The sequence below is a fragment of the Phormidesmis sp. 146-12 genome (assembly GCF_052939495.1).
The window spans coordinates 3,234-60,904 of record NZ_JBJPHS010000020.1 but is presented as its reverse complement, the minus strand read 5'-3'; the positions used below and the strand labels follow the sequence as shown (position 1 = coordinate 60,904).

Here is a 57,671-nt window from a genome sequence, read left to right as displayed (position 1 = left end):
AGGCTCTGCTGGGGAGTTGTGCTTATGAACCGTTTCGGAGAGTAATTTGATGTTGGTGGTTGTGGTTTATGACATTCCTGATGATAAGAGACGACTGAAGCTCTCAAATTTTTTGGAGGGGCATGGGCGACGGGTGCAATATTCGGTGTTTGAGTGTTTCCTGAGTTTGGAGGAAATGCGGCAACTTTATCAAAAGGTGCAGGGCAAGGTGAAGGACTCAGAAGATAGTGTGCGGTTTTATTGGATTTCGCAGGATGCGGTGTCGCGGGTGTTGACCATTGGCAGTCCGCTACCTGAACCACCGCCAACTTGTTACATTGTTTGAGCTTTTCTGTGTTTTTTGGGGGCCGAGATCCGCATGTTTTCTGATAGAAACTCTGCTTTGCCACACAGGTCGGCGGATCGCTGAAAGCCTTATTCTTTGGTTGACCTCTGTGGGTCGCCTGCTGCGTAAGTGTTTCGGCTGTTGACTTCTCTATTTTTTGCCCCAATGCTATAGTGATTCCATGAGCAAAAAGACCCTCTGTGGTTTGGAGGCTTGAAACCCCTTCTAGGAGAAGGCTCCCTGGGGGGTGAGTTTACCGATTACTTCAAATCGGATTAGTTGGAAACATTCAATTACGAATTGACAAGAGTTACCTTGGTTAGCCCACGTTTACCGATTACTTCAAATCGGATTAGTTGGAAACATCTTTTTTGACATGGTTGAAAAATCCATATCGGCAAGTTTACCGATTACTTCAAATCGGATTAGTTGGAAACTCTTACGCTATAACCTTCAATGAAGATCTGATTAACAGTTTACCGATTACTTCAAATCGGATTAGTTGGAAACGAAAAAGTCCCAGTGGTCGCATCGAAATTGAGATTAGCGTTTACCGATTACTTCAAATCGGATTAGTTGGAAACGAGGTAAAACTCTACATACTCCATGTAGGTTGAACGGTTAGTTTACCGATTACTTCAAATCGGATTAGTTGGAAACCTTCAAAGCCATTCTGCCCAACACCACCAGGTAAAGGCGAGTTTACCGATTACTTCAAATCGGATTAGTTGGAAACAGCGTTGAAACGAGGTGGAGTTGAAACCGCTGCCTTGAGTTTACCGATTACTTCAAATCGGATTAGTTGGAAACATGTGCCCAGATTCTCGTGATGAACCAGCAGTCAACGAGTTTACCGATTACTTCAAATCGGATTAGTTGGAAACTGAAAGCTAAAGGCCGCAACATGTGATCTTCTACGCCGCGTTTACCGATTACTTCAAATCGGATTAGTTGGAAACTTTTGCTGCTGCACGTTGGTTCCCCCGTTATTGGGTTTACCGATTACTTCAAATCGGATTAGTTGGAAACAGCACCTTTTACCAAGCTGTCGTAATTTGCCTGGTGTTTACCGATTACTTCAAATCGGATTAGTTGGAAACCTTAACAGGAGCAAGCAGCGCAGGAATTTGATTTTCAATGTTTACCGATTACTTCAAATCGGATTAGTTGGAAACGTGCCTCCTTTGCCTACTCGACCGATGATCGCGTTGAGTTTACCGATTACTTCAAATCGGATTAGTTGGAAACTTAGGAGTAGTAGCTACGTAAATATCTGTCCTGTAACACGTTTACCGATTACTTCAAATCGGATTAGTTGGAAACACCTCAGAATTTCTACCGTAACCCGCAGCTTCAGGTTTACCGATTACTTCAAATCGGATTAGTTGGAAACAAACTGGAGGACGGAAGAACGAGGACGGAGGGCGGAGGACAAGAAAGAAAACGAGGACGGAGGACAAGAAAGAAAGGAAGCCGTATCTTGAATTTCTGATCTTTTTCCCTTCCTCTTCCGTCCTTCAAAAAGTGAGAAGAATGAGGACAGAGAGAAGAAAATTAACTCTTCTCGCGGAATTCCCCATCCGTCTATACGGTGGGGATGGATAGCGAGGGGCGCAAGCCCCAATCTCTTTGATATCAGCACGAATTTACAACAAATGGAATTCGTGTTAAAATAGCAACATGAAGAACGTTGTCAGGGTCAGAATTTATCCGACTACCGAACAAAAACAAGTGCTATCACAGGCGTTTGGTTGTGCCCGTTGGTACTGGAATAATTCGCTGAACACAACGAATGAACTTTACAAAGAGACAGGAAAAGGCTTATCTCAAGTCGGAATGAATAGCCGACTACCTGCTCTCAAGAAAGAGTATGAGTGGTTAGGCGAAACTTACAGTCAAGTGCTGCAAAGCGTGTCGCTAAACCTGTCTAGAGCGTTTGTCAACTTCTTTGAGGGACGGGCATCGTTCCCAAACTTCAAATCGAAGCATGATAAGCAATCAATCCAGTACCCTCAAAAAGTCCAAATCGTTGACGACAATCAACTGAAGTTCCCCGGCAAACTAGGCGTTGTTTCTGCCAAGATTCACCGCACATTTGAGGGCAAGATCAAAACTGTCACCGTCAGCATGAATCACGCAGGGAAGTATTACGCCTCTCTGCTATTTGATGATGACTTACCGGACATTAAGATTTCTTCAGACGGTAAGGCGGTTGGTATTGATGTCGGTCTAACTCACTTTGCTATCACTTCAGACGGTTCTAAGTTTGATAATCCTAAGCCTCTGAAAAAGCGGGCTAAGAATCTGAAGCGTAAGCAGCAAAAGCTGTCTCGCAAAGTAAAAGGATCAAATCGTCGCAAGAAAGCGCGTCGCGTTGTGGCGCGGGTACATGAAAGAATTGCAAACTCTCGGAAAGACTTCCAGCACAAGCTATCTCGCAAACTGGTGAACGAAAACCAAGTCATCGTTGTTGAGAATCTGGCAGTCAAAAGCATGGTGAAAAATCACTGTTTAGCCAAAGCAATCAGTGATTGTGGCTGGTCAGAATTTACCAGACAACTAAAATACAAGGCGGAAAAAGACGGGAAGACCTACTTAGAAATCGGTCGGTTTTTCCCATCGAGTAAGACTTGTCACGTTTGCCTCAATCAAGTCGGTAGCCTGTCTCTCGATGTGCGTAGCTGGACTTGCTCCAATTGCCAAACAAAGCATGATAGAGACGTGAATGCAGCTATCAACATTCGAGATGAAGGCTTGCGAGTATTAGCGTTAGGGACTAGCGCTACTGCCAATGGACGGAATGTAAGTCCGAGGGCTGGAAGGAAATCTTCCGTGTCTAAGGCTGTTCCGGTTGAAATTGGAAGCCCCATCCGCCATGCGGTGGGGTAGTTCACGCAGCATCCTTAGGCGAAGTTTTGCCTGCGTGTCCACGCCATAGACGAACAGCTTTGTTTGGGTCGTCGGGGGTTATCCGAGTCGCTAAAGACTCCCATTCCTCTAGCAGTTTCTCATGCTGTTCATCGGTGATGTCGGCAAACTCCCTCAAAACAGCCACTACGTGCAGTCCGATTGCTGTTTCCAGATATCGAAGGCTAATTTCGTAATTCAAGCTGAGTTGCTGTAGCACTTCTGAGGAATTGTCAATTTCTGTTAAATCAACAAACAAGATGGCTTGCCCTGGTTTCGCCCCAACGGGAAGTCTTAGGCTTTCAAGTTGTTCAATTGCGTTCATTTTTGCTCCTTTGATTGAGTGGCTTTGAACCAGCAGCGATATTGTTGATTTGCTCCCTGCTTTGGTTTTGATGGTTGCTGCACCCAGGAAACCTCAACACCATCTCTTAAAGCTTTCTCTCGACAGATTCGATTTGCTTCTTCTGGGCTTGATGCAAGAATTGGCTCATCGTACTCTACAACTTCTTCTGTTTCTGGATCGTTCAGCATTGGCATTGGGCTAACGGGTGCCAGTGGAGTCGGCGCGGGTGCTGACTGAGAAGGCGCACTGTAACTCCCTCCGTTGCCGCCGCCTACTGGAACTGGGTACAGTTCATTTGGCTCACACGCTGTTAGCAGGAGGAGAAACGTCAATAGTTTTAATGGTTTAGCCCTTAGAAAATCCGGCATAATTTTGTTTGCTCCTTTGTTGGTTTCTTCAACATGGGGGAAGCCGTCTCAGTGGGGTGCTTGTAACACTCCACTAGGCGCATCTCGCATTAGTATAGTCATACTACCTTATAGGTTTGGAAGATAGATATCAGTCGTGAAGATTCTGTCAAGACGAAAGATTCTGGGCTGATCTGTTGGATGCTTGAGAGAGTAGTGGTTCCTCGTCGTTACGTAGCTCTAGCCGAAGGCATTCGCCAATCACCCGCTCAATGCGTTTCGCATAGCTCAAAGCATCAACTCGTCACCACCCGCGCTTACATCCCTGGGCACAGGGGTTTTACGCGCGACGGTAAACACTTGTTGTTGAAATGAATCACCTTGACGAATTGGTAAGATCAAACACTCACTCAGGGTGACTGGAGACGTAACCACGCGAATCAAACTCGACTCTATATGGTCAAATACCGCATCCATGATGGCAAGATAGGCAGGATACTGATCGATGTAATAAATTACTGGGGCCGAATCTAGAAATAATCGGCTCACCTGCTGAAAAGCAGTCTCAAGCTTCATAGACCCTCAACTGCCCGATTTTCTCGTTCATCCCACTCGCGACGTAACTGATTTACCCATGCTTGAGCATCTTGTCCTCCTAGCACGTTGGGAGCAGCACCCCGCAACTCTTGCCAACTCCGCTTTGAGTAAGTTTGAGCCACTGCGCGGCGCTTCAATTGCTCTGCTGCATGGCTGATCACTTCCAGTTGTTCTTCCGGTGTCAGTTGCTCAATTTCCTGCAACACTTCTTGTAACGACAAACTCATAAACCCAACCTCCTGAGATTTTCTAGAATTGCTGTCTCCAGTTTAGAACTTTCCATAAACGAACGAGGACGCAGAAACTTGACGGAACTGTACCTACCACTTTGTGACAGTTGGATCGTCTTTGATAACTCAGCATCGGAATATCAGTTAGTTGCGGAAGGTATTCTCAGGCAGCCTCCCATTATTTATGATCAAGACACCTGGACTCAGATCAACAGGAGTGACCATGACTGAAGCCGAAATCAGAATTCAACATCAAAAAATCAAAGAGGGTGTCAAAGTTGCTATCGCTCAAGCCCTCAAACGCCACCGCAGACTTGGAGAATCGATCGCTGTCTGGCAAGATGGAAAAGTTGTCATTCTAGAAGCAGACGAAATCCCTCTGATGCGTCTAAAGTAGCTGCATACATTCATGAAACGTGAATTCGATGGAGTTTTCTCGCTTCGCTATTGGGCACTTCTGCCCCCCAACCTCCCAATTTTGAAGGACTGTGAATCAAAAAATAATCTGATGCGATCGCTGATCCTCCCACCTCAACCCATTAGCTCATAAGATATAGGGATCTGGATCAGGGTGATTCAGAAGTTTATCCTTGATGGCTTCATTTAGGAAGAGTATGGCAGTCAAACCCAGCGATTTAGAGACTCGTCTCAACCATTACTATGAGCAGGTTCGAGCGATTATTCTTAGTCGCCAAAACCCCATTTCTGGGTTGCTTCCTGCGAGTACGGCCGTCAACGCTCACGGAGACTACACCGATGCCTGGGTACGAGACAACGTTTACAGCATTCTCGCCGTCTGGGGATTGGGACTCGCGTATCGCAAATTAGATACTGACCTGGGACGCACCTTTGAGCTAGAACACAGCGTCATCAAATTGATGCGGGGCTTGCTGTTTGCGATGATGCGCCAGTCCAAAAAGGTCGAGAAATTTAAAGAAAATCAGGCTCCCCTGGATGCGCTTCACGCTAAATACGATACAGATACGGGGGATGTCGTCGTGGGTGACGATGAATGGGGCCACTTGCAACTGGATGCCACGTCGATTTTTTTGCTGATGTTGGCGCAGATGACCTCATCGGGGCTGGCGATCGTCTTCACCCTTGATGAAGTCAACTTTATTCAAAATCTCGTCTACTACATCGGACGCACCTACCGCACACCCGACTTTGGCATCTGGGAACGAGGCAACAAAATCAATCACGGCAACCCCGAACTCAACGCCAGTTCTGTGGGCATGGCCAAAGCGGCTCTCGAAGCCATGAATGGGCTAAATCTGTTCGGCGTGCGAGGGAGTCAGACTTCTGTTATTCACGTATTACCCGACGAAATCGCCCGCTGTCGCACGACATTGGCATCCTTGTTGCCCAGAGAATCAAGCTCCAAAGAAGTCGATGCGGCGCTGTTGAGTGCGATCGGCTATCCTGCGTTTGCTGTCGAAGATGAAGAACTGGTCGATCGTACCCGCAACAAAATCATTGACCTGCTAGAGGGCAACTATGGCTGCAAGCGATTCCTGCGTGACGGACACCAAACCGTCTTAGAAGACACTAGCCGCCTCCACTATGAGCCGTGGGAACTCAAGCAGTTTGAACATATTGAATGTGAATGGCCGCTGTTTTTTACTTACCTGGCGCTGGATGGATTGTTTCGCGGCGATCGCTTGCAGGCTCAAGAATATCTGCAACTTTTGGATCGGCTGGTCGTCGAGCGAGACGGCTTAAAACTGCTGCCTGAGTTGTACATTGTGCCAGAAGCGACGATCGAGGCTGAAAAAGCCAAACCTCACACTCAGACGCGCATTCCCAACGAAAACGTCCCGTTAGTCTGGGCCCAAAGTCTCTATCTATTGGCCCAAATGCTCAGTGATGGGCTGCTGGCGGTGGGCGATGTCGATCCGATCGGGTGCCATCTTCGCATCGGGCAAATTCGTAAAGCCACCGTTCAAATCGCGCTGCTGGCCGAAAATGAGGCGCTGCAAACTCGACTCGCCGCCAATAATATCGAAACTCAAACCCTCAAGCAGGTCGAACCGATCCAAATTCGTCACGCGAGAGAACTGGCTGCCGCTTACGCTCAAGTCGGACGCAACGATAAATTGGGGCTGAGTGGACGACCCATGCGCCGAATGCGAGGGCTAACTACCTCTAGAATCTTCAAAATTTGTGGAGAAACGATCGCCTTCCTGCCGTCCTTTTTAGAACCTGAGCGCTTCTATCTAACGCTCGATTATCACTTTCTGGTTTCCAGCATCAAAAGCGAACTCGCCTACATCCATCGCCACTGGAATCATCTAGGCAGACCGACGATGACGCTGCTGCTGACTAATGAAATGCTAGACCTCGGACGAGAAGCGCTGCTCAATCTTGTACAAGAATTTCAAGAAGGGCTTTGTGGAGATGTACCCGTCCAGCTAGGTCGCCTCAATCAAATTATGCTAACGTCTGGGACTGAGCGAATCGATTCTCTATATGACTTTGAGTTTGAATCTTCCTCCGTCACGGCGCTCACAGTCACAAAGTATTATCTACCCTACAATTTAGAGCAAAATTATCCTCTCAGCCTCACTCAAGAATTCAAATTGGAGTATGAAACTGATGTCGATGCTTTATTAAACAATCTGCGCGAGTCAACCAATCTATATGAACAAATTGAGCTTCTCAGCACCCTGACCCGCCTAAAGGGATTAAACTTTGATGCTCAGGTTGGGTCTGCTCCCGTCACTGTGATGGACTTACTCAATGAGGTCTACGCCAAAGCCAGTAAAGGCGACAAATCAGGGTCACCCTATTGGGGTGTAGTGCGGCGGGCGGCGGGCTTGCTTGATAAGGTTGATGTGGGACTGTCCGATGCGGTGACGGATATTGTAGTGCGACAAAAACAGATCGCTGTCGGTCGCGCTTATAGTGAAGATTCGCTGATTATGCAGCCGCTTCCTTATACAGAAGTGTTGGAAAAGATTCGTCACTTTTGTCGAGAAGATATTCGCGATCGCGTCCTCACCCAAGAGACTTTAATCTATCTCAGTTTACTGATCAAATCGGAGCCGGATTTATTTAAAGGATTGCTCACGTTACGAGTTGGCTATTTGATTCTCTTAATGACCAGCGACCTGGCCCGAGAACTCAAAGTCACCCAGGATGAAGCGTATGAACAATTGATGCGCCTCAGTCCATTTGAGATCAAAACTCGACTCCGACAGATTCTCGAAAGCTATGCTGACTTTAATCGCGCCCTGTTTAAACAAGAATCGCTGCGGGTAAAACTGCCCGATCGCGGTATCGATTGGGTCGTCATGTTAGATGAACAAACCGAAGTCGAACCTGCTAATCAAGATTGGTGGCGCAAACGTCAATTAGATGGCGCGTTAAATCGAGTTCCCAAAGATTTTTACCCCAGCGTATGGCAGCTTTTACATCACTGTAAGGGATTAGTAATTGGTGATAAATTAGAGCGACGCAACCGCCTCGATAGTGAGTCTCTGATCATGGAAATGACTGCTGGCGAAAAGAATTTTGCACTGCAAGTAGAACACTTGTTAAACAAAATTCAAGCGCCTGAATACCGTCAAGTGAATGTAGAAGCCCTCATGGAGTTATCGACTCTGACTGAACGCAACCCTGATTTGAGGATTGAAGAGTATATCGTCTTGGATGTATTAGTGGGCCATGCAGTTCGGCTTGCCTGGATTGATAAAAATATTCACTTAAGCGATCGCTACGATGAACATAAAGGAGTTGCCTGGCGATCGTTCTATGAAAGTTCACCCTACGACTGTGCCAGCTATATTGCCAAAGCTATGCGCTTCTTAACCCAACTCGGACAAGCCAGCCAGGTTTGACGTGAATTCGCTTGATGTTAGAGCTATGAAATTACAGCGTACGCCAAAGAAACCCACAGCGGCAGCCAAGTGCGGAATCCTTTAACTTGATAAATTGAGAATGCGATCGCCAGCACACCCGCAAGTAAGAGATAATACACTCGAAAATTGCTGAGTAGCTCCAGGGGACAGCGCCACCAAAATAGAACACCGACTGAGAGAAGGGTTGTAATAATTAACAGACCATACAGAAAGAACTTGATAAGCTGACCGAGCGATTTAGTCATTATTCAACAAGGTTCAAACTTGAGTCCTTCTATTCTTCTACTCTTTTACGGATCTAGTGTGCAGTTCATGTGGCAAGACGACTAACATTCCTAATCACTCGCCGTAGATGACCCTGAACCTCAAACAGATCAACTTTTAGCGACTTGTACAGTGGAATTTTGAAGTACAACAGCGACTGAGAAAATCTGCGAACAAACAAGAATCCTCAGCTTATTCGCGGAATATCAACTCTTCTGGTTTGTACTGAAGCTTTAATTTGTCTCCGCTGACGCTCATCGCGGTAGAAAACTTAATTGATCTTTGATCAGGAACTGTGAACAAGCGATCGCTTCCTCGTGCTAGAGATTCAACAAACTGCCGCACCGTTTTTGTTTTATTTGAAGGGCGACCGTAGAATGATTCCAGTCGTCGCCATAGTTTTGGAAAGATAGGAGGGAGTTCAGCAAGATTGACTGGCGGTTTGATGGTGACTCCTTTAGTCGATGCATCTTTCGCCCAAATCCCTTTGTCTGCCTGCCGAGCGACTTTCACAGCTTCAGTCATCTCATCCCGCAGTTCTTTATAGAGCGTCTCATAGAACATGGGATAAACCAACCCCTCTATTAGCAGTTGATAGTTGATACTTTGCTTAAGTAAGTCGCCCTCTAAGAGAATATCTGTGCCATCTGCATTAGGTGAATTGCCTGTAAACACAAAGCAAACAGGTCTGCCGTTTTTGTCCGTGTGGCTAGACAAGATGTATCCTGGCAATCCATTTTTATTACCACCCAATAGTTCAATATTGGCTTCAGTCGCATCGGATGAAAAAGGTTTTTTCGCTGCCTTTTCTAGCGCGTCGATGGCTTCATATCGAAGTTGTACTTCTCCGCCTGGTTTAATATCAACTTGTCCTTCTAACTGGTCAAATAGGGTGTCATCATCAGCCAAAAATCTCACAGAGTCACCATCTGGAAAACCGCTTTTTGGATTGAAGACACCTTTAATGATGAGAAATCCCATTTTCTACTCTCCCAATTTGGTTGCAGTTACAGTTTGTGCTGGTGCGCCTGATTCCTTCTACAATCCTCAAGCTTCCATTTCCGTATTGTCTTCTCTAATCTCCCCATTCCAAACGACCTCGCCAAATCTGGCGTTGCTGAATCAGGGGATGAATTGCCCAAAGCGGAGAGAAACCCAAGGTTCAAAGTCCCCCAATTTTAGGGGATTTAGGGGGCGAAAAGATGGACACTTCCCACAGATTCATTCCTCCAATCAGCAACGCCCCAAATCTAAAGGCGCTACTCCCTTCAAAAATTGATATTCCAAAAAATCAAAAATCTGTGTAAGATATTCCGCAGGTGGATATCACGCCCCGGAAATCTGATCTGGACAATCGGATCTCCGAGGACTTCCACCTAAGTTAAGAGCACTAACTTCGGAGGCGTTCATGATTGTACTACGTCTGCTTTGCGATGGGATCTTGAAAGGTTGGAATCAAGATCCTGCATATACTTCACACAACTGGGGAACGTTTGAGCCGTCAGCGTTCCCATCCTCTTTGCACTAAACAGAGAGGACAAAACAACATGGCCGTTAGGAGACACCTTCCTGACTCGGTTTCGTTTAGCTTTGAGTTGCAATGCTCATTAGTGAGACGTTACCAAGTCACCGTTACGTTGGATTTGCAAGACCGTTTGATTTTTGTACCCTCTGGCATTCTCTCGGATGTCAGGAATTGTATTGAAGAGTTTGTTGAACAATTGAGTGAAGTTGCCTCAAATCAACTGGCGTATCTCAAATGGGATGGCACGAGCGATTTGACCACTGAATATCAAGTGATTCGCGTGTTAGCGGGCTATCAAGTGCAGCGGTCTTTAATGAAGTTCGACATTGTCATGGGGGCTGGTTCACTCATACATTTGGAGGAATTGCACAACAAAAAAACGATCGAACTGTAGAAGCTGAGGGAGTCGATTATGAGAAACAGCCTGACTACGCTTTGCAGCTCACTCAAACTGCGCGATAGGTTGGTTGCTCGGCTCCCTTTCTTCAAAACTTACAGAGGCTCAAAATCTTTTTTCACAAATCTGCTTCAGTGTGCTAAATTTATATACGGCATGGCAATTGCACCAGGGTCGCTAGCTCAGTGGTAGAGCATTCGGCTTTTAACCGACTGGTCCTGGGTTCGAGTCCCAGGCGACCCATTTTTAACAGAGAGTAGGAGACTTCTTCTACTCTTTTTTAATGGCAATCCGTCGGTTGAGAATGAGAGAATAGACGGATCTCGCGTCTGTTGATCCACCCTTTTGGGGATACGATCGCACACATCACACAACTTATCTCACAACACTATGGGCAGCACCTTCGGTCATCTCTTTCGCATCAGCACCTTTGGCGAATCTCACGGGGGCGGCGTTGGGGTCGTGATTGACGGCTGTCCCCCTTTGATTGAGATTTCTCCTCAAGAGATTCAGTTTGAACTCGATCGCCGTCGCCCCGGTCAAAGCAAAATCACCACACCGCGCAAGGAAGCCGATCAGTGTGAAATTCTATCCGGTGTCTTTGAGGGCAAAACTTTGGGCACCCCGATCGCGATTCTTGTCCGCAACAAAGACCATCGATCGCAGGACTACAGCGAGATGGCTAATACGTATCGTCCGTCTCACGCTGACGCAACCTATGACGCAAAGTATGGCATTCGCAATTGGCAAGGGGGCGGTCGATCGTCGGCGCGAGAAACGATCGGACGAGTGGCAGCAGGCGCGATCGCCAAAAAAATTCTGCGCGAACTGGGGGTCGAAATCATTGCTTATGTAAAACGCATCCAAGAATTGGAGGGTGCGATCGACCCCAACACCGTGACCTTAGAACAGGTCGAAAGCAATATTGTCCGCTGTCCGGATGCTGAGTGCGCCGATCGCATGGTGGATTTGATCGAGCAGATTGGCAAACAGGGCGACTCGGTGGGCGGTGTCGTGGAATGTGTGGCGCGTCACGTTCCCAAAGGTCTGGGAGAGCCTGTGTTTGACAAGTTAGAGGCGGATTTGGCAAAAGCAGTGATGTCTCTACCTGCAACCAAAGGGTTTGAGATTGGCTCTGGGTTTGCAGGCACGCTGATGACCGGGAGCGAACACAACGACGAATTTTATTCAGATGATGGCGAAGTCCGCACCGTGACCAATCGATCGGGCGGTGTGCAGGGGGGCATTTCCAACGGCGAAAATATTCTGCTCCGCATTGCGTTTAAGCCGACAGCTACCATTCGGAAAGAGCAGCGCACGGTCAATGATGAAGGGCAAGAAGTAACGCTGGCAGCAAAAGGTCGTCATGATCCCTGTGTGTTGCCGAGAGCGGTGCCGATGGTGGAAGCGATGGTGGCGCTGGTGCTGTGCGATCATTTGCTACGTCAGCGCGGGCAGTGTGGGGGTTGAGGAAGAACTTCGATGATCTGTTCCCCCTTTGGGGGTAATCCGCTTTGCGAGGAGGGATGAGGGATGAAGTCATTTGTAGTGGGATGTCGTGGGAAGGGACGATCTCTTCGAGTTACCCGCAAGGGGTCGCAAAAAAGCGGCTTCCTGTTATGATTGCTGCGATTCATTAAATCATTCTCATGCTTCAGCGATCGCTTCCCTCACTGTTGTCCGTCACTATTTTGATCACAGGCTTTACGTTGGCTCAAGTGCCTGTATTGGCTCAAAGTGGTGGGCAGGCTGAAATTAAGGTGACTCAAGGGTTGCAGTTTATTCAGCAGGGGAGGGTGAACGAAGCGATCGAGTCCTTTCGTCAGGCTACAAAACTCGATCCTAAAATGTCGGCGGCTCACTACAATTTGGGGCTGGCACTGCGGCAACAGGGACAACTTCAAGCATCTGCGACTGCGTTTTATCAAGCGACACAGGCTGATCCAAATTTTGCGCTGGCCTATGCAAATCTGGGAGCGGCTTTGATTGAAGGAAATAACTTGCCCCAGGCGCGAGACTATCTACAGCGATCGCTCGAACTCGACCCCAAACTCGGACTGTCACACTACAATCTAGGGCTGGTTTTAGAACTCCAAAACGACTTACCGGGAGCGATCGCAGCCTTTCGCCAAGCGGCACAGCTCAGTCCCAATGCTCCGGAGCCGCTCTATCACTTGGGATTAGCCTATCGAAAACAGCAGAAATTGGGAGACGCGATCGCGGCCTTTCGGCAGGCGATTCAACGTAATCCTGGGTATGCGGAGGCGCACTATAGTTTGGGATCGATCTTCTTTGTGCAGGGAGATTTGGAAGCGGCGCTGAAAGCGTTTCGGCAATCGTCACAGGCAAACCCAAATTATGCAAATGCTTACTATGCTGCGGGTCTGGTGTTTATCAAGCAAAACAAATTAAAAGACGCTCAACAGGTTCTCAAATACGCCAAAAACCTGTTTGCGTCTCAAAAAAATCAAACTTGGGCGACAAAGGCAGATCAGCAGCTTCGTCGAATCAGTCGTTAAATCTAGCTTTCAAAGGAATCTAAATCCAGAGCAGCAGAACCGCCGCGATCGAGTTCTGCCAAAATTTTGCCCAATTGCCACCAGACGAGCCAGCCGATAAACACCGTTAAGGGAAGCGCGATCGCATAAGCCAGTTTTGCCGGGAAGCCAAAAATCTCCATCCCAGCGCTCAAAAAGACACAGGAGCCAGCCGCGATGCCCACAAAGGGAATGAGCAGTTGAAACCCTCGCATTCTGGCCAGGCTGCGCGTTGAGCGATTCTTTGACCATTCTTTGACCGAGAGCTTCAGCACCGAATCAAAGGCGAGACCAGAAGTCAGGCTGACAAATAAGCCAAAAGCCAGCAAAACGTAAGGAGGATCGGGAAAATAGTACACAGTAGATTAGGGAGAAAGATAGCCTTTACATCCTACCGTTAGAGCGATCGCCCGTCAAAGAAGCCATCGAAGGCAACCGTGACCAATCGTAAAGTAATGGAGTCTAGCTTGTCGATTCTCTTGGCTATATTGAGTCGATCTAATTCACAAATTAATGTCGCGCATCAAATCACTAATCGCTAAAGGAAACTTGCCGCTCCTGACCATTTTCTTAAAAACTTCATAGCAGTCCCTTCTTTTGTCGCCCTTTCTACGTGGAAAGCCTAGCCAAAGAAAAACAATACGCTTATTCAATCCGTACTCCTTTAACCAGTCGCTTTGCCTTAGCAAGCCTACTCTCTGTCAAAGGGATCATCTCAGATGGATTTGACTCCGCATCACTCGTTAAGAAAGCTGCAAATTCCTCAGATCTGTCAACTTTAGTCTTCTTGGCTTTAGCAGCTTGTTCTGTTACTTCCTGCTTACAATCTTCGGGGGTAACATCATGACTATCTACTAGGGTTTGGAATCCCATAGGTGAGTGCTTACGAATAACTCCAAAACTAAGGTCGAGCCTAAAGCCAGTTCCTTCAAAGAGATAAAAGCGTCCCATACATATCCCTACATCTTATGCGACACAAAAGACTCACCTGACATCCTGCAAAGTTAGCCTGATTTAACGTCAGTTCGATGAACGCTTCGCTTCGCTTTTAGATCCAGGAACGCCCCCTAAATCCCCCACGAGTGAGGGACTTTGAACCAGAATTCCTCTCTGAAAGTCCCCCAAAATTGGGGGGTTGGGGGCAGAAGTCGTGAACAACGAAGCGGAAAACCTCTTATCGAATTCACGTTAATTTAATAATAGCAGCGTGAAATCCATAGCCATCAGGGATGAGTGGGATCTACGAGTACTGTTACTAAATCCCAGTAGCGGTGGATCGCTTCAAAAAGTTGCACATTGCCTAGGCTAATTTTTTTAGGGCACTTTTTACAATAGATTCCCCTTTCCTTTCCCCGTCAAAGAAGCCATCGAAGGCAACAGAGCGGCAGTGCCTGCGGTCGAAAAATCAACCAGTGCGCCCAACGCTGCGTCAAATAAGCGGGCAGGCTTGATGTCATCTTTGATCAAATTCCACAGACGACGCACTTCTTCGGTGTGCAGGCGATCGTCTTCCGTCAAGGCAAGCAACAACTGCTGACGCAAAAATCTTCCTTCGTCCGAGAGAATGAATTGTATGCCAAGTTGAGCTGTGGGCAATAGGTCAAAGCCGCTGTCAGACCGGGCGATCGCGATCATATTCTCCAGGCGCTGCCACTGAAATTTGCCGCCTTTGAACAGCACTTCAAGCAGGCGACGACGCAGGGCAGGCGATTCTCCAGTTAGCAATCGACGAGCTACATAGGGATAGCCAATCTCTACGATCTTGAAGTTGGGATTTAGGGTTAGCGCCAATCCTTCTTGAGTGACGAGCGATCGAATGATCAGCGCAAATTTGGCTGGAATGCGAAACGGATACTCATACATCAACTCAGAGAAGCGATCGGTAATCGTCTTGAAGTTGAAATCTCGCACACTTTCGCCCATGATGTCGCCCAAAACAGACTCTAAAGCAGGGACGATCGGGTGAATGTCTACATCGGGCGTGAGAAATCCCAGGTTGACAAAATCTTTGGCGAGTTCGAGATAATCTTTGTTGATCAGGTGAACGACGGCATCGACCAGCGTTTCTTTAGCGCTTTCTTCTAGCTGATCCATCATGCCAAAGTCAATGAACGCCATCCGTGCATTCGGGAAGGCTTGACTCCCATTGACCGAAGGCGACGGAGCCACAGCGAATAGATTGCCCGGATGCGGATCAGCGTGGAAAAATCCATACTCCAACAACTGTCTCAGCCCAGCCGTCACCCCAATCCGAATCAGCGCATCGGTGTCGAGTCCGGCTTGTTGAATGCGATCGGTGTCCGTCAGTTTCAGTCCGTCGATCCATTCCAATATCAGCACTCGATTGGTACTGTAGCGCCAAAAGATGGAAGGCACTTTCACCGTGGGGTCGTTGCGGAAGTTGTGGGCGAACTTTTCGGCGTTGCGGCCTTCGTTTATATAGTCAATTTCTTCAAACAGCTTGGTGCCAAACTCGTCCACAATCAGCGTCAGGTCGTGCCCCAGATTGAGCGGTAGCCACGGTGAAATCCAGCCTGCGGCCCAGCGCATCAGCAGCAAATCAAGCGTGAGAATCGGCAGCAAATTGGGACGCTGCACCTTGACCGCAACCGTTTCGCCTGAGTGGAGACGCGCTTTATAGACCTGCGCCAAACTCGCGGCGGCCACGGGATCGGGAGAAATTTCGGCAAAAATATCGTCCAGGGTGTCGTCTAGCTGCGTCTCAACGATCCGAAAGGCAATTTCGTTGGGGAAAGGTGGCAGTTGGTCTTGCAGTTTCACCAGTTCGTCTAAAAAGTCTTGCCGGATCAGATCGGGACGAGTAGACAGCGCTTGACCGACTTTAATGAAGGTTGGCCCCAGGACAGTCAGAATATTTCTCAACTGAGCGGCCCGGCGTAGCTTGTTGGCTTCGACCTGATGTTGCCAATCGTCCCATTTCAGCCCAAGGATAAAGCCCAAAAAAAGTCCGGTGACTCTCAAAGCTCGCCAGATGGCTCTCCAGGGGCGATATCGATAATATTGGGCGATCGCCGCCGCGTCGTAGCGTTTTAATTGAGTGAGGGAAGTTTGACCCACGTTCTACACTGCCTTTCAAGACTAAAGTGGATGCCAGAGCATCAATAGCAGTCAGGCGCTTTTGAAGGTAGAACTTCTACGGCTACAAAAACAAGTGATTATCAAAAGTTACGGAAAGTTCCGACTATTATAACTGCTATTAATGTTTACTATTTGTTACCTTTTACCCAATTCTAGTATGGAAAACTACAACTTTCTTGCTTTAAATTTGATTGGTGCAATAGAGTCTCAAATCCTCATAAATGAGAAGATTTGACCATTTTGATGAATTTTTTTGCTCAAGAAATAGCATTGATTCAGGTTAAGCAATCTTTCAAACTGTAAACAACTTGATCCTGCTGGGCGATCGACAGTTCGGGAAACATCGGCAAAGAGAGCACTTCACGAGCCGCCCGATCGGAGTGAGGCAACTGACCCACCTGATAGCCCAAAGACTTGTAAATCGGCTGCAAATGGAGCGGCAGCGGATAATAGATCATCGAGTTCACGCCCTTAGACTGAAGCTGAGTGCGGAGTCGATCTCTTCGAGTTACCCGCAAGGGGTCGGGGTGTGAGAGGTTCCCTGGCTCGTCGTCTAGCACTCGAATCGTGTACTGATTCCAGACTCCTGTTCCGCCTGTGGGAGGTTGAGGAAGCACAATGCCCGGAATCGGACTGAGCAACTGATGATAGCGATCGGCCACCTTGCGTCTCTGCTGATTCCACTCGTCCAGGTAGCGCAATTTAATTTGGAGAATGACCGCTTGCACGGCATCAAGTCGGCTGTTTACGCCAAAGGCCTCGTGATAGTAGCCGCTTCTCCGCCCGTGGTCGCGCAGCATTCTCACCGTCGCCGCCATCTCTGGATTATTCGTCGTTACTGCGCCGCCATCTCCACAAGCGCCTAGATTCTTGGTGGGGTAAAAACTGAAACAGCCAATCTGCCCAATGCTGCCAACTTTCTGACTCGCCCAGTCTGCCCCGGTTGCTTGAGCGCAGTCTTCGATGACAAATAGATTGTGAGCTTGAGCGATTGCCATCAGTCGCGTCATCTCCACAGGCTGACCAAACAGGTGAACCGGAATAATGGCTTTGGTTTTGGGGGTGAGGGCCGCCTCGATCTGCTCCAGATCCAGGTTAAAAGTGGAAGGGTCGATGTCTACAAAAACGGGGGTGGCTCCTGCTTGACTGATTGTTTCCCCGGTGGCGACAAAGGTGAAGGGCGTGGTGATTACCTCATCTCCGGCTCCAAGGTTGAGGGCGCGTAGGGCGAGATAAAGGGCATCCGTCCCCGAATTGCAGGCTACACAGTCTGAAACTCCGATGTAGGCGGCGAGTTGCTGCTCAAAATTTTCAACGTTTGCGCCCCCAATATAACGACCAGAGGCCAGCACTTCTAAGACTGCCTGATTGATTTCTGCGCCGATCGTTTGAAACTGTTCGGAGAGGTCAAAGGGGGGAATGGTATTCACTCTTGCACCACAAGCTTTGGGCGTAAATCTGCTCTGATAAAGGATCTGATAAAGGAATTACAGGAGGAACTCCAGGATTCTCTAAGCAGTTAGACTGTAGAACTTTCTAATTGTTTCAACAAACCTGTGATCTGGCAAGACGGAACCTGAATCGATTCAAAAGAGGTTTGAAAAGAGGTTTTTGTGAGAATTGGTTTGATTGCGATCACCCAACCTGTGCGACAAAAGGAACGCTAATTCCTCAATTGTTGACGATCGATGACCATTCATTTAACTGAGGAAGCAATCTTGTAGAATCTGTAAAAGGGGGTGTATTCCTTTCTGTGGGGGATTTCTAAAGTTTTGCCGGAGTATTTTTCTCTACGCAAGATGGCGCAACAAAATGACAACTTTGTTAAGACAGACGGTTCTTGCTCAGAGTCGTTAGAGAATCCTATATCACCCTCTCGATCACATCGTCATTTGCTACGCCGAGGCTTCCTAATGAATATGAATGAACTGCCACCACAGCAGGGCTTGTACGATCCGCAGTTCGAGCATGATGCTTGCGGAGTTGGCTTTATTGTCCACATGAAAGGGGAAAAATCCCACGCGATCGTTGAGCAAGCCCTGACAATTTTAGAAAATCTGGAACATCGCGGTGCTTGCGGCTGTGAAACCAATACGGGCGACGGGGCAGGGATTTTACTCCAGGTGCCTCACAAGTTTCTCAAAAAGGTGGCGGCTGAGGTCGAGATTACCCTTCCTGATCCCGGTCAGTATGGGGTGGCGATGATCTATGGGTCGCCTGATCCGGTACAGCGAGAAAGGGGACGGCGGATTTTTGAGCAGATTGTCGCGCAAGAAGGGCAGAAGGTGCTTGGCTGGCGGGATGTACCGACGGATCATTCCTCAATGGGCGAAACGGCTAAATCGAGCGAACCGTTTATGCAGCAGGTGTTTATTGATCGCGCTGCTGACTTGGCGAATGATCTGGCGTTTGAGCGCAAGCTGTATGTGATTCGGAAGCGATCGCACAATGCCATTCGCGTACCGAGAATTGATCCATTTTGGTATCCCGCGAGTTTGTCATGCCGGACGATCGTCTACAAAGGCATGCTGATGACGGCTCAGGTGGGGCAGTATTATTCTGATCTGCACGATCCCGATCTAGAAAGCGCTTTGGGGCTGGTGCATTCTCGATTTAGTACGAATACGTTTCCGAGCTGGGAGCGATCGCATCCCTATCGCTACATTGCTCACAACGGCGAAATTAATACCCTGCGCGGCAATATCAATTGGATGAATGCGCGTCAATCGCTGTTTGAGTCGGAATTATTTGGCGACGATCTCAAGAAAGTGCAGCCTGTGATCAACGTCGAGGGGAGCGATTCCACCATTTTTGACAATGCGTTAGAACTGCTGGTGTTGGCGGGTCGATCGCTGCCGCATTCCGTCATGATGATGATCCCGGAACCGTGGATGGCGCACGAGTCGATGAGCGATGAGAAAAAGGCGTTTTATGAGTACCATTCCTGTTTGATGGAACCGTGGGATGGGCCAGCCTCGATCGCGTTCACGGATGGCACGATGATTGGAGCGGTGCTCGATCGCAATGGGCTGCGGCCGTCTCGCTATTACGTCACCAAAGATAACCTGGTGATCATGGCTTCTGAGGCAGGCGTGTTGGAGATTGAACCAGAACGGATTGCGCTCAAAGGTCGGCTAGAACCGGGTCGCATGTTCTTGGTGAATATGGAAGAGGGGCGGATTGTTGCGGATGATGAGATCAAAACTCAGATTGCCACTGAGCAACCCTACCGCGAATGGATCAATCAACACATGGTTGAACTGTCGCAACTGCAAGACGCACCTGTTTTAGAATCCGATCTGAATACGGTAATGCAGCGCCAGTTAGCATTTGGGTACACGTTTGAAGAATTGCGGTTACTCCTAACGCCAATGGCCAAAGATGGCGTTGAAGCCGTGGGTGCAATGGGAGCAGACACGCCGTTATCCGTTCTCTCAAATCGTCCGAAACTGCTTTACGATTATTTTCAGCAATTGTTTGCACAGGTGACAAATCCGCCGATCGATTCCATTCGTGAAGAAATTATCACATCGGCAGAAACCACGATCGGGGCAGAAGGAAATCTCCTCAACCCACAACCCGAAAGCTGTCACCTGATCGAATTGAAAACGCCCATTCTCAGCAATGCAGAGTTGGCGAAATTAAAACACGTTTCCGAAGGCAACTTTAAATCGGTGACGCTGCCCATGTTGTTCGATCCCAAAGCAGGTGCGGTCGGACTGGAGCAAGCGATCGAGTCGATCTGTTCTCAAGCCAATCAAGCGATCGCAGCGGGGGCAAATATTCTGATTTTGTCCGATCGCGATGTGGATGCCAATAACGCCCCGATTCCCTCGCTGTTGGCCGTTGCCGGACTGCATCACCATCTAATTCGTCAGGGCACTCGTACCAAAGTTGGGCTGGTTCTCGAATCGGGCGAACCGCGAGAAGTGCATCACTACGCATCGCTGATTGGCTATGGCTGTGGGGCGATCAATCCCTATCTGGCATTTGAAACGATCGAGGCGATGATTCGTCAAGGGTCGCTGGTTGGTGTTGAGTTCCCAACTGCGTGTAAAAACTATGTCAAAGCGGCGACTAAAGGCGTTGTCAAAGTCGCTTCCAAAATTGGAATTTCCACGTTACAAAGTTATCGAGGCGCACAGATTTTTGAAGCGATCGGTTTAAGCCAATCCCTTGTAGACAAGTATTTCTCCTGGACAGCTTCTCGTATTCAAGGTGCTGATCTAGAAGTGATTGCTCAAGAAGCGATTTTGCGTCATCGTCATGCGTTCCCCGATCGCGAAGTCAACGGTCACACGCTGGATGTCGGCGGCGACTATCAGTGGCGCAAAGAAGGCGAGGCGCATCTGTTTAGCCCGCAAACTATTCACACGCTGCAAAAAGCGGTACGAGAAGATCGCTACGACCTCTACAAGCAATATGCTCTTCTGGTCAACGAACAAAATCAACAGCGCTTTACGTTGCGGGGAATGCTGCAATTTAAGCCGCGTCAGCCCGTCCCGATTGAGGAAGTGGAATCGATCGAAGCAATTATGAAACGCTTTAAAACGGGCGCGATGAGCTACGGTTCGATTTCGCAGGAAGCGCACGAATCGCTGGCGATCGCAATGAATCGCATCGGCGGCAAATCCAACACGGGCGAAGGCGGCGAAGATCCCGATCGCTACACCTGGACAAACGATCGCGGCGATTCTAAAAACAGTGCGATCAAACAGGTGGCTTCGGGTCGATTTGGAGTGACTAGCCTGTATCTCTCTCAGGCACAGGAAATTCAGATCAAAATGGCTCAGGGCGCAAAGCCGGGAGAAGGCGGACAGCTACCCGGCAAAAAGGTCTATCCCTGGATTGCCAAAGTTCGGCACTCAACGCCGGGAGTGGGCTTAATTTCACCGCCTCCGCACCATGACATCTACTCGATCGAAGACCTCGCCGAGTTGATTCACGACCTCAAAAACGCCAACCGTTCCGCCCGCATCAGCGTCAAACTGGTGTCAGAAGTGGGGGTGGGAACGATCGCCGCTGGGGTTGCCAAAGCTCACGCCGATGTCGTCCTGATTTCTGGATTTGATGGGGGAACGGGCGCATCGCCGCAGACTTCGATCAAACATGCGGGGCTGCCCTGGGAATTGGGACTCGCTGAAACGCATCAAACGCTAGTCTTGAATAATCTGCGATCGCGGATCGTCATCGAAGCCGATGGTCAGATGAAAACAGGTCGTGATGTCGTTGTAGCAGCACTTCTGGGCGCTGAAGAGTTTGGATTTGCCACCGCTCCTTTGGTGACCTTGGGCTGCATTATGATGCGCGTCTGTCACCTGAACACCTGCCCCGTCGGCGTTGCGACTCAAGATCCCCAACTTCGCAAAAACTTTAGCGGCGACCCAGCACACACCGTCAACTTCATGAATTTCATTGCTCAAGAAGTCCGGGAACTGATGGCGCAGTTGGGTTTCCGTACCCTCAACGAAATGGTAGGACGCACAGATGTTCTGGAACCGCAGCAGGCATTCGCGCACTGGAAAGCCAAAGGTCTGGACTTCTCCAAGATTCTCTATCAGCCAGAAGTCGGGGACGATGTAGGGCGGTTTTGCCAGATTCCTCAAGATCACGGCTTAGAGAAATCGTTGGATATGACCGTCTTGTTGGAGTTGTGTGAGGAGGCGATCTCTTCGAGATACCCGCAAGGGGTCGCTTCCTCGACTCCCGTCAAAGCCACCCTGCCGATCCGAAATGTCAACCGCGCCGTCGGCACCATTCTCGGCAATGAAATCACCAAACGTCACTGGCAAGGCCTCCCCGAAGACACGATTCATCTTCACTTTCAGGGCAGCGCAGGTCAGAGTTTTGGCGCATTCGTCCCCAAAGGAGTCACGCTGGAGCTAGAAGGCGATGCCAACGACTACTTTGGCAAAGGACTGAGCGGCGGCAAAATTCTCCTCTATCCGCCCAAAGCTTCCACCTTCACCGCTGAAGACAATGTGATCATCGGCAACGTCGCTCTCTATGGCGCAACCTCTGGTGAAGTCTACATTCGAGGCATGGCAGGCGAACGGTTTGCCGTCCGAAATTCTGGCGTAAATGTCGTCGTGGAAGGCGTGGGCGACCACGGTTGCGAATATATGACAGGCGGCAAGGTGGTTGTTTTGGGCAAAACCGGACGCAACTTTGCAGCAGGCATGAGCGGTGGAGTGGCGTACATTCTTGATGAACAGGGCAACTTTGCGACTCGCTGCAACACCCAAATGGTCGGACTTGAGACGTTAGAAGACCCTGAAGAAATCGAGGCGCTTCGCCAACTGATCCAACGTCACGCGAACTACACTCAAAGCCAAAAAGCCGCTCAAGTTCTTGAGAATTGGAGCGACCCCTTGCGGGTATCTCGAAGAGATCGCATTCCTCAATTCGTCAAAGTCATGCCCAGAGACTACAAGCGAGTTTTGCAAGCCCTCAAGAAAGCCGAAGCAGACGGATTAAGCGGTGACGACGCACTGATCGCTGCTTTTGAAGAAAACGCCCGCGACCTCACGCGCATCGGCGGCAGCTAGATAGGACAACTAACTTTGATCTCTCTAACCTCTCTGCTAGAGCCTCTCTGCTGGAGAAATTTAGGGAAACTTTACCGACCATCTCTCACGGTTTTTCATCCCTCATCCTTCATCTCTCACTCTTATGGGCAAGCCAACTGGATTTATCGAATTTCTGCGCGAGTCTCCCTCAGAACGATCGCCCCTCGATCGCATTCACAATTGGGACGAGTTTCATTTGCCGATGCCTGAAGAGAGTCTTCGGATTCAGGGCGCACGCTGTATGGACTGTGGCATTCCCTTTTGTCATACAGGAACGGTGATCAGCGGCATGGCCAGCGGCTGTCCGGTGAATAATCTGATTCCGGAATGGAACGATCTGGTGTATCGCGGTCTGTGGAAGGAAGCGCTCGATCGCCTGCACAAAACCAACAATTTCCCAGAATTTACGGGTCGAGTTTGTCCGGCTCCCTGTGAAGGGGCGTGCGTTTTGGGCATCAACAATCCGCCTGTGACGATTAAGAATATTGAGTACTCGATCGTCGATAAAGGCTGGCAAGAAGGCTGGATCGTTCCAGAGCCGCCCACCAAACGCACCGGGAAAAAGGTTGCTGTTATTGGATCTGGCCCGGCGGGATTGTCTGCGGCCGCTCAACTGAATAAAGCTGGACATTGGGTGACGGTGTATGAACGCGCCGATCGTCCCGGTGGACTCTTGATGTATGGCATTCCCAACATGAAGTTGGACAAACAAGAAGTCGTGATGCGCCGTCTCAAAGTGCTGGAAGACGAAGGCGTGAAGTTCATTTGCAATACTGAAGTGGGAAAGGATTTGCCTGTTGAGACATTGCTCAAGGATTTCGATTCTGTCGTGCTGTGTACTGGGGCGACTCGACCACGGGATTTGGCGATCGACGGTCGTCACCTAAAAGGCATTCACTTTGCAATGGACTTTCTCACCGCCAACACCAAAGCCGTTTTGGATGGCAACCCGCCCGCAGACTTCATTTCAGCCGAAGGGAAAGACGTTGTAATCATCGGCGGCGGCGACACAGGAACGGACTGCGTAGGCACCTCCATTCGTCACGGCTGCAAGAGTCTCGAACAACTCGAAATCTTACCCAAACCGCCCACCGAACGCGCTGCTGACAACCCCTGGCCCGAATGGCCCAAAGTCTATCGTCTCGACTACGGGCAAGAAGAAGCGGCGGCTCAGTTTGGCGAAGATCCCCGTGGCTATTTGACGACGGCAACCCACTTTGAAGGCGACGAAGCCGGACAGGTGAAAGCCGTTCACACCGTGCAGGTACAGTGGGCGAGAACTGAAAAGGGACAGTTTATTCCCCAGCAAATTCCAGGCACCGAAAAGGTTCTTCCCGCGCAGCTTGTCCTACTAGCGATGGGCTTTCTCGGCCCCGAACAGCCCCTTTTGGATGCACTCGGACTGGAGCGAGATGCTCGCAGCAACGTCAAAGCTGACCACGAACAATACACGACCAGCATTCCAGGCGTATTTGCGGCGGGGGACTGTCGGCGGGGTCAAAGCCTAGTCGTTTGGGCGTTTAACGAAGGCCGCGGTGTGGCGCGTGAATGCGATCGCTATCTGATGGGCAGCACCGATTTGCCCTAGACTCTAAATCCAACAATCTCCAAAACTGTAGGGTGGGTCGAACTTTGCAAAACGCACCGATCTAAGTTAGCTGTGCGCTTCCATCGTTTGATATGCCCTACAGACAACGAGTTTTGATTCACGATCGTGAGCTTATACCAAATCAACCAACAAATGATACTCATAAAAAATCAGTTAATTAACCGATTTCTATCTCTTAGATTTGAAAAGAACCTATCAGGGAAGCCGTTTCAAAGTCCCCCAAAATGGGGGATTTAGGGGGCGAGGATCTGTATCAGTAACTAGTGGATTTGGTATTACTTGCGATCGTGAGGGGTGCGTTTCGTGCGGCCTAACTCCCTACGAGAAAGAGAGGTTTGCGGTTTCTCAAGGCGTGAGATTCTCGACACCTCAACTTGGGATTTCTAGCTCAGAATCCTTTAGGAGTGGAGAATTTGAGAGCAAAAGCGCTGAATCAGAGAATAGAAGCTTTTACTAGACGCTTTGTTTTGACCTCCAACTACACCAAAAGGATGAGGTCAAATAATTCGTACACGTAGTAGTATAATCAACGGATGATTTAGCTCTTTGGTGGGATTTCTCTTCATTCCCTAGCAGGTTGGACAAATCTTCCGCTTGTGCTAACTCAATAGCCTCTTCGTAGCTGGAACCTGACTTATGAGCGCTGAAGAAACCAACCGAAACCTGACTCGTCAACCGATTATTGTAGAAACGCCCATTCCCGATCGCGCTCCTCCTCCTCGCTGGCGTAAGTTTTTATTGCCTGCAATCATCATTTTGGCCCTCCTGGGGGGCATCGGTTGGATTGTGTTTAGTCGGATCATTTTGCCGATGATCTTTGCCAGTCAGATGAAGCCGCAAGCGACTCCCGTCCCGTTGTCTAATCCAAAAACGGCGACGATCGAAGACAGTTCAGATTATGCGGCGACGTTGGATTCGCGTCAGTCGGTGACCTTGCAACCACAGGCTTCGGGGCGAGTCAGTGCGATCAATGTTAAGGCGGGCGATCGCGTTCAAGCCGGACAGGTGCTTTTACAAATCGACGCGGCAGAACAGCAGGCCCAGGTTGCCAGTCGGCGATCGGCGGCCGAAACGGCGGCGGCTGAAATTGATACGGCGCGAGCAGATGTGGCCAGCGCTGAGGATACCTTGAAATCGCTTCAGGCGAGTCGAGCGGCGGCGGCGGCAGATGTACAACTGAGACAGCAGGAATATGCGCGATATCAGGATTTGTTTCGGCAAGGGGCCACCAGTCGGCAAATTCTTGACCAGCAGTTAAATCAATTGCGAACCGCTCAGGCAGATTTACAAAAAGCCGATGCCGACATTCAGGCTCAACGATCGGCGATCAATCGCGCTCAGTCCACCGTCAGTCGCAATCGACGTGCTTTTGAGCAGTCCCAAGCTACCATTGCCGAAGGGCAGGCTCAACTGCAAAATTACACGGTTGTCGCTCCATTTTCAGGGACGATCGGCGACATTCCCATTAAGGTGGGTGATACCGTCAGTCCCACGACGCAGTTGCTTACAGTAACGCAAAATCAGCAGTTAGAAATTCAGATTCAGGTGCCGTTGGAGCGATCGTCGGCGCTGCGAGTCGGGCTACCTGTCAAACTACTGGACGATCAAAATAAAGCGGTGCAGAACGGGAGAATTTCTTTTGTCGCTCCGAATGTCGATCCCACTACGCAGTCTGTCCAGGCAAAAGCGACCTTTAGCAATGTGGGCAATTTGCGAACGTCCCAGTTTGTGAGAGCTAGAGTCGTTTGGAGCAATCGTCCGGGTGTGGTGGTGCCGACGAGTGCAATTTCTCGATTGGGCGGCAGAGACTTTATCTTTGTGGCGGCTCCCTTTAGCGAATCGGGCTGTCAGGCTCCCGCAGCCTCCCCTAGTGGCCCACCCGCCAGCGTGCCTCCTGATCAACTTGTCGCAGCCCAAAAACCTATCACGTTAGGTAAGATCGTCGGCAACGATCAAGAAGTCACAGAAGGACTGACCGCCAACGATCGCATTGTCACATCGGGAATTCTACAACTGCAAAACTGTGCGCCGATCGCCGAAGCGCCCCCTGCCCCGGCTGCTAAATAGCCAATTTGGTTTCAATCTCATTCTTTTGCTAAACACTGAACGAGGTGTTTCATTTACTTTGTGAGACGGTGTGATTTTCATATTCCACGTCTCATTGTCATCAGTTCACAGTTCTATTTCGATTCCCTGTTAGAATCCTCTACCGTCACAGACTATGATTCTGTCGATTTCTAATTTCTTTATTCAGCGTCCCGTATTCTCAACAGTGTGTTCGATCGTGATCACGCTACTGGGAATTGCTTGTATTCCAACGCTGTCGATCGCGCAGTATCCTGAAATCGCTCCCCCCCAGGTCAGCGTCACCTCTAACTACACAGGCGCAAACGCAGAAGTCGTCGAATCGACCGTCACCAACATTCTGGAACGGGAGCTAAACGGCATCAACGGGGTGAAGCATATCAAATCCACCAGTGCCAACACAGGAACCAGCAGCATCAACCTGACCTTTGATCTGGGACGCGACCAGGATCTAGCAGCCGTGGATGTGCAAAATCGCGTTTCTACCGTTCTGTCTCGCTTGCCTGGGCCAGTTACCCAAACCGGAGTGCAGGTTGTCAAAGCCAACAATAACTTTTTGCTGGCGATCGGGCTGTACGCTGAAATTGACGAAAAAACAGGCAAAGACAAATACGACGACATCTATCTCAGCAACTACGCCGATCTCTATTTAGCTGATGCCGTTAAGCGGATCAAAGGCGTGGGCGGCGTACAGATTTTTGGCGAACGCAAATACGCCATGCGGCTATGGCTCGATCCAGAACGATTAGCCAGTCGCAATCTGACTCCTCAAGATGTGGTCGCCGCCTTACAAGAACAAAACCTGCAAGTGGGAGCCGGACAAATTGGACAACCGCCTGCGCCATCTGGTCAGCAGTATCAATTTTCTGTGACGGCTCAAGGTCGCCTCAAAGATGCCGAAGAGTTTGGCAATGTGGTGATCAAATCTGCCAGCAATGGAGCGTTAGTTCGATTTAAAGATGTCGGTCGTGCAGAATTGGGAGCAGAAAATTACGGTTCAGTTTTGCGATTTACTCCTAACGATCGCGTCACTCACAGAGGGGTTGGACTCGGCATCAATCAACAGTTTGGTAGTAATGCGCTGGATGTGGCTGATGCGGTCAAAACAGAAATGCTGAACCTGTCCAAAAGCTTTCCCCCAGGGATTCGCTATGCCATTGCCTTTGACACGACGACCTTTATTCAAGCGGGTACTCAAGAAGTCGTGCAATCGCTGGTCGAGGCAGTCGTGCTAGTCGTTGTGATTTTGTTTTTGTTTTTGCAGAACTGGCGATCGGCGCTCATTACTGCCATTGTGATTCCCGTTGCGTTTATTGGCACCTTTATCTTCGTTAAACTGTTGGGGTTCTCAATCAACACGCTGACGCTATTTGGTTTAACGTTGGCAACGGGATTGGTCGTGGACGATGCGATCGTGATTATCGAAGATATTAGCCGTCGCATTCAAGATGAAGGGATGAATCCGCGTGAAGCGGCAATGGAATCGATGAATGTGCTGTTTGGTGTAGTCATCGCAACTTCACTCGTTCTGATTACCGTATTTGTACCCGTCGCATTCTTTCCAGGAACTACAGGACAGCTTTATCGACAGTTTGCACTGACGATCGCTTTTTCTGTTACCGTTTCTACCTTTAATGCAGTCACGTTCACGCCGATGTTGTCTGCTGTGTTGCTCAAGCCTGGACAAACTCCGAATAATTGGTTTTTTAATCGGATCAACTGGGCGATCGACAAAACGCGAGATGGCTATGCGCGGGGCGTGACGCAGGCGATTCGGATGAAACGAGTGGTGATCATCGGGTTTTCACTGGCGCTGGTTCTCACGTATTTCGTCTACAACTTCGTCCCCAAGGCGTTCATCCCCGATGAAGATCAGGGCGTTTTTATTACGATCGTGCAGGCTCCTGAAGGCGTATCGCTTGACTACACGGAGAAAGTTTTAGAAAAAGCGGAAGCCATTCTCAAACAGCAGCCCGAAATTTCAAACATCTTTGCGGTGGGGGGATTTAGCTTTAGTGGAGCCACGCCCAACAATGGCTTGATTTTCTCAACGCTAAAACCGTGGGACGAGCGATCGGGGCCCAATCAGTCTCTACAAGCGATTATTGGTGGATTTTTTCCGCAGCCTAGTGGGTTGTTTCCCAAATTGGCTTCGATTCAAGAAGCGGTCGTCTTGCCGTTTAACCTGCCTGCCATTCCCGGAATCGGTAACTTTGGGGGATTTGAGTTTCACCTGCAAGACCGCACCGGATTGGGATTTGGGGCCTTGGGCGAGACGTTGGGCAAATTTTTAGGACGGGCGACGACTTATCCTACCGCTCAAAGCCCAGAACTCACCGGACTGCGACCCAACTTTAACGCCAACACGCCGCAGATTTCAGTTGAGGTGGATCGAGTTCGTGCCAGCCAGCTACAAGTCTCGCTGCAAGACATTTTCAACACGCTGCAAATCTTTTTGGGTTCGGCTTATGTGAATGATTTTAACCAGTTCGATCGCGCTTATCGGGTCTATGTGCAGGCTGACAGTCAGTTTCGCGCTAACCCAGATGACATCAAGCGGCTGTATGTTCGCAGTGCCAGCGTGAATGGCGCTCCAGGTAGGATGATTCCATTAGGCAATTTGGTGAAAGTGACGCAGACGATCGGCCCGTCAATTATCAACCACTACAACCTGTTTCGATCCGTGGAAATCAACGGAGCTGCCGCACCCGGATCGAGTTCGGGGCAAGCGATTACTGCGATGGAAGCCGTTGCCAGAGAAACGCTGCCCAGAGGATTTGGTTATGAGTGGTCGGGGCTGTCTCTGGAGGAACTCGAATCAGGCGGTGCCGCAGTGTTTATCTTTGCTTTGGGCATTACCTTCGTGTTTCTGACTTTGGCGGCTCAATATGAAAGCTACATCGATCCGTTGATCATCATGCTCACGGTGCCGCTTGCAATTCTTGGCGCATTGATGGCTGTGTTACTTAAGGGAACCGCCAACGATGTCTATACGCAAATCGGATTTGTGATGCTGATCGGGATGGCCAGTAAGAACGCGATTTTGATTGTTGAGTTTGCCAATGAAGAGCGCGAGAAAGGCTTGAGCATTGTCCAATCGGTTACGGAGGCCTGTCGCGAACGGTTGCGTCCCATCTTGATGACGGCGATTTCGACCACGATGGGGGCAGTTCCTCTCGTCTTGGCAAGTGGGCCAGGAGCGTCGGCTAGACAATCTTTGGGATCGGCGATCGTCGGTGGAATGTGTGTGGCTACTGTGTTGAGTTTGTTTATTGTCCCTGTCTTGTATGTGGTGATCAAGTCAGCAGAAGGTCGAATCCGCAAATTGCCCCAGCCTGCTCCAGCGAATGTTTCGTTTGATGGGTCGCTCGACGGCCATGACGGCTCCAAACCTGTTGTTACTCGACAAGCGGGCGATCGCTTACCCAAGTAAGACGGTGTCACCCTGTGAATTCGATGAATTTTCCCCTTTGGTTGCAGATTCTGGAGAGCCAACTAAAGTCCCCCAGGTAAGTAAGTTTGAACCCAAGATCTTGTCTTAAGTCCCCCAGAATGGGGGGTTGGGGGGCAGAAGACGCGGACAGCGAAGCGAAATAATTCATTGAATTCACCTCAAAAAAGCAACCTTCAAAACCCAGTCTTCACAACACTTTAAGCCATCGCTCACCGAGCCATAATCACGTGAATTCGATGGAGTTTTCTCGCTTCGTTATTCAGCACTTCTGCCCCCCAACCCCCCAATTTTGGGGGACTTTGAGACAATCTTTCTCGTTCAAAGTCCCTCACTTGTGGGGGATTTAGGGGGCAGAAGCCGATTGAAACGAAGCGAGTCACTCTCATCGAACTGACGTTATAATCGATCGCCCATACTTGCTCAAAACCCACAAATAAATGCCAATCAGAATCAGCAGACACCCATTACCCAAAAGGGTATAAGCGCCAATGATCTGCTGATCGCTCCAGTCATAGGTCAGACTTAACTGATTCATATCGCCCCCTGCGTCGCCCTCACCGCCAAATAGCGACCCCCAAGGAATCGAGCCTTCGCCTGTTTTGATCTGGTGCCACTGCCAAAAACTGGCCCAGAATGTATTCGCCGTTAACAAAAGAACCGGATATCGCCAAAAATCCCAGCGCCATTTCTCAGGAAGCGGAAAGTAGAAGCTGATCATGAGCAGAGTGCTGAGGTAAAACTCGCCTCCAATGCCACCAAAAGACAGCCACATTTCATAGGTGTCTATCGGCATGATCCAGGTGCAATAAAACTGTAAGAGCGTGAGGGCGATCGCCAGTCCCATTACCCAACGTTTGCGCTCTCGTAGTCCCGTCCAAAACAGCAGACTAAATAAGACGAGAATGCCAAAGTAGACAAAGAGCGATCGCTCCTCTCCTACGTTTGTCCAGCCAAAGGGAAGGGGGGTTGCTTGATGTCCCGCAAGCCATGCAACCGTCGCATGACCACATTCATGAATCCAAATATGCGTCGATAAAAATAGAAGTTTGAATGAGCCAATGTTGGTAACCAGCGCAAATAGAAATGCAATTGGAAACGCTGCAAGATTTATAAAACGATTGTTAAATGAGTAGGGATTAACGTCGTCTTGAGTGAGTCCTGATGTAGGCATGGGGAATTGCTTTTTCCAGACGATCGCCTGATTGCCTCTCATTCCATAAATTACAACCGTTTTGATCTCTGGTGCCAAAAATTCTTTGAGACTGCGATGTATTTTGGCAATCATTTCAGCTTTAGGTGCTTTTGCTTGTACGAGAACTTGTAGCTCTGTCTCTCGCAGTCTAATTTGAGTGTCTTGAGTGTTTAAGGTTTTGTTTAATAAATCAGTAATTCGATGTTGTATTGTTTTTGACTCGCTAATCTGCTGGGCGTTTTGGTAAGCTTGCAGTTGCGTAAAGTCTTTTAGCATTTCGTAGGCAATCTTTAGGCGATCTTTCTCTGCCTTGTCTCCCAGTCGAATTTTCTCCATCACCTTTTTTGAGTAAGCGGTGTCGATCGCTTCCACCGTTGCGCCAGGTTTGAGGTCAAGCAGTTCATAACATTGGGCTAACTGAAGATCATTCATAGGAATTCACTGAACTGTTATTTAATTTATACATTTCCCTAGAGAGGCTTTCGAGCATTCAGTATTTTTTCCTTCCATTGATTTATTTAGATGAACTTTTCTATAAGAGTCATTCGATTGTAGGAGAATAAGATGAGAAGCCTTTGGGTTGAACCCTGAATGATCGTTCACAGCGTCTACTGGATACTGCCGCCCATACCAAATCAATTTGTTAATGCTACAGATCCTTCGCCTCCTAAATCCCCCAGTCTGGGGTAGGGTTGATTTATTCTAGGGAGAGAAAAGCGAACAGCCGATTCCCTCATTAGTTGCTAAGAACCATCCAAATGAAAGAATCAGGGTTTTGGGTTTCCTTGATTTTCCCTTAATCAGAATGAATCAGCCCTACCCAGTCTGGGGGACTTTGAGAATCCGAGACTTCTTTGGCTTGAAGTCCCCACAAGTGAGGGATTTGGGTTGCTCTCCCAGATCTGTAGCACTCAAAGATCAATTTGGTATTACTCAACAAATCGATCATCGCTTCAGGAGTTTGACCCCTTGAACTTGATGTTATAGGAGAAGGCTTTCCGCTTGGGGAATGCTGAATCTGAACGATTTTTAGGCGCAAAAGGGGGCACTATGCCAGATCAAAATAAATCTCTCTCCATGATGGCGATCGCCATTTCTCTAGCAGGCATTGCAGGTATGGTGCTTGCGGTTAGTCAGTCGCTCAACCGAGTGCAGCTTGCCCCAACGTCCGCGCAGTCCCCAACGCCTGCCCCCTCTCAAGCGTCTCAGCCCACCTCCGAAAGACGACCCAGACGACTCGACGAACGCCAAGCCGAAGTTGCTGACCAACTCGCAAACTCTACCGCCGGGCGGCTCACCTCCGAACTTTCAAAAGGGGTAAATAGCGCTGTAGAAAACTCGAAAACGGCGATCGGCAAATTCATTCAACAAAAGCTCGATGAGCAACGGGCCCAACTTCAGCAAACGATCGTAGACGCGCTCAAAACCAACGCCCAGCAAGGCGTAAACGGTGCGATCGAGGCGGCTTTGGGAGAGGTCGATCGTACCCTTTCGGCTGAATTGCAGGGCATCAAACTCACATCAGACCAACAGGCACAGATTAGACAGGCTCGCCAAAAAATGCAGCAAGATGCCACCAAAATCCTTCAGTCAAAGCCAGAACTGGCGGGTCAGCTACAAAAAAACGATGCCAAACAGCTTCAAGACTCGTTAGCAGTTCCTTTAAAGACTTACATTGACTCGATCGCGGCCACGTTGACTTCTGAGCAGCGACAAAAATGGCAGCAAAACTTTGACAGTCAGAGGAAGGGATGAAGCTGAGTTCTCCAGAATTGGGAGGGTGGGGATAGCGCAAAACATTGAAGTGAAAGACTGTTTAATGTCTCTGATTTTTGTCTCTTTTGTATTGATGATTCAGGTAATTATCGATACTTCAAGTTTTTACATAACTTTTACATAAGCTAAAATCAGGTTGCCATTTTTCGCTGCAATGTTGAATTCGATGCCTCAGTCAGCGCCTTCTCGAAAATCATTTAAGAAAGTTCCGTTGCTGTTTGTTTTTACAATTCCCTTTGTCCTGCAAATCGTGGCAGCGGTTGGACTTGTGGGCTATTTGTCTTTTCAAAACGGACAGCAAACCGTCCAGACTTTGGTTAATAAACTTCAAGAAGAAATTGTTGATCGCATTCATCTCTATCTGACAGGCTTTCTCTCAAAAGCAGAGTTGATGAATCAAATCACAGTGGATGCTGTCAATCGAGGAGAAATTAAGTGGGATTTGACGGTCGCTAACCCAGTAAACGATCGCCTACTCTGGCAACAGATTCAAAAGTTTGACACCATTAGCTGGATTTCGCTGGGCGCAGAAGACGGGACTTTTTTGGGCATCAATCGACGGACACCCGACGACAAACTGCGGATCAATGTGGTGAATCGATCGACTAACTTTCAAAGCACCTATTACGGAGTTGATGCAACGGGCAAGCGGACTCAAAGACTCAAAACAGACCCCGCCGGAAAGTATGATCCTCGGCTTCGTCCCTGGTATCGGTCTGCAAAACAAGCCAACCAGCTAACCTGGAGCAAGATTTATCCAGGATTTACGACGGGGACGATCTTTATTGCCGTCAGTCAGCCCGTTTACGATCGCCAATCCCGACTCAAGGGCGTTGTAGGACTAGACTTTGCGCTACAAAACATTCAGCGATATTTGACCAAATTGAATGTGAGTCCGACGGGTAAAGTCTTCATCATGGAGCGATCGGGACGATTGGTTTCGTCTTCGACGAGCGAAAGTCCTTTTACAGTCAGTGGGGGCAAGCCTGGTCAGCGTCTAGCCACCGAGAGCAGTGTGCCTTTGATTCGGGCGACCGCGACGGCATTGATGCACGCTCTTCAAGTGACCCAGTTAGACACGATTCAGCAGCCTCAACGCTTTGAGTTTACAGAAAACGGTCAGCGGCAACTCGTCTATGTTGCCCCGCTCAAAAATCAATCAGGCATTGACTGGCTGACCGTGATGGTGATTCCTGAAGCCGACTTTATGCAGCAGATTCATGACAACACACGCCGCACGATTGCACTCTGCACGATCGCTTTTTTTATCGCCACCATCACCGGAACCGCTACCGCCCGCTGGATCACCCATCCAATCTCACAGCTTGATTTTGCCGCCAAAAACATCGCAACTGGGCAATTTGACCAACCCATTCACCTCGATCGCTCAGACGAATTGGGGTCACTCGCGGCTTCTTTTAACCAGATGTCTACGCAGATTCAGGCTTCCTTTCGAGCGTTGCAAGACAGTGAGCAGCGACTCGCCAGCGTTCTCGAAACGATTCCAATTGGGATTGCTGTGGTGGATGCCAACCAGATGGTCACCTATCTAAATCAGTCAGCCCAACAGCTACTTAGTCAAAGGTTTGTCGAGGGGGCGACGATCGAGCAGTGGAATCATTTGTGTGGTGTTTTTCAAGCAGGAACGCAGCAGTTTTATCCCGTAGAGCAGCTACCCGCTTTTCGAGCGCTTCAGGGCGAAAATATCACGATTGAGGATATGGAAATCCGCCGAGATGGTGCGGTGATTCCTTTAGAAGTCAAAGCCAGCCCGATTTTGGATGCAGCGGGAAACGTTTGTGCCGCGATCGTGTGTTTTCAAAATATTGCCGATCGCAAACAAGCAGAAGCCCTACTCTCTGCCTACAATCGCACCCTCAAAGCTCAGGTTGCAGAACGCACGGCGGAGTTAGCCAAAACCAATGCTCAACTGGCCCGCGCCAAAGAAGCGGCCGAAACAGCAAACCTGGCCAAGAGTACCTTTCTCACCAACATGAGCCACGAATTACGAACGCCCTTAAACGCAATTTTAGGCTTTGCTCAACTGCTATGTGATACGCCTGAAACTACACTCACTCAACAAAGAAGTCTTCAGATTATTAATCGCAGCGGCGAACACTTACTAGAACTGATTAACAACATTCTAGATCTCTCCAAAATTGAAGCAGGACAAGTCGAATTGGTCGAAACAAACATCGATTTGATTTCACTTTTGACAACAGTAGAAGAAATGCTTCAGCGCAGGGCTGAGGTCAAAGGGTTACAGTTTCAAGTCGAAGCGGCTAACGTTCCGGCTAACATCTTTACAGATGCTAAAAAACTGCGTCAAGTCCTGCTCAATCTGGTGGGCAACGCCATTAAGTTTACTGAAACTGGACGGGTGATCTTGCGAGTTAGATGGCACAGCATCGACTCAACCCTCGACAGGCTGCATGTTGAAGTCGAAGACACTGGAATCGGAATTGCTCCAGAGGATCTCGACAAAATCTTTGAAGCCTTTGGGCAAACCAGCGCCGGGAAAAGGGACAGCGAAGGGACAGGACTGGGGCTAACCATCAGTCGCAAATTTGTCGAATTGATGGGGGGCACTCTCTCAGTCAAAAGTCAGTTAGGTCAGGGGACTCTATTTACGATCGACCTTCCGGTTCGTCAAGCGATGGGCCCACCGATACCAGGTCGATCGTCCCTTCACTATCCCAGTCTCCAGGTTCTGGGTCTAGCACCCAATCAGCCCACTTATCGCGTCTTGCTCGTAGATGACCAATCTGACAATCGCAAGCTGTTGTCTTACTGGCTAGATCCATTGGGCTTTTTGCTTCAAGAAGCGGGAAACGGCCGAGAAGCACTGCTCGTATGGCAACAGTGGCAACCTCATTTGATTTTGATGGATTTGTGGATGCCGCAAATGGATGGACTCGTCGCGACGCAGCAGATTCGACAGGCTCAGTCAGACATAAAACCCAAAATCATTGTATTGTCAGCCAGCATCTCAGAAAGCGATCGCTCCAAAGCCTTTGCTGCCGGGTGTGATGCGTTTCTCAGTAAGCCACTCCGAGTCAATGATCTGTATGATGCGATCGCTCAAATTTTGGGAGTGCGATACTTCTACGCCGACGATCAAAACCACTTATCTCAGTCTCAAACTTCAAGGAACGCTCAATCCTCAAAATCATTTGATCCGACGATGTTGCCATTGACCTTGGTGGAGCAACTGTATCAAGCGGCAAGTCGCTGTGACGATGACCTGATTTTGCAACTGCTGTATCAAATTCCCTCTGAGCAAGCATTTGAGGCAGAAACAATCCGAGAGTTAGCCAGTCAGTATCAGTTTGAAAAAATTTTAGAGTTGCTGCAAGAGCACTAGAGATACTTTTGTAGATCGTTCTATTAGTGTTTAGACTTTAGACAATCTAGTGAACATGAGACATCAGAACGTGTAGTCTTTAAACCAGCGCTACTTAATACCCAATCAATTTGTGAATGCTACAGATCCTTCGCCCCCTACATCCCTCATTCTGGAGGACTTTGAGAATCCGAGACTGCTTTGGCTTGAAGTCCCGTACAAGTGGGGGATTTAGGTTGCTCTCTAAGATCTGTAGCACTCAAAGATCAATTTGGCGCAACATTAAACGCTCTACATGTCATCAACCTATTTGAGAAGAATTTTGATAAGAACTTTCAGTATAGAGTAAACTTCTATACAGTCAGCATTCGGTGTCAAACCTATGATTCGATATAGATTTCTCAATCTCTCCCTCAGTGTGCAGGTAGTGCTAGTGGGCTTGGCTTCTCTAATGGGAGCCGCGCCTCTTCAAGCCGCACAGACGATTTCTAACTCACAACCCCAACCTAACGATCGCCTACTCGCTCAAACAACGCAGAACTACTGCAAAAAGGAAGAGAGCCTGTTTATCACGGCTGAAACTAAAAACTTTTGGGTGAGTATTTGTGGCAGTGGTGACACGCCTTATACCTATGTGGGCGTTAGCAAAAAAGACCGCAAGAGCATTCGGCTACCGCTCAGAGATTACGATCGTCGAGGCAATTATTTTCAAGCCGTTAACAAAGAGTTTGTCTACATTCTGGCCAAAACGCCCAAAGGAAACTTTCTCACCGTCACCAACACCAAAACCAAGCGTGAGTTGTTGAGAGAACCTGTATTAAAGGGTTGGTAAGAGAAAATGAGGTAGTGGGCTGACAGCGAAAGATGGAAACACTCGTTCAACTATCACCTCAAAAATAGGGCATTGCTGATTGGAGGGATGAATCTGTGAGAAGCGTCAAGCTTTTCGCCCCCTAAATCCCCCATTCTGGGGGACTTTGAACATTTGGCTCCCCTTCGCATTGGGGCAATTCATCCCATGATTCAGCAACGCCAAATAGTGTTCTCTAATACCGTCCATTGTTTAAAAGTTGCTGACATCTGGAAAATTTTTGAAGACTTGAGCCTGAAAAGGTTTCTCCCAAAGCGATCAGCAGAAATCGTTCTAAAGGGGAGTCGCTGCATCTTCAGAATTGCTTAACCTTGATCAGACGAGTGCGATAGACTTTTTGAATGTCGCAAGTTGATAAGCCCTTGGTTTCAGAGTGCAGAGGTCAGCAGTGGATTTAGTGAATTCGGGAACGATCGCAACCGTCAATCCTTTTTCAACAGAATCGCCCGAATCGATCACGGGAACTGAACCCGTCTTTCCGATCGCCGCTGCACCTGAGACTAAGATCCATAAGGACGCAATTCGCAAAAGTTTGAGAGCCTCGACGCTGGATGGGGTGTTTGCGACGGTTTTTTCTAACATTACGGGCGGCGTGTTGTTGAGTAACTTTTTGGTAGAGTTGCACGCGAGTCCCGTAGAAATTGGACTGTCGGCATCGATCCCCATGTTGGCAAATTTGATTCAGCCGTTGGGAGCTTATTTGGGCGATCGCACCACCAGTCGTCACAATTATTGCTTTTGGATCTATGTGCCTGCCCGTCTGATCTGGTTATTGCTGGTCGCGGTGATTGGGATCGCCTCGTGGCAGCAGGTAGCGTCTCATTCGCTGGTGTTGTGGACATTGACGATCGTCTTTTTGACGAATTTTTTGGGCGCTTTGGGGGGTGCCTCGTGGCTGAGCTGGTTGGCGGCGCTGGTGCCAAGAAGACTGCGGGGACGGTATTTTAGCCTTCGCAATAGTGCTGCAAATTTGACCAGTCTGGTCTGCGTCCCGTTGGCGGGTTTGATGGTGTCTCACTATCCGAGAGGAGCGATCGAGGGCTATGGAATCGTGCTCCTTTTGGGCATTATTTTTGGATTGGTTAGTCTTGGCTATCAATGGCTGATGACAGATGTCAACCCACAGGAACAAAGAGGAATTCTAGGAACGCTGGATAAGACACCTGTAGAACAATCTGTAGAACAACCTATAGAACAACCTGTAGAACAGACAGTATCTCCGATACTAGACGATCGTTCCTTGGTAAACACTTCTGATGCAAGCACTTCTGAGTTGGCGCAAGTTGAAGCTTCTCCGGAATCTTCTCAGACTGATCAACCCTTTGGATTAGTTAGTCGCTTGTTGGGCGATCGCAACTTCCTTAAATTTCTGATTTACTTCAGCGTTTGGATGTTTGCCGTTAACTTGAGCGCACCTTTTTTCAACCTTTACATGCTTGATGATTTGGGTCTGGATGTGAGTTGTGTGACAATTTACAACAGTTTAACGGCGGGCGCAAATTTGGTGATGCTGCTGTTTTGGGGCAAGCTGGCTGATCGCTTTGGCAACCGATCGCTGTTGTTATTAGTCGGAATTTTGGTGGCGGTCACTCCTTTGTTGTGGCTGGGCACCGGGACGGATACGCTGTCAGTTTGGCTGTGGTTGCCCTTGCTGCATGTGTTGGCGGGAGGCACCTGGGCGGCGATCGACCTTTGCAACAACAACATTCAATTGGGCATTGCGCCTGTCAAAAATCAGTCGGTTTATTTTGCGGTGGCGGCGGCGATCGCGGGGGTGAGTGGGGCACTGGGCACAACGGCGGGTGGCTTTTTGGCAGAGTTGGCAGACTACGGCGGCTTACCCGGATTGTTTGCGCTGTCGAGCGTCGTGCGATTGGTGGCACTATTGCCGCTCGTATTTGTCCAAGAAGATCGTCAGCATTCCATCCGACAAATGCTGAAAATGTGGCTCCCTTTTAATAAGTCACAGGACTTGGTTGCCTGACAAAACTTTTCGCTCGGCGGTTCAAACCGCAGCGATGAGAACAAAATCTGCGCGGATTCACAAACCTCTGGATAACGTCAGTTCAATGAAGTCTCCCAATATTGAGGGGTTGGGGGGCAGAAGCCGGGAACAACGAAGCAAAAAACTCGATCGAACCAGGTCAAATCAAAGCCTCTTAATTGAAGCATTGGCTCAGATCATACACAATGGAGGCATGAACCAAGTAGATTATCTTCGCATCAGTTTGGTCGATCGCTGCAATTTTCGGTGTCAGTACTGTATGCCGGAAGGAGAAGAGATCGCCTATGTTTTGCAGCAAAATTTACTGACTCAAGCAGAGTTGACGACGCTGTTACAAGAGGTCTTTATTCCCGTTGGCTTTACTCGATTTCGGCTGACAGGTGGAGAGCCGCTGATCCGGCCGGGGGTGGTCGAGATTGTTAGAGCGATCGCTCACTTTCCTCAGACGCAAGATTTATCGATGACGACGAATGCGTTTTTGTTGGCGGATCTGGCTCAGGATTTGTATGATGCAGGCTTGCGGCGAATCAACATTAGTCTCGACTCGTTGGAGCCTGAAACCTTTGACAAAATCGTAGGAAATCGAGGTCGATCGCGCTGGCAACAAGTCTGGAATGGCATTCAAAAAGCGCATCAGGTGGGGTTCAGTCCCCTTAAGTTAAACGTGGTTGTGATTCCTGGCGTGAATGACCATGAGATTCTAGAACTTGCTGCCTTGAGTCTCGATCGCGAATGGCACGTCCGATTTATTGAATTCATGCCGATCGGCAACGATGCACTGTTTAACAATAGTGGCTGGATTAGCTCAGAAACACTCCGACAACAGATTCGCGAACGCTGGGGACTCACCGAAGGACAGGTGAAAGGAAATGGCCCCGCAGATGTGTTTCAGATTCCTGGCGCAAAAGGAACGTTGGGATTCATTAGTCAAATGTCAGAATGCTTTTGCGATCGCTGCAATCGAATGCGACTCTCGGCGGATGGCTGGCTGCGTCCCTGTTTGCTCAATGAGACAGGACAAATTGACTTGAGAACGGCACTGCGATCGGGTGTTCCGACCTCGACGCTACGAGAGCAAGTCAGCGAATTGTTAATGCTCAAACCAGAGATCAATTACAAACAGCGAGAATCGGGATCATCAGGAACTTACAGCCGCACCATGTCACAGATTGGTGGCTAGGTTTCTATGCTGAAAGCGACTGGTTGGAACATGTAAAAATCTCTCTGCTTCGATGTCGTCCCACCCTGCGGCGCTATTTGAGGAAGGTCCGTCCGCTCCGGCCTGTTGTTAGGTCGTGCTTTCGCAACAAGATCAATATTATTGATGCTCGACACCGAGTCGGTGACCACTACCACACTTTCCGTTTCAACCCTAAACATTCATCAGATGAAGACGCAGAGCAGTCTAACCATCTGACTTGTCTAGTGTCACAAGCTTCAATCTGACGCTTGATCACTAAGTTTGCTCGATAGACCTTCTGCTGCTGAGGCGTGAAGATGGACATCATCTGAGCTTCAAAGTCACGCTGCCTCTTCTCTCTGTCCGCGATTTGTTCTGGAGTAAATCTTAGTCTTGATGCCTGGAAAAATGTTGCGTACTGACCATACTTCTCGGTTAGCACTCTCAGTTGCTCTTTGGGCGGTAAGTTCCCGCGGCGCAGGGCAGTCTGGGCATTGATGATTTCTCGTCCGATCTTATCGCGGGCAGCGGTGATTTCTGGTTCGTCCTTATCGCTGACTCCCTTCATCGCAAAATCAACAGGTGAATCAGGCATAGGTTCTGTTTGCACATTTTTCATGAACTCCATAGCCTCTTTTTTCCCTTTGGCTTGAATTTTGCGATAGGTTGCCTCTTGCTTGGGAGTGAACTTGATGTCTTGGAAGTCATAGAAGAAGCCATTTCTAAACTGAGGATTGCAATCTACAGAAGCTTTGGGTTGAGTTCGGTTTTGAGCTTGAGCAGACTGTTGCACTATTGAGCCAACGACAACTGAGAGCATCGTCATCAAACTGAGGGTGCGAAGCGATTTAGACCAAAGTGCACGTTTCATCGTAGTAGAAATCTTCAAAAGATTGAGTGAGTTGAGAGAGAACATTGCTGGATGCAAACGTCTTGATTTGAACTAGCTCATTGGTGCAAGAACAACGCTGAGGTTGGGTTGTTCGCCTCGCTACCAAGCTGGAATTTGGTAATGCTAATCAGGAAGCTTGTGCTTCCGGTATTCTTTGGGAAACACGAGCTTCCACAAGAAAAGACGGCAGATTTCCGCAACCTTCCTTGCTAGAATTAGCTCTAGGTTGGGCTAGTCTTTCCGCTAGTCAAAGCTCAATTTTTTAGCTTGGGTTAGTTGCTGAGAACTAGAAAAACCAGGGGTTGAATCGCTGTAGGTGCAACGAAATCAGCCTGCCAATTTAGCGACTCGCCGCCGATCGATCTCTGCGTAAACCTTACTCTGAGCCTCATTTACCTTCAAGAGAGTAGGGTCTTGGTCGATCGATTGGCTGATTTCTCGATTTCTAGCAACTAGAAGTTCTACCTCTTGTTGTTCTCTTGCATTTAAGGGGCGATTGTCGTATTTACTAACCTTCTCGTCGATTTGCCGCATCTTGGCGAGAGCCTGCTTTACCTGATCCGAAAAGGGCAGTCGCGCTTCAAGCTGAAGATTGGCGTTTCTCGCGGCCGCACTATAAGCCTCATAGACGATTTGATCGGCTTGCTCATTACTACCCTGATTGGCTTGCAATCGCTTAGTTTCTGCTTCGATAAAATTCTGGGTTTGCAGAGTTGCCTCTAGTAGCTGATCTGATACGCCGTCTCGATCGACATCAATGTCGATATTGATTATGTTGCTCTGATTGGTCGGGTTGCGCTCAAAGCCAAGGCCGCAAAGTTTGTTGAGGTTAGTCGTGGCTTTGCCCGGAAGCTGAATAAAGCAGACTGATTGATCTTGCATTGCCTGAGTTTGCATCGATCGGGGAGCCGCTTGAACAGTGGGAGCGATCGTCAAGATCAGGGTCAAAATCGATAAAGTATTCAATAACCGAGTCGAACCAGTCAAACATAAATGACGCATAAAAGTGAAAGACGTGAGTTTCATAGCAGCAAAAATTCTGCAAAAGGTTATGTGAGCTGAGGGAGGGCGTTGTTTGATAGAAGTGTCTTGGTTTGCACTTATTAGGGGGAGCGATCGAATTGATTTTTTCATACAATCCGATCGACTGAGAAAGCTGTAATGCAACTCAGCCCCGTCATCGGACTCCCCCAAGCAAGAACTATAGACCAGGCGGTAGAAGCACGCGATCGATGACATGAACCACGCCATTCTTCGCATCAATATCAGCTTTCACAACATTGGCATTGTTGACTCTGACACTGCTATGCCGCACCTGGACTGCAACAGGACTGCCTTCCACCGTTGCCACTCGACCTGAGCGCAAATTCCTCGCCATCAGATCGCCCGAAACGACGTGGTAAGTCAACACCTTCCGCAACAAATCGCGATTTTCTGGCTGAAGTAGCTTCTCCAGGGTGCCTTTTGGCAAAGCGGCAAACGCTTCATTGGTGGGTGCAAAGACCGTGAACGGGCCGTTACCAGAGAGCGTTTCAGCGAGTCCCGCTGCTTGCACTGCCGTCACGAGTGTTGAAAAAGAAGGATTACCCGCTGCAATCTCAACGATCGTCCCTGCTCGATTGGGTTGTGTCGCTACGGGAGTCGTTGCCGTTTTCTTGCCCGCCGCGTTGGAACAAGTATTGGCCTCGGCTGCCGTGCCCACAATCACAGAGAGTAAAACCATCACGCCGATCGTGCAAACCGATTTAGACAAAAAAGTGAGTTTCATGGCAGTAAAAATCTCCAAAAGGGTAGGTAAGTTGAGAGAGGACGTGGTTCGACAAAAGCTCAAGTTTGGTTCTGGATGAGCATACGAAGCGAAATTGCGATCGGATGACTCTTTTTTCGAGCGTGGTCAACCTAGTAGTAGAAATTAGATGCCCCAGAGGAACAACGCTTCTGTTTGCCTCTTGATAGGGATACGAAGTGAGATTGCGATCGGATGACTACTTTTTTCGAGCATGACAAATTCAGCTCTAGAAATCAGATTCCAAAGCCGTAAAACCTGAATTATGGAAAGGTTTAATGCTGCTTAAGTAGAGCTTCGCATCACTAATGGGCCGGCCGAGGTAATTGGATCGGTCGGAGCATCCAGCGTGATCAGCAGCTTGAAAGGGTTCTTGGTACAGGCAACATTTGGGGCCGCCCACTGTGCCGTACCGCTGTCATCTTGGCGAAACTGTCCGCAGTACATCGGAGCGGCTGAAGGCTTGGCAACCGCCCAAAGCCGATAGATCTGATCGTTTGGTAACTTGGGTAGGTCTTGAGCGACGAGCGTAACACTAACATCGCCCGGTGTCGCCAACAGTCGAGCCGTTGCAGGAGGGCTGTTTTTGGGGTTTGGCGTTGCGCTGACCAAAGAATACACCTGAGTATTCGGTTCACTGAGACGCGCGATCGTAGACTGATTGGCTTGAAGTTCATTCCGAAGACGGTTTAGCTCAGTATTTGTGGCTTCAAGCTGTTGCTGAAGGGCGATCGTCTGCTGAGACTGTCGATCAAGCTGAATTTGGTGCAAACCGAGCGCTGTGACTGCGACGGCTGCAATACTAGTGCTGATTGCGGGTATCCACCGTTTCCAACTGCGGCGACGAGGTGAGGCGACGGACACCACGTTGGAATGGGAAGATTCTGGACTTGTGCCCACGATCGATTGACTTGCGGCGCTGATAATTTTGTCTTTGAGGCTGGCAGAGGGTTCTGCGATCGGCATACCGTAGGGAAGCAAAGAAAACGCCTCTCCAAATGATGCGATCTCCTCACAGAGATCTGGCGCTTCGGCTAATGCCTGATTTAGGCGAGCAACTTCTTCAGGACTCAAATCGTCAAGAATATAGCCTGCCACTAAATCAGTCTGGTTGGAGTCATCGGTAGGGCGAGTCATGGCAATCAGAGTGGGATATGAACGATTAAACGAGGTGGTCGAGTGCAGCGCGAAGCTTTTTGAGTGCCTGACGAGTGCGCGATTTGACCGTACCAAGCGGAATGCCGTCTCGCTTTGCAATCTCTGACTGGCTTAGTCCGTGATAATAAGCTGCTTCTAGCAGTTCTCTGTCGGCGGGTGAGAGCTGTTTGAGCGCTTCATGTACCAGGTTAGACCGTTCTTGCACTGTAACAAACTCTAGAGGCGGGTTATAGTCTAATACGCACTCTGAGAAGGTTTGGATTCGCTGAAGTTTTTGTTGGATAGATTTGCGCGATCGCACTCGATCCAGAGATCTCGATCGGGCCATCATGATCAGAAAGCCACTGAGCGACCCTCTAGTTGGCTGATAGATTTCACTGCACTGCCAGAGGCGAAGAAACGTTTCTTGAGTCACTTCTTCGGCTTCTTCGACGTTATTGAGGATCTGAACTGCCGTGCTGTAGACAAGTCTGCCATAGCGATCGTACAGGAAATCCAGGGCTTTGACCTGCTGTGCTTGAATCGCCAAAAAAAGCGCTAAGTCTGTTGATTGCTCATTGATGACAGGCATCGAATCCATAGATCTGAGTCAACTTAAATGGGAAAAAACGGAGAAGCAACACCACAGTCTAGCGGCTGAGAGCGTGAAAACGACGAAATGGTTTGGGCTACGCTGCCATCCTGATTGCAGACTTGCTTAGCGATGAACTTGTCCATCCCGTCTGATTAATGCATGAGGTCTAGCAGACTTTTCAGCCGTTCTTTGAAGCTCAAAAAACCCTTAGAAAATATTTGAGTTAGCCTCCTTCTTATGACGCAGTGCCTGAGTCTAAAATCTTGAAATTCAAGCCAAATCATCCTTTCGACGGTTATTGCTTCAGACTTGCGAAGGATGTTGTCTACCTATCGGCTCGACGATTCTATCTCTAAGCGTTGTTCAAAATACAGAGTCCTGCTGGCGCGATCGTTCTGATTGCGTGGGTTTGGCAATGACGAGGAAATTTCTATGTTTCAACTTTCAAAAATTACTTGGGAACTCAGTCATGCATGGCTGATACAGGTTCCCGTCGATCCAACAGTGACTTCTCCTGGGCAGACAGTCTTGGGATCAGAGCCAAGATTTATTGTCGCCATCATTGCAGGAGTCTTACTAGCATTCGCATTCCAAATCTTATTAACGAATCTCTCAGTTGCAGCAGGTATTACCTATCTGGGTCGATCGTCTGATGATGATGACCATCACGATCATGAGTCAGGAAGTGCTGGTGGCACGATTCGTAAAATTGGATTTGCAGTCGGTATCTGGACGTTGATCACGGTGACGATCGCGCTCTTTGTCGCGTGTCTTTTAGCGGTCAAACTCAGTCTGGTGCCGAGTGCTGGCTTGGGTGCGATTCTCGGTGTTGTCATTTGGGGCGCTTACTTTACGCTGCTGGTGTGGGTGAGTTCTTCGACGGTGGGATCGCTGATCGGCTCGGTTGTCAACACGGCGACCTCTGGCTTTCAGTCGATCGTCGGAACGGCCACGGCAGCGATCGGAGCCAAAGCGGTTAATAATCAAGTCGTTTCTACCGCAGAAGCGGCGGCGGCAGCGATTCGGCGAGAGTTGGGATCGGGTCTTGACCCCATGAGTTTGCGCGAATCGGTCGAAGAATATCTAGAAAAACTGCGTCCGCCTCAGTTGGATATGAGCAACATTCGCGGACAGTTTGAGAAGCTGGTCAACGATCCAGAATTGCAGTCGATCGTCGGCGGTGGGTCGTCTACAGAAGTGTTGGATCGGCTGCGGCACATCGATCGCAATACCTTTGTGAATCTGGTGAGCAGCCGCACGGATCTGTCTAAAAAAGATGCGAAAGGCTTGATCGATCAGTTGGAATCGGTTTGGCATCAGACGCTCGATCGCTATCAACAGCGCAAAGATCCGACGGCTGAATTGATGGAGTATCTGAAGACCGTCCAGCCGGGTGCTGTGAATTCAGATGAGTTAAACCGCAGACTCGATCAACTGACCGAGGAAGTTCGTCGTCAAGGACAAATGCTGCAATCGACCCAGGGCGCTCAAATGAATGCCATGTCGAACGCAATGTCTACGATTGGTCAGATGGGACAACAGCCACAAAAGGAACAGGGATTAGTCGATCGCGCGATGCAGTTTGGCTTCTCGACGCTGATGGGCACGGTCATGGGACGCACCGACCTATCTGATCTGGATGTCGAAAAGATTTTGGGACAGCTTAGAACCGCCAAGGATAAGGTTGCTGGGGGTGCCAAACAGATCGCAGGGCAAGTGGCAGACAAAGCCCCTGGATTCAATCCGATTCAGGCAGATGTCGAAAATTATTTGCTCAACACTTACTCCTGGCATCTCAATCGCGCCACTTTAGAAACTGAGTTTCGCGACGTTCTCTTTGACCCGGAAGCCGACCCTGGAGCCGTGCGCCGTCAATTAGAGCAACTCAACCGCAGTGACTTTGTAAACCTGCTGACTCAACGGGGCGATCTGTCTCCTGCACGAGTTGCCGAAATTGCCGACCAGTTAGAAACGATTCGAGCTACCACACTCAGTTCTGTTCACGCTGCTGAAGGTCAAGAACAGTCTCAAGATGTGCGGAGCCGAGTCGAGAACTATTTGCGCTCCACCCACAAGAGCGAGCTAAACCCCGAAGGCATTCAGCGCGATTTGTCTCTGCTGTTGGATGACCCCGAAGCGGGATACGATGCGCTCAAAGGTCGGCTGAGTCAATTCGATCGAGACACCCTGGTGCAAATTTTGGCCCAACGTCCCGATATGACCCAAGAGGAAGCCGATCGGGTGGTCAGTCAGTTTGAGAATACGCGAGACAAAGTTCTTGGAAGCGCTCAAGCGGCTCAAGATCGCGTCAAATCTGAAGCAGAAGCTCTACGGGTGCGGGTCGAATCTTACCTCCGCAACACCCACAAATCAGAACTCAGCCCCGATGGGATCAAGCGCGATTTTCGTCTGCTGTTGGATGATCCGCAAGCGGGCACGTCTGCACTGCGAGGTCGGTTGAGTCAGTTCGATCGAGACACTTTGGTTCAACTGTTGGCCCAGCGCCCAGATATGACCCCCGAAGAAGCCGATCGCATTGTCAGCCAATTAGAAGATGTCCGCAACACGGTGCTTCATGCACCTCAGATCGCTGCTGGTAAAGCCAAAGAGCAAGTTGATCAGGTGACCACTGCGATCGCGGATTATCTGCGTCGTACCAATGTGCAAGCCCTTGATCCCGATGGCATTCAGCGCGACCTCACAACTCTCTTGCATGATCCCAAAGCGGGAAGCTACGCCCTCAGATCCAGATTGTCTCATCTCGATCGCGATGCTTTGGTCAAACTTCTCAGCCAGAGACAGGATCTTTCTGAGGAGCAGGTTAACCAAACGATCGACCAGGTGCAAGCCTCGATTCGCAAAATTGCTCGATCGCCGCGGAGATTGGCTTCTCGCACTCAGCAACGAGTTCAGGACTTCCAATCCACGATCGAAGGCTACCTGATCAACACTGACAAAGAAGAACTCAACCCCGAAGGCATCAAGCGCGACCTGCAACTGTTGCTGAGAGATCCGCGCGCTGGATTGGGAAGTCTGGGCGATCGCCTTTCTCATGTAGACCGCAGTACGATCGTCGCGCTGTTGGCTCAACGTCAGGATATGACCGAAGAAGAAGCCAATCGCGTGGTCGATCAAGTGCTTTCGGTGCGAGAACAGTTTGTTGCCCAGGTGCAGCAGATTCAAGATCGGATTCAGTCTGTGATCGACGGCATCTTTGCCAAAATTCGCGATTATCTGAATTCGCTCGATCGCCCCGAACTCAACTACGAAGGCATTCGTACCGATGTGCGGACTTTGTTTAATGATCCCCAGGCGGGCTTTGATGCGTTGAGAGATCGGCTTTCTCACTTCGATCGAGACACTTTAGTTGCCGTCCTCAGTTCTCGTGAAGACATCTCTGAAGCACAAGCCAACAAAGTGATTGATCAAATCGAAGGCGCACGCAGCAATGTTCTCAGACGAGCGGAGCGCATTCAAGAAGAAGCCCAACGCCGTCTAGAAGCGGTCAAGCGCCAAGCGAAAAAGCAAGCGGAAGAAACCCGAAAAGCGGCTGAAACGGCTGCCTGGTGGCTCTTTGGAACTGCGATCGTGTCCGTTGCCGCCTCAGCCATCGCAGGCGCAATAGCAGTCCGCTAAATTTGGCTCACGGTTAACCTCACAACAAGGCCTCCTCTCACAGGGGGCTTTTTTTGGGCCTAAATTCGACCCAATCTTTCGCCGTGTTGATCATCCGGGCGGCTCCCTAAATTTCACAGCAGCGACACCAAATCAACGGTTCCTTGCTACAGATCCTCGCCCCAATCCTCCATTCTGGGGACTTTGACTAAGTTTGACTGATCAATTGGTGGCAGCTTATTTTCAACTTGGTATAAGGAACTTTGCAACAGAAACCTTGACCGGGGTGACAGGGAGGTTGGAGGCGTTGCCCGGCTTTCCCTTTGGCTAGAATGAGTCAACCCTACCCCACAAATCTACCGTGTACACACAAGTCGTTGTCGCTTCGTTTCAGGCGGCTTCAGCCCCCTAAATCCCCCAGACTGGGGGACTTTGACAAAGGAAAGATTTCCAAAGTTCAAAGCCAGGACGACGGCTCAAAGTCCCCCATTTTTGGGGGATTTAGGGGGCGAAGGATCTCAGCAATGACAGATCGATCGACGTGTGTGCACACGGCAGACCCCACAAGTGGGGGATTTAGGTTGCTCTCCCAGATCTGTAGCCCTCAAAGATCAATTTGGTGTAAGGGCTAAGGATCGTGGATTAAATAACTCCGAAATTTCACCCTCACCCTTGTCCGCTTTCCGCTTGCTGATTTTGCAGGTCAGCAAAAATGGCTTTCAAATCATGATTGAACGAACGAGAGTACTCCTCACGAATTCTGTGAATCTCTTCGACAATCTCATCGTGAAACATAATCAATCTCCAAGCAGTTCATAGGGTGTACAAAGAATCGGTAACTCGTAGCCAAAATCTAAGCTGATCTCTGCTAACTTTCTTTGCATTTGAGCATTAGCAATGTGCTTGCAGTTCCATGTCAGCAAGTAATTCAGGTTTTTGCCAGATCAGTGAGTAGCGCCAGAACAGAGGCCCAACTTTTGATTGAAGTGACTCGATCGTTCTGATTCAGGTTTCTTAATTTTGCCAGTTTTGAGCGACCATTCACCCAGCTTTATACCAAATCCACTAGTTACTGATACAGATCCTCGCCCCCTAAATCCCCCATTTTGGGGGACTTTGAAACGGCTTCCCTGATAGGTTCTTTTCAAATCTGAGAGATAGAAATCGGTTAATTAACTGATTTTTTATGAGTATCATTTGTTGGTTGATTTGGTATTAGACAATTTTCTGATTGAGCAGATACATCACAAACCCTTGATGAATTAGATTAAAGAGTGCGATCCAAATCGGGAAACAAGCGATCGTACTTAAGAGACGAATCATACGATGCCAACGTTTTTTGAGGGCGTAATCCTGAAAATGCTGCCAAATCATGATCATCAGATTGAGCGCGATCAGCATTGCTAAAGTAGTCGCTCCTTGAAACCACTGCTTCTCAGTCACCAAGTCGAGTCGGTTAGCCAAGGTGCCGTTAAGGACAAGCGTAGGATTTCTGAGCGGCGACATTTGATAAATAAAGAGCGCGATCGGCACCGTCAACCCTATCAGAGACCCCAAACAGATTGCAGGGTAATATCGCCATTGAGAAGTCATTTGCCCAGATCCTCCACGCTTTTGCTTGGAATGACTCGATCTCTCTAACTCAGGTTCCTGATTTCACCAGTCTTGACCGACGATTTGCCCTTGACGATCGAAGAGAATCGTCTGAACGTTCATCGTCGCATTGGCGTATTTTTTCACGTATGATTCTGATTTTTGACTGACCTTTCTCGCCAGCGTTGTAAAAACTGTGTCTGAAAGCTTCAATTCCATGAGTTTTTTTTGAGCAGCATCGGCCGTTTTGCATTCAAGAACCGCTTGAGCAGCAGCCAGATCACCCCCTACCGAAATTACCGCAGCACTGAGAATTTCAAGTTTTGCGTCGGCTAGATGACTGGATGTATTGAAGATGCCGCCTGCAAGTTTGATCAGCTTACCGTGATAGCCCAATAGTAGAACCGAAGTTGCTTTATGAAGTCCGGCTTCGACTAACAAAGCACCGATCCAGTTACCCGTTTGTACGATCGCTCCCGCATCCAACCCCAAGCGATCGGCTACCTGTAAACCATTACTGCCAATACAAAAAATTAAATCGGAGTGAGATTGCACTTTCTCTCGAAGCGAAACGCGAAATTCTTCTAAATGATCGGCGGCTGAGAATGGTTTTGAGATACCGCTCGTTCCGAGTAGAGATAAACCTTCGAGAATGCCAAATGCTTCATTTGAAGTACGCTGCGCGAGTTGACGACCTTCGGGGAGAATGATGGAAATTGTCAGGGTACGATCGCTCGGAATCAGAGCCAATAGATTCGCATCAAACAACCGTCGCGCATAGCTGTAGATTGCGGGATCTCCTGCGGCCGTTTTGCCCAATCCCTCGCCCGCCTGTAGGATGAGTGGAGGTTGATTGCCCCGTTCTGATAACCTCACCCAGGCCCAAATCGGCGTGTCGCGAGTCAAATCCAAATTGTCGCCCGGATCACTGAGGGTAATCGCGATCGCGCTGACTTCATCCAGTTTGGCGACTTGAGAAATTGGAATTTCAGCCAGGTCGGGCAATAGATCGAGAGAGACGATCGAGGGTGGGTCTGAATTCAATAACTGTAGAAGGGCCGCTTTGGCGGCAGCGACAGCGAAAACGGGAAGGGTGTAACCTGTGCGGGGCATGGGAGATGAGGAGTGAGGAGTGAGGGGTGAGGAGGGAGGAGACGTTGGACTTTAGTCTCTGGTCTTCTGTCTCTGTCTCATCACGGCTTGCGAGCGACCCATTGGGTGATGGGAGAGAGGGATTTCCAACCGAGGAAACGACCGATCGGGGCTGCTCGTTGAATGGAGATGCGGGTGAATTCGCCGCCGACGCGATCGTGCCATTCAAAAAGCTTTTGTTCGCCTTTGAGGGTGACGACGTTGGCGACGAGACGACCGCCCGATCGCAGGGCTGACCAGCAGGTTTCGATCAGTCCTTCTGTGGTTGCGCCACCGCCGATAAAGATGGCATCGGGTTGAGGAAGGTCGGTGAGAATTTTGGGTGCGGTGCCTTCTAAAATCTGTAAATTTGGCGTTCCTAATGCGTTGGCGTTGTCAGCAATGTAGTTTGTGCGGGAGCGTTCGATCGCAATGGCCCGACAGCGGGGGTGACTTCTCATCCATTCGATGGCGATCGAGCCACAGCCAGCCCCAACATCCCATAAAAGCTGGCCAGGTAAGGGGGCGAGGGCTGAAAGGGTGATCGCCCGAACTTCTCGCTTGGTCAATTGTCCGTCGTGGTGGTAAGCGTGATCCGGTAGTCCAGGAATTCGAGAGCGCGGAACGGTTTTAGAATCAGCGACACATTGAATGGCGATCGCGTTCAAGTCGTCTAATTCGGTCTGATTCCAGTCGGAAGCGATGCTTTGAAGGATGCGTTCTCTCGCGCCGCCCAAACGCTCTAAAACGGTGAGAGAACTGTTTCCAAAGCCTTTTTCGGAGAGTAGACGGGCGACGATCGCGGGCGTTTGTTTGCCTTCGCTCAAGACTAGCAGCTTTGCACCGGGATAGAGATACGCATTCAGTAATGCAAGCGGACGACTGCACAGACTCAGCGTTTCAGCTTCAGTCAGCGACCATCCCAGACGAGAACAGGCCAGGCTAAAAGTCGATGGAGCAGGAACGATCGTCATTTCTGCCAGAGGAATTTTGCGCGTCAGCATCACCCCAATGCCGTAGCACATCGGATCGCCACTCGCCAAAACACAGATCGCCTGTCCCCGTCGCTGCATGATTTCTTCTACAGAATGATGAATTGGAGTCGCCCAGACAATCTTCTCCCGTTGATCGCTCTCTGAAATCATCGCCAAATGTCGATCACCCCCTACCAAAATTTCTGCATGATCGACGAGAGAACGAGCGATCGCAGACAATCCAGCCAGCCCGTCTTCGCCAATTCCCACCACAGACAGCCACTTTTTCTCCAAGTCCAAACTCATCGCCATCAATCCGACAAAACGTTAAGGATGCAGGATTCTCGATCCGTTCTCATGCTAAGTTACTGAAGTTTAGGGTTGGGAAAGTTCGGTGAGATTCCGATACTGTGCCGCAACTGTAATGGGCAAGCCCAAGTCAGAATGCCAACTTTAGGAATGTCATCAGGCATGTTGTTTGAGATTCTCTGCGTCGCACGGAGAAGGAGTTTCAGTGATATCGTCCCAATCTACTGCCTGTCCAGGGTTATTTTATGCCACATCGGCCGCAGATGGCGTTTTGTCACGCTTGCGGATTCCAGGCGGCGTTCTCAATGTTGAGCAGTGTGAAGCGATCGCCAATCTCGCAGATCAGTTTGGTGGCGGCTTTGTGGATGTGACCAATCGAGCGAATGTGCAAATCCGTGAGAGCAAGATTTCGCCAGAGGCATTGACGCAGTTACAAACCATTGGACTGGCTTCTCCGATCGCCGAAGTGGATGCCCTTCGCAACATTATGAGCAGTCCGACTGCGGGCAGCGATCGACAGGCAGCGATCGACGTACGTCCTTTAGTTTCTGAATGGAATCAAACCATTATTGCTCATCCAGAATTTGCGATTTTGTCGGCTAAATTTAGCGTTTGTTTTGACGGTGGTGAAGCGGTTTCGGTGCGCGATCGACCCAACGATATTGCCTTTTCTGCGGTTAAAAATCAGTTTCATCTCGCCCTCAGTTTGGGAGACCGGGGAACCTCACCGCTAGATGTGGGTGTAGCAATTCAACCTGATCAAGTTCTGCCAACTTTACTGGCGCTGACTGAAGTCTATTGCGATCTAACCCCTCTAATTAATCGCCGTAAGCCTCGATTGAGAGACGTTCTACATGAGTTTGGGGTTGAATCTTACTTACAAAAAGTAGAACAGCGCTTGCCGTTTAAGTTTCAGGATTGTGAGGCGAAATTAAAGAAATCTTCCCCTTCCTATCAGCATTTAGGAATTCACGCTCAACGTCAACCAGGACTATTTTATGTCGGACTTGTGCTGCCTCTGGGACGATTAGAAGCAGTTCAATTAAAAGGATTAGCTAACCTATCGAAGCAATTTGGATCAGGTGGACTGCGCTTAACGCCCTGGCAAAATGTGCTGATTCTAGGAATCCGAGAGCAATCGCTTCCCCAACTCCAGCAAGGGATAAAAGCGTTGGGACTGGACTGGTCAGAAAGAAGTTTTTGGGGCGCGATCGTCGCCTGTTCGGGTAAGGCTGGCTGCGTGTCTTCGGCGACAGAAACTAAGCAAGATGCGATCGCGTTAGTTGAAGATTTGCAAGGAAAAGTTACGCTCGATCGACCGATTAATTTACACTTTAGCGGTTGCAAAAAATCCTGTGCCCAACATACTCAAAGTGACATTACGTTACTAGGAATAGAAACCGACGATAACGCTGCCGTTTATGATATTTACATTCGAGACAACGCTGAAGATCATACAAAATTCGGTCAAATCCTTTACTCAAACATTCCACCTGAACATCTTTCCCCGCTCATTGAGAACATGTTAAAAACCTACCAATTAAAACGCGAAAATTCAGATTCCTTTCGAGAATTCACTCAGCGCTACACCCTTCCACAACTTCAACACTTCTTTAACCAACCTCTTTAACCAACTTCCCTCCTCCCTTTTATGACCGACTACATCCGAGACGGCAACGAAATTTATCGAAACTCTTTTGCCATGATTCGATCGGAAGCCAATTTAGCCAATTTGCCCCCTGATTTTGAGACGATCGCCGTTCGATTGATCCACGCTTGCGGCATGACCGACTTGGTAGAAGATTTAGCCTACTCTGCCGACGCAGTACAAGCTGGACGATCTGCCCTTCAAGCAGGAGCCTCCATTCTCTGTGATGCCCGCATGGTCGCTGAAGGCGTGACACGACGCAGACTTCCCGCTAACAATTCCATAATTTGCACACTCAACGATCCACAAGTGCCAATGCTGGCGCAAAAAGTCAACAACACGCGCTCGGCGGCCGCTTTAGAACTCTGGCGATCGCAACTGGAAGGCTCAGTCGTGGCGATCGGGAATGCTCCTACTGCACTTTTTCGATTACTAGAGATGTTAGACGAAGGAGTGCCAAAACCCGCTTTGATTCTAGGCTTTCCCGTCGGATTTGTGGGAGCAGCCGAGTCAAAAGCAGCCCTGGCGGCCCATAGTCGAGGCGTTCCTTTTATCACCCTTTTGGGACGACGAGGCGGAAGTGCAATGGCAGCCGCAGCCGTGAATGCGTTGGCAATGGAGGCAGAAGTATGACGAACTCAAAAGGACGGCTTTATGGCATTGGCGTGGGGCCCGGCGATCCAGAATTGCTGACGCTCAAGGCCTATCGCTTGCTGAAATCAGCTTCCGTCGTAGCGTACCAATCCGCAGATAATCACGCCAGTGTTGCTCGATCGATTGTCGCAGGCTATCTCAACGATCTCCAGATCGAAGTACCGTTTCACTTTCCCCGCGCCCTCGACCCCTATGAGGCAAAACCGCTCTATGACCAGGCTGTGAGACCGATCGCCGATCATTTAGCCGCAGGTCACGATGTCGTTGTTTTGTGTGAAGGCGATCCGCTATTCTATGGATCATTCATGTATCTGTTCACACGCTTTGCTCACTTGTATGAAACGGAAGTAGTTCCCGGTGTGTCTTCTCCGATGGCTTGTGCGTCTGCGATCGGGATTCCCCTCAGTTATCGCAATGATATTTTTAGCGTGTTGCCTGCCACTTTATCGAGTGACGTGTTAGCAGCTCAGTTAGTGAATGCTGATGCGGCCGCTATCATTAAATTGAGCAGACATTTTGCTAAAGTTCGGGATGTTTTGAAAAGAGTAGGATTGATGTCCAGAGCGCGTTACATCGAACGAGCCACAATGGCCGAACAGCGGATTGTCGCCCTGGATGAAGTGGATGCCGATCGCGTGCCTTATTTCTCAATGATTCTTGTGCCGAGTACCGTTCAGCTATGACAAAAAGCAGCGTAGCCGTGGTGATTTTGGGTCAGCAAAGTGTCCCGGTTGCCCGAAAATTAATGACGGCGTTACCGGGAGCCAAACTCTACGGATTAGTGGGACGAACCACAGACGTAGACGTTCACTTTGACCAGTTTGGGGACACTCTACGAGAATTGTTTTGTCAAGGAACGCCGATCGTGGGTCTATGTGCCGCCGGAATTTTGATCAGAACACTGGCTCCCCTACTCTCCGACAAGCGTGCCGAACCGCCCGTATTAGCGATCGCCGAAGATGGCAGTGCAGTCGTTCCCTTATTAGGCGGATTGAATGGTGTGAATGACCTGGCGCGAAAGATTGCAGACGCTCTATCCGTTCGTCCAGCGATTACCACAACGGGAGAAGTTCGGTTTGGTTTAGTGTTAGAAAATCCGCCTTCTGGCTATCGTTTATCGAATCCAGAACACGCCAAATCTTTTATGTCAGATCTATTATCTGGTGCAACCGTCAAGCTAGAAGGAACGGCTCCCTGGCTGAGTCAAAGTGCGTTACCGATCGAGCCTTCTGGAGCATTAACGATTCAAATCACAGAGCAATCTATCTCCAGTTCTCAAAACCATTTAGTCTACCATTCCGCTACGGTTGCCGTCGCTATTTCTGATACTGCAAATATTGAATCAGACGAGTGGATTAAACTCATTCAGCAGCGATTCATCGAGTCCAATCTGGCGATCGAATCCCTTGCCGGAATTTTCTCAGTCACCACCCAAGCCGCCAACCCCTGCCTTCACGCGATCGCCCACTTCTTCAACGTTCCCGCTCGCTTCCTCCCGCTCGCCCAACCAAATCAAATCAGCCTCTCTAAAGCACTCGCCCAGACCACCTCCTCCCTCCTCCCTCCTCCCTCCTCCCTCCTCACTTTAGCGATCGCTCCCTACCCTATCGACGCGACTCAAATCGGACGACCACAAGGCAAATTAGCGATCGTCGGCACAGGCCCAGGCGGCCCAGATTGGATGTCACCTGAAGTCAGAGAAATTCTCCACGCGGCAACCGATTTAGTCGGCTACACCACTTATTTGAATCTAATCGGCTCTCTCGCAGACGGCAAACAACGCCACGACTCTGACAACCGCGAAGAAGAATCCCGCGCACGACTGGCCCTTGATCTGGCCGCAGAAGGGCGATCGGTCGCAGTCATTTCCTCTGGCGATCCCGGTATTTATGCGATGGCGACTGCAATCTTTGAAGTGTTCGATCGCGAAGCAAAACCTGAGTGGAACACGATTGACCTTCGCGTGTCTCCTGGCATTTCAGCGATGCAAGCGGCGGCGGCTTTGATTGGTGCGCCGATCGGACATGATTTTTGCGCCATTTCGCTCTCTGACATTCTCAAACCGTGGTCGATGATTGCCCAACGGATTACCGCTGCTGTGACGGCTGATTTTGTAATTGCATTCTATAATCCGATTTCAAGTCAGCGCACCTGGCAACTTTCGGAAGCGATCGCACGATTGAAGGAGCAGCGATCGCCCGACACGCCCGTCGTTTTGGCACGAAATGTCGGCAGACCTGGACAAGCAGTTAGAGCGATCACTCTCAAAGAATTCACGCCCGATCTCGCCGACATGCGTACTGTCATCCTGATTGGCTCCAGCAAAACGCGCACGATTCAACGCAACAACAACACCTGGGTGTATACGCCTCGCAGATATGATAAATAGAGTTGCGAACGCTAAACGAATCTCTTCACCTGCAAATCCGGGAACGAAGTCAGTGCCTTCAAGAATATGTGAATGCTACCAAATCAATTAGAGGAATTCTGGTTCAAAGTCCCTCACTCGTGGGGGATTTAGGGGGCGTTCTTGGATCTAAAAGCGAAGCGTTCATCGAACTGACGTTAACGTAGATCATCTCCAAAATTTGAGCAAAAAGCTCGATCGTTTCGACTGAAAACTCAATTGTTCGCCCTCACAATGCGATCGTTCCGACTGAAAACTCAATTGTTCGCCCTCACAATGCGATCGTTCCGACTGAAAACTCAAATGATCTCACTCACAATGCGATCGTTCCGACTGAAAACTCAATTGTTCGCCCTTACAATGCGATCGTTCCGACTGAAAACTCAATTGTTCGCCCTTACAATGCGATCGT

43 protein-coding genes, 1 tRNA gene, 1 CRISPR repeat array and 1 riboswitch (1 of these 46 only partly in view) are annotated in these 57,671 nt (G+C 49.2%); of the genes, 23 read left to right on the top strand and 21 right to left on the bottom strand.

The window, feature by feature from the left end:
• The 3 genes from cas1 to ACKFKF_RS11470 all read left to right on the top strand — a co-directional run.
• Positions 1 to 50, top strand: partial view of a CRISPR-associated endonuclease Cas1 gene (cas1, locus tag ACKFKF_RS11480; RefSeq protein ID WP_446867836.1) — the end only. It extends 1,828 nt beyond the left edge of the window; 50 of the gene's 1,878 nt are visible here — the last part of the coding sequence; its start codon lies beyond the left edge, outside the window; its stop codon occupies positions 48 to 50.
• Positions 50 to 325, top strand: a complete 276-nt coding sequence (gene cas2 / locus ACKFKF_RS11475; protein WP_446861360.1) for a CRISPR-associated endonuclease Cas2 — start codon at positions 50 to 52, stop codon at positions 323 to 325. Before cas1 ends, cas2 begins: the two co-directional genes overlap by 1 nt.
• A gap of 251 nt (positions 326 to 576) precedes the next feature.
• Positions 577 to 1,718: a CRISPR direct-repeat array (repeat unit 36 nt; unit sequence GTTTACCGATTACTTCAAATCGGATTAGTTGGAAAC).
• A gap of 287 nt (positions 1,719 to 2,005) precedes the next feature.
• Positions 2,006 to 3,214, top strand: a complete 1,209-nt coding sequence (locus ACKFKF_RS11470; protein ID WP_446867835.1) for an RNA-guided endonuclease InsQ/TnpB family protein — start codon at positions 2,006 to 2,008, stop codon at positions 3,212 to 3,214.
• Between the two features lies 1 nt (position 3,215).
• Here ACKFKF_RS11470 and ACKFKF_RS11465 read toward each other — a convergent pair whose 3' ends face one another.
• The 4 genes from ACKFKF_RS11465 to ACKFKF_RS11450 form a co-directional block, all read right to left on the bottom strand.
• Positions 3,216 to 3,557, bottom strand: coding sequence for a hypothetical protein (locus tag ACKFKF_RS11465; protein WP_446867834.1), 342 nt, complete (start codon positions 3,555 to 3,557; stop codon positions 3,216 to 3,218).
• Complete coding sequence (locus ACKFKF_RS11460; RefSeq protein ID WP_446867833.1) at positions 3,554 to 3,946, bottom strand: hypothetical protein; 393 nt, start codon at positions 3,944 to 3,946, stop codon at positions 3,554 to 3,556. The genes ACKFKF_RS11465 and ACKFKF_RS11460 overlap by 4 nt, the downstream gene beginning before the upstream one ends.
• A 267-nt stretch (positions 3,947 to 4,213) precedes the next feature.
• Complete coding sequence (locus ACKFKF_RS11455) at positions 4,214 to 4,501, bottom strand: hypothetical protein (protein WP_446867832.1); 288 nt, start codon at positions 4,499 to 4,501, stop codon at positions 4,214 to 4,216.
• A complete protein-coding gene (locus tag ACKFKF_RS11450) occupies positions 4,498 to 4,749 on the bottom strand; it encodes a hypothetical protein (RefSeq protein ID WP_446867831.1) in 252 nt (83 codons plus the stop codon). Before ACKFKF_RS11450 ends, ACKFKF_RS11455 begins: the two co-directional genes overlap by 4 nt.
• 226 nt (positions 4,750 to 4,975) lie before the next feature.
• On the opposite strand from ACKFKF_RS11450, the gene ACKFKF_RS11445 reads away from it, so the two are divergent.
• Complete coding sequence (locus ACKFKF_RS11445; protein WP_446867830.1) at positions 4,976 to 5,149, top strand: hypothetical protein; 174 nt, start codon at positions 4,976 to 4,978, stop codon at positions 5,147 to 5,149.
• A gap of 217 nt (positions 5,150 to 5,366) precedes the next feature.
• Positions 5,367 to 8,591: a glycoside hydrolase family 15 protein gene (locus ACKFKF_RS11440; protein ID WP_446867829.1), complete on the top strand. Its 3,225-nt coding sequence runs from the start codon at positions 5,367 to 5,369 to the stop codon at positions 8,589 to 8,591.
• A 23-nt stretch (positions 8,592 to 8,614) separates the two neighbouring features.
• Here ACKFKF_RS11440 and ACKFKF_RS11435 read toward each other — a convergent pair whose 3' ends face one another.
• Together ACKFKF_RS11435 and ACKFKF_RS11430 are read right to left on the bottom strand one after the other, a co-directional pair.
• The gene (locus ACKFKF_RS11435) at positions 8,615 to 8,857 is read right to left on the bottom strand and encodes a hypothetical protein (RefSeq protein ID WP_446867828.1); all 243 of its coding nucleotides are present in this window, start codon (positions 8,855 to 8,857) and stop codon (positions 8,615 to 8,617) included.
• Between the two features lie 211 nt (positions 8,858 to 9,068).
• On the bottom strand, positions 9,069 to 9,857 hold the full coding sequence (locus ACKFKF_RS11430) for a thermonuclease family protein (RefSeq protein WP_446867827.1): 789 nt from the start codon (positions 9,855 to 9,857) through the stop codon (positions 9,069 to 9,071).
• Between the two features lie 566 nt (positions 9,858 to 10,423).
• Between ACKFKF_RS11430 and ACKFKF_RS11425 the strand changes: the two genes are divergently transcribed.
• The 4 genes from ACKFKF_RS11425 to ACKFKF_RS11410 all read left to right on the top strand — a co-directional run bounded on the left by ACKFKF_RS11425 (position 10,424) and on the right by ACKFKF_RS11410 (position 13,317).
• A complete protein-coding gene (locus tag ACKFKF_RS11425; protein ID WP_446867826.1) occupies positions 10,424 to 10,795 on the top strand; it encodes a hypothetical protein in 372 nt (123 codons plus the stop codon).
• A gap of 174 nt (positions 10,796 to 10,969) precedes the next feature.
• A tRNA-Lys gene (locus tag ACKFKF_RS11420) sits at positions 10,970 to 11,041 on the top strand.
• 147 nt (positions 11,042 to 11,188) lie between these two features.
• Complete coding sequence (gene aroC / locus ACKFKF_RS11415) at positions 11,189 to 12,268, top strand: chorismate synthase (RefSeq protein WP_446867825.1); 1,080 nt, start codon at positions 11,189 to 11,191, stop codon at positions 12,266 to 12,268.
• A 179-nt stretch (positions 12,269 to 12,447) separates the two neighbouring features.
• A complete protein-coding gene (locus tag ACKFKF_RS11410) occupies positions 12,448 to 13,317 on the top strand; it encodes a tetratricopeptide repeat protein (RefSeq protein ID WP_446867824.1) in 870 nt (289 codons plus the stop codon).
• Positions 13,318 to 13,319: 2 nt separating this feature from the next.
• Here the strand turns inward: ACKFKF_RS11410 and ACKFKF_RS11405 are convergent, their stop codons facing one another.
• The 5 genes from ACKFKF_RS11405 to ACKFKF_RS11385 form a co-directional block, all read right to left on the bottom strand.
• Complete coding sequence (locus tag ACKFKF_RS11405; RefSeq protein ID WP_446867823.1) at positions 13,320 to 13,694, bottom strand: hypothetical protein; 375 nt, start codon at positions 13,692 to 13,694, stop codon at positions 13,320 to 13,322.
• Between the two features lie 144 nt (positions 13,695 to 13,838).
• Positions 13,839 to 13,988 carry a type II toxin-antitoxin system YhaV family toxin gene (locus ACKFKF_RS11400; protein ID WP_446867822.1) on the bottom strand — a complete coding sequence of 50 codons (150 nt, stop codon included), beginning with the start codon at positions 13,986 to 13,988 and terminating at the stop codon, positions 13,839 to 13,841.
• Positions 13,981 to 14,286 carry a hypothetical protein gene (locus ACKFKF_RS11395; RefSeq protein WP_446867821.1) on the bottom strand — a complete coding sequence of 102 codons (306 nt, stop codon included), beginning with the start codon at positions 14,284 to 14,286 and terminating at the stop codon, positions 13,981 to 13,983. The genes ACKFKF_RS11400 and ACKFKF_RS11395 overlap by 8 nt, the downstream gene beginning before the upstream one ends.
• A gap of 375 nt (positions 14,287 to 14,661) precedes the next feature.
• Positions 14,662 to 16,413, bottom strand: a complete 1,752-nt coding sequence (locus ACKFKF_RS11390) for an ABC1 kinase family protein (RefSeq protein WP_446867820.1) — start codon at positions 16,411 to 16,413, stop codon at positions 14,662 to 14,664.
• Between the two features lie 296 nt (positions 16,414 to 16,709).
• Entirely contained in the window at positions 16,710 to 17,864 is a 1,155-nt protein-coding gene (locus tag ACKFKF_RS11385; protein ID WP_446867819.1) for a DegT/DnrJ/EryC1/StrS family aminotransferase, read from the bottom strand.
• Positions 17,865 to 18,347: 483 nt separating this feature from the next.
• On the opposite strand from ACKFKF_RS11385, the gene gltB reads away from it, so the two are divergent.
• The 4 genes from gltB to ACKFKF_RS11365 all read left to right on the top strand — a co-directional run bounded on the left by gltB (position 18,348) and on the right by ACKFKF_RS11365 (position 30,130).
• Complete coding sequence (gltB, locus tag ACKFKF_RS11380; protein WP_446867818.1) at positions 18,348 to 22,982, top strand: glutamate synthase large subunit; 4,635 nt, start codon at positions 18,348 to 18,350, stop codon at positions 22,980 to 22,982.
• 124 nt (positions 22,983 to 23,106) lie between these two features.
• Positions 23,107 to 24,591: a glutamate synthase small subunit gene (gltD, locus tag ACKFKF_RS11375; protein ID WP_446867817.1), complete on the top strand. Its 1,485-nt coding sequence runs from the start codon at positions 23,107 to 23,109 to the stop codon at positions 24,589 to 24,591.
• Between the two features lie 657 nt (positions 24,592 to 25,248).
• Positions 25,249 to 26,679, top strand: coding sequence for an efflux RND transporter periplasmic adaptor subunit (locus tag ACKFKF_RS11370; protein WP_446867816.1), 1,431 nt, complete (start codon positions 25,249 to 25,251; stop codon positions 26,677 to 26,679).
• A gap of 154 nt (positions 26,680 to 26,833) precedes the next feature.
• Positions 26,834 to 30,130 carry an efflux RND transporter permease subunit gene (locus tag ACKFKF_RS11365; RefSeq protein ID WP_446867815.1) on the top strand — a complete coding sequence of 1,099 codons (3,297 nt, stop codon included), beginning with the start codon at positions 26,834 to 26,836 and terminating at the stop codon, positions 30,128 to 30,130.
• Positions 30,131 to 30,533: 403 nt separating this feature from the next.
• Here the strand turns inward: ACKFKF_RS11365 and ACKFKF_RS11360 are convergent, their stop codons facing one another.
• Complete coding sequence (locus ACKFKF_RS11360; RefSeq protein WP_446867814.1) at positions 30,534 to 31,775, bottom strand: hypothetical protein; 1,242 nt, start codon at positions 31,773 to 31,775, stop codon at positions 30,534 to 30,536.
• A 618-nt stretch (positions 31,776 to 32,393) separates the two neighbouring features.
• On the opposite strand from ACKFKF_RS11360, the gene ACKFKF_RS11355 reads away from it, so the two are divergent.
• The 5 genes from ACKFKF_RS11355 to moaA all read left to right on the top strand — a co-directional run bounded on the left by ACKFKF_RS11355 (position 32,394) and on the right by moaA (position 40,518).
• A complete protein-coding gene (locus ACKFKF_RS11355) occupies positions 32,394 to 33,098 on the top strand; it encodes a hypothetical protein (protein WP_446867813.1) in 705 nt (234 codons plus the stop codon).
• 187 nt (positions 33,099 to 33,285) lie between these two features.
• Positions 33,286 to 36,483, top strand: coding sequence for an ATP-binding protein (locus tag ACKFKF_RS11350; RefSeq protein ID WP_446867812.1), 3,198 nt, complete (start codon positions 33,286 to 33,288; stop codon positions 36,481 to 36,483).
• A 361-nt stretch (positions 36,484 to 36,844) separates the two neighbouring features.
• Positions 36,845 to 37,294: a hypothetical protein gene (locus ACKFKF_RS11345; RefSeq protein ID WP_446867811.1), complete on the top strand. Its 450-nt coding sequence runs from the start codon at positions 36,845 to 36,847 to the stop codon at positions 37,292 to 37,294.
• Positions 37,295 to 37,721: 427 nt separating this feature from the next.
• Positions 37,722 to 39,317: an MFS transporter gene (locus tag ACKFKF_RS11340; RefSeq protein ID WP_446867810.1), complete on the top strand. Its 1,596-nt coding sequence runs from the start codon at positions 37,722 to 37,724 to the stop codon at positions 39,315 to 39,317.
• 214 nt (positions 39,318 to 39,531) lie between these two features.
• A complete protein-coding gene (gene moaA, locus ACKFKF_RS11335) occupies positions 39,532 to 40,518 on the top strand; it encodes a GTP 3',8-cyclase MoaA (RefSeq protein ID WP_446867809.1) in 987 nt (328 codons plus the stop codon).
• Positions 40,519 to 40,687: 169 nt separating this feature from the next.
• Here moaA and ACKFKF_RS11330 read toward each other — a convergent pair whose 3' ends face one another.
• From ACKFKF_RS11330 to ACKFKF_RS11310, 5 genes are all read right to left on the bottom strand, one after another.
• Positions 40,688 to 41,389 carry a hypothetical protein gene (locus ACKFKF_RS11330; RefSeq protein ID WP_446867808.1) on the bottom strand — a complete coding sequence of 234 codons (702 nt, stop codon included), beginning with the start codon at positions 41,387 to 41,389 and terminating at the stop codon, positions 40,688 to 40,690.
• A 348-nt stretch (positions 41,390 to 41,737) separates the two neighbouring features.
• Positions 41,738 to 42,436: a hypothetical protein gene (locus ACKFKF_RS11325; protein WP_446867807.1), complete on the bottom strand. Its 699-nt coding sequence runs from the start codon at positions 42,434 to 42,436 to the stop codon at positions 41,738 to 41,740.
• A 175-nt stretch (positions 42,437 to 42,611) separates the two neighbouring features.
• Positions 42,612 to 43,178, bottom strand: a complete 567-nt coding sequence (locus tag ACKFKF_RS11320) for a fasciclin domain-containing protein (protein ID WP_446867806.1) — start codon at positions 43,176 to 43,178, stop codon at positions 42,612 to 42,614.
• Positions 43,179 to 43,481: 303 nt separating this feature from the next.
• Positions 43,482 to 44,333: an anti-sigma factor domain-containing protein gene (locus ACKFKF_RS11315; RefSeq protein WP_446867805.1), complete on the bottom strand. Its 852-nt coding sequence runs from the start codon at positions 44,331 to 44,333 to the stop codon at positions 43,482 to 43,484.
• 25 nt (positions 44,334 to 44,358) lie between these two features.
• The gene (locus ACKFKF_RS11310) at positions 44,359 to 44,934 is read right to left on the bottom strand and encodes a sigma-70 family RNA polymerase sigma factor (RefSeq protein ID WP_446867804.1); all 576 of its coding nucleotides are present in this window, start codon (positions 44,932 to 44,934) and stop codon (positions 44,359 to 44,361) included.
• Between the two features lie 426 nt (positions 44,935 to 45,360).
• Between ACKFKF_RS11310 and ACKFKF_RS11305 the strand changes: the two genes are divergently transcribed.
• Positions 45,361 to 48,564 (top strand): MFS transporter, encoded by a 3,204-nt coding sequence (locus ACKFKF_RS11305; protein WP_446867803.1) that lies wholly within the window; start codon positions 45,361 to 45,363, stop codon positions 48,562 to 48,564.
• A 645-nt stretch (positions 48,565 to 49,209) separates the two neighbouring features.
• Here the strand turns inward: ACKFKF_RS11305 and ACKFKF_RS11300 are convergent.
• The 4 genes from ACKFKF_RS11300 to cbiE form a co-directional block, all read right to left on the bottom strand.
• Positions 49,210 to 49,338, bottom strand: coding sequence for a hypothetical protein (locus ACKFKF_RS11300; RefSeq protein ID WP_446867802.1), 129 nt, complete (start codon positions 49,336 to 49,338; stop codon positions 49,210 to 49,212).
• 420 nt (positions 49,339 to 49,758) lie between these two features.
• On the bottom strand, positions 49,759 to 50,136 hold the full coding sequence (locus tag ACKFKF_RS11295) for a hypothetical protein (protein WP_446867801.1): 378 nt from the start codon (positions 50,134 to 50,136) through the stop codon (positions 49,759 to 49,761).
• A gap of 63 nt (positions 50,137 to 50,199) precedes the next feature.
• A complete protein-coding gene (gene cbiD / locus ACKFKF_RS11290) occupies positions 50,200 to 51,249 on the bottom strand; it encodes a cobalt-precorrin-5B (C(1))-methyltransferase CbiD (RefSeq protein ID WP_446867800.1) in 1,050 nt (349 codons plus the stop codon).
• 80 nt (positions 51,250 to 51,329) lie between these two features.
• Complete coding sequence (cbiE, locus tag ACKFKF_RS11285; protein WP_446867799.1) at positions 51,330 to 52,547, bottom strand: precorrin-6y C5,15-methyltransferase (decarboxylating) subunit CbiE; 1,218 nt, start codon at positions 52,545 to 52,547, stop codon at positions 51,330 to 51,332.
• A 61-nt stretch (positions 52,548 to 52,608) separates the two neighbouring features.
• A riboswitch (adenosylcobalamin-variant (AdoCbl-variant) riboswitch) is annotated at positions 52,609 to 52,699 on the top strand.
• Positions 52,700 to 52,755: 56 nt separating this feature from the next.
• Between cbiE and cobG the strand changes: the two genes are divergently transcribed.
• Genes cobG through cobJ form a run of 4 tightly spaced genes read left to right on the top strand, consistent with a single transcriptional unit; the run spans position 52,756 to position 57,241 of the window.
• Positions 52,756 to 54,180 (top strand): precorrin-3B synthase, encoded by a 1,425-nt coding sequence (cobG, locus tag ACKFKF_RS11280; RefSeq protein WP_446867798.1) that lies wholly within the window; start codon positions 52,756 to 52,758, stop codon positions 54,178 to 54,180.
• Positions 54,181 to 54,201: 21 nt separating this feature from the next.
• Positions 54,202 to 54,831 carry a precorrin-8X methylmutase gene (locus ACKFKF_RS11275; protein ID WP_446867797.1) on the top strand — a complete coding sequence of 210 codons (630 nt, stop codon included), beginning with the start codon at positions 54,202 to 54,204 and terminating at the stop codon, positions 54,829 to 54,831.
• The gene (locus ACKFKF_RS11270; RefSeq protein WP_446867796.1) at positions 54,828 to 55,535 is read left to right on the top strand and encodes a precorrin-2 C(20)-methyltransferase; all 708 of its coding nucleotides are present in this window, start codon (positions 54,828 to 54,830) and stop codon (positions 55,533 to 55,535) included. Before ACKFKF_RS11275 ends, ACKFKF_RS11270 begins: the two co-directional genes overlap by 4 nt.
• On the top strand, positions 55,532 to 57,241 hold the full coding sequence (gene cobJ, locus ACKFKF_RS11265; RefSeq protein WP_446867795.1) for a precorrin-3B C(17)-methyltransferase: 1,710 nt from the start codon (positions 55,532 to 55,534) through the stop codon (positions 57,239 to 57,241). Before ACKFKF_RS11270 ends, cobJ begins: the two co-directional genes overlap by 4 nt.
• The last annotated feature ends 430 nt before the right edge of the window (positions 57,242 to 57,671 follow it).

What these genes read in the sequence shown, in the direction of transcription:
- ACKFKF_RS11345 (WP_446867811.1), top strand. Translation starts at nt 36,845, where the DNA reads ATGATTCGATATAGATTTCTCAATCTCTCCCTCAGTGTGCAGGTAGTG.
- ACKFKF_RS11315 (WP_446867805.1), bottom strand. Translation starts at nt 44,333, where the DNA reads ATGACTCGCCCTACCGATGACTCCAACCAGACTGATTTAGTGGCAGGC.
- ACKFKF_RS11360 (WP_446867814.1), bottom strand. Translation starts at nt 31,775, where the DNA reads ATGAATGATCTTCAGTTAGCCCAATGTTATGAACTGCTTGACCTCAAA.
- ACKFKF_RS11440 (WP_446867829.1), top strand. Translation starts at nt 5,367, where the DNA reads ATGGCAGTCAAACCCAGCGATTTAGAGACTCGTCTCAACCATTACTAT.
- moaA (WP_446867809.1), top strand. Translation starts at nt 39,532, where the DNA reads ATGAACCAAGTAGATTATCTTCGCATCAGTTTGGTCGATCGCTGCAAT.
- aroC (WP_446867825.1), top strand. Translation starts at nt 11,189, where the DNA reads ATGGGCAGCACCTTCGGTCATCTCTTTCGCATCAGCACCTTTGGCGAA.
- ACKFKF_RS11320 (WP_446867806.1), bottom strand. Translation starts at nt 43,178, where the DNA reads ATGAAACTCACTTTTTTGTCTAAATCGGTTTGCACGATCGGCGTGATG.
- cbiE (WP_446867799.1), bottom strand. Translation starts at nt 52,547, where the DNA reads ATGAGTTTGGACTTGGAGAAAAAGTGGCTGTCTGTGGTGGGAATTGGC.
- ACKFKF_RS11455 (WP_446867832.1), bottom strand. Translation starts at nt 4,501, where the DNA reads ATGAAGCTTGAGACTGCTTTTCAGCAGGTGAGCCGATTATTTCTAGAT.
- ACKFKF_RS11370 (WP_446867816.1), top strand. Translation starts at nt 25,249, where the DNA reads ATGAGCGCTGAAGAAACCAACCGAAACCTGACTCGTCAACCGATTATT.
- ACKFKF_RS11435 (WP_446867828.1), bottom strand. Translation starts at nt 8,857, where the DNA reads ATGACTAAATCGCTCGGTCAGCTTATCAAGTTCTTTCTGTATGGTCTG.
- ACKFKF_RS11460 (WP_446867833.1), bottom strand. Translation starts at nt 3,946, where the DNA reads ATGCCGGATTTTCTAAGGGCTAAACCATTAAAACTATTGACGTTTCTC.
- ACKFKF_RS11465 (WP_446867834.1), bottom strand. Translation starts at nt 3,557, where the DNA reads ATGAACGCAATTGAACAACTTGAAAGCCTAAGACTTCCCGTTGGGGCG.
- cbiD (WP_446867800.1), bottom strand. Translation starts at nt 51,249, where the DNA reads ATGCCCCGCACAGGTTACACCCTTCCCGTTTTCGCTGTCGCTGCCGCC.
- gltD (WP_446867817.1), top strand. Translation starts at nt 23,107, where the DNA reads ATGGGCAAGCCAACTGGATTTATCGAATTTCTGCGCGAGTCTCCCTCA.
- ACKFKF_RS11355 (WP_446867813.1), top strand. Translation starts at nt 32,394, where the DNA reads ATGCCAGATCAAAATAAATCTCTCTCCATGATGGCGATCGCCATTTCT.
- ACKFKF_RS11350 (WP_446867812.1), top strand. Translation starts at nt 33,286, where the DNA reads ATGCCTCAGTCAGCGCCTTCTCGAAAATCATTTAAGAAAGTTCCGTTG.
- ACKFKF_RS11410 (WP_446867824.1), top strand. Translation starts at nt 12,448, where the DNA reads ATGCTTCAGCGATCGCTTCCCTCACTGTTGTCCGTCACTATTTTGATC.
- ACKFKF_RS11450 (WP_446867831.1), bottom strand. Translation starts at nt 4,749, where the DNA reads ATGAGTTTGTCGTTACAAGAAGTGTTGCAGGAAATTGAGCAACTGACA.
- cobJ (WP_446867795.1), top strand. Translation starts at nt 55,532, where the DNA reads ATGACAAAAAGCAGCGTAGCCGTGGTGATTTTGGGTCAGCAAAGTGTC.
- ACKFKF_RS11310 (WP_446867804.1), bottom strand. Translation starts at nt 44,934, where the DNA reads ATGGATTCGATGCCTGTCATCAATGAGCAATCAACAGACTTAGCGCTT.
- cas2 (WP_446861360.1), top strand. Translation starts at nt 50, where the DNA reads ATGTTGGTGGTTGTGGTTTATGACATTCCTGATGATAAGAGACGACTG.
- ACKFKF_RS11470 (WP_446867835.1), top strand. Translation starts at nt 2,006, where the DNA reads ATGAAGAACGTTGTCAGGGTCAGAATTTATCCGACTACCGAACAAAAA.
- ACKFKF_RS11365 (WP_446867815.1), top strand. Translation starts at nt 26,834, where the DNA reads ATGATTCTGTCGATTTCTAATTTCTTTATTCAGCGTCCCGTATTCTCA.
- ACKFKF_RS11445 (WP_446867830.1), top strand. Translation starts at nt 4,976, where the DNA reads ATGACTGAAGCCGAAATCAGAATTCAACATCAAAAAATCAAAGAGGGT.
- ACKFKF_RS11325 (WP_446867807.1), bottom strand. Translation starts at nt 42,436, where the DNA reads ATGAAACTCACGTCTTTCACTTTTATGCGTCATTTATGTTTGACTGGT.
- ACKFKF_RS11300 (WP_446867802.1), bottom strand. Translation starts at nt 49,338, where the DNA reads ATGTTTCACGATGAGATTGTCGAAGAGATTCACAGAATTCGTGAGGAG.
- ACKFKF_RS11275 (WP_446867797.1), top strand. Translation starts at nt 54,202, where the DNA reads ATGACCGACTACATCCGAGACGGCAACGAAATTTATCGAAACTCTTTT.
- ACKFKF_RS11395 (WP_446867821.1), bottom strand. Translation starts at nt 14,286, where the DNA reads ATGGGACGCTTTTATCTCTTTGAAGGAACTGGCTTTAGGCTCGACCTT.
- ACKFKF_RS11305 (WP_446867803.1), top strand. Translation starts at nt 45,361, where the DNA reads ATGTTTCAACTTTCAAAAATTACTTGGGAACTCAGTCATGCATGGCTG.
- ACKFKF_RS11295 (WP_446867801.1), bottom strand. Translation starts at nt 50,136, where the DNA reads ATGACTTCTCAATGGCGATATTACCCTGCAATCTGTTTGGGGTCTCTG.
- ACKFKF_RS11330 (WP_446867808.1), bottom strand. Translation starts at nt 41,389, where the DNA reads ATGAAACGTGCACTTTGGTCTAAATCGCTTCGCACCCTCAGTTTGATG.
- ACKFKF_RS11270 (WP_446867796.1), top strand. Translation starts at nt 54,828, where the DNA reads ATGACGAACTCAAAAGGACGGCTTTATGGCATTGGCGTGGGGCCCGGC.
- ACKFKF_RS11430 (WP_446867827.1), bottom strand. Translation starts at nt 9,857, where the DNA reads ATGGGATTTCTCATCATTAAAGGTGTCTTCAATCCAAAAAGCGGTTTT.
- gltB (WP_446867818.1), top strand. Translation starts at nt 18,348, where the DNA reads ATGAATATGAATGAACTGCCACCACAGCAGGGCTTGTACGATCCGCAG.
- ACKFKF_RS11425 (WP_446867826.1), top strand. Translation starts at nt 10,424, where the DNA reads ATGGCCGTTAGGAGACACCTTCCTGACTCGGTTTCGTTTAGCTTTGAG.